General features: G+C 71.7%; 22 protein-coding genes (1 of these 22 running past the window's edge). 10 read left to right on the top strand and 12 right to left on the bottom strand.

Annotated features, from left to right (window positions below; translation table 11 throughout):
• From ABZ896_RS22275 to ABZ896_RS22265, 3 genes are all read right to left on the bottom strand, one after another.
• Positions 1 to 6,491: part of a neuraminidase-like domain-containing protein coding region (locus ABZ896_RS22275; protein WP_360931655.1), annotated on the bottom strand (this coding region is incomplete at its 3' end). 1,294 nt of the annotated region lie to the left of the window's left edge; the window shows 6,491 of its 7,785 annotated nt.
• 73 nt (positions 6,492 to 6,564) lie between these two features.
• Positions 6,565 to 14,124 (bottom strand): SpvB/TcaC N-terminal domain-containing protein, encoded by a 7,560-nt coding sequence (locus ABZ896_RS22270; protein WP_360931652.1) that lies wholly within the window; start codon positions 14,122 to 14,124, stop codon positions 6,565 to 6,567.
• Positions 14,125 to 14,349: 225 nt separating this feature from the next.
• Complete coding sequence (locus tag ABZ896_RS22265) at positions 14,350 to 15,684, bottom strand: lysine N(6)-hydroxylase/L-ornithine N(5)-oxygenase family protein (RefSeq protein ID WP_360931649.1); 1,335 nt, start codon at positions 15,682 to 15,684, stop codon at positions 14,350 to 14,352.
• Positions 15,685 to 15,809: 125 nt separating this feature from the next.
• On the opposite strand from ABZ896_RS22265, the gene ABZ896_RS22260 reads away from it, so the two are divergent.
• On the top strand, positions 15,810 to 16,757 hold the full coding sequence (locus tag ABZ896_RS22260) for a methionyl-tRNA formyltransferase (protein ID WP_360931646.1): 948 nt from the start codon (positions 15,810 to 15,812) through the stop codon (positions 16,755 to 16,757).
• A gap of 148 nt (positions 16,758 to 16,905) precedes the next feature.
• Here the strand turns inward: ABZ896_RS22260 and ABZ896_RS22255 are convergent, their stop codons facing one another.
• The 3 genes from ABZ896_RS22255 to ABZ896_RS22245 are packed head-to-tail and all read right to left on the bottom strand — an operon-like array spanning position 16,906 to position 19,902.
• Positions 16,906 to 17,775 (bottom strand): ABC transporter ATP-binding protein, encoded by an 870-nt coding sequence (locus tag ABZ896_RS22255; RefSeq protein ID WP_360931658.1) that lies wholly within the window; start codon positions 17,773 to 17,775, stop codon positions 16,906 to 16,908.
• A gap of 23 nt (positions 17,776 to 17,798) precedes the next feature.
• Entirely contained in the window at positions 17,799 to 18,857 is a 1,059-nt protein-coding gene (locus ABZ896_RS22250; RefSeq protein WP_360931643.1) for an iron ABC transporter permease, read from the bottom strand.
• A 4-nt stretch (positions 18,858 to 18,861) separates the two neighbouring features.
• Positions 18,862 to 19,902: an iron chelate uptake ABC transporter family permease subunit gene (locus tag ABZ896_RS22245; protein WP_360931640.1), complete on the bottom strand. Its 1,041-nt coding sequence runs from the start codon at positions 19,900 to 19,902 to the stop codon at positions 18,862 to 18,864.
• A gap of 166 nt (positions 19,903 to 20,068) precedes the next feature.
• Between ABZ896_RS22245 and ABZ896_RS22240 the strand changes: the two genes are divergently transcribed.
• Both ABZ896_RS22240 and ABZ896_RS22235 read left to right on the top strand, forming a co-directional pair.
• A complete protein-coding gene (locus ABZ896_RS22240; protein WP_360931637.1) occupies positions 20,069 to 38,839 on the top strand; it encodes an amino acid adenylation domain-containing protein in 18,771 nt (6,256 codons plus the stop codon).
• Positions 38,836 to 39,045 carry an MbtH family protein gene (locus ABZ896_RS22235; protein ID WP_360931634.1) on the top strand — a complete coding sequence of 70 codons (210 nt, stop codon included), beginning with the start codon at positions 38,836 to 38,838 and terminating at the stop codon, positions 39,043 to 39,045. The genes ABZ896_RS22240 and ABZ896_RS22235 overlap by 4 nt, the downstream gene beginning before the upstream one ends.
• A gap of 55 nt (positions 39,046 to 39,100) precedes the next feature.
• On the opposite strand, the gene ABZ896_RS22230 is transcribed toward ABZ896_RS22235, so the two are convergent.
• The 4 genes from ABZ896_RS22230 to ABZ896_RS22215 form a co-directional block, all read right to left on the bottom strand.
• Positions 39,101 to 40,171 (bottom strand): iron-siderophore ABC transporter substrate-binding protein, encoded by a 1,071-nt coding sequence (locus ABZ896_RS22230; protein ID WP_360931631.1) that lies wholly within the window; start codon positions 40,169 to 40,171, stop codon positions 39,101 to 39,103.
• A 65-nt stretch (positions 40,172 to 40,236) separates the two neighbouring features.
• Positions 40,237 to 42,006: an ABC transporter ATP-binding protein gene (locus tag ABZ896_RS22225; RefSeq protein ID WP_360931628.1), complete on the bottom strand. Its 1,770-nt coding sequence runs from the start codon at positions 42,004 to 42,006 to the stop codon at positions 40,237 to 40,239.
• Entirely contained in the window at positions 42,003 to 43,697 is a 1,695-nt protein-coding gene (locus tag ABZ896_RS22220) for an ABC transporter ATP-binding protein (RefSeq protein ID WP_360931625.1), read from the bottom strand. The genes ABZ896_RS22225 and ABZ896_RS22220 overlap by 4 nt, the downstream gene beginning before the upstream one ends.
• Positions 43,698 to 43,805: 108 nt before the next feature.
• Complete coding sequence (locus ABZ896_RS22215) at positions 43,806 to 45,290, bottom strand: cellulose-binding domain-containing protein (RefSeq protein WP_360931622.1); 1,485 nt, start codon at positions 45,288 to 45,290, stop codon at positions 43,806 to 43,808.
• A 287-nt stretch (positions 45,291 to 45,577) separates the two neighbouring features.
• Between ABZ896_RS22215 and ABZ896_RS22210 the strand changes: the two genes are divergently transcribed.
• Positions 45,578 to 46,105, top strand: a complete 528-nt coding sequence (locus tag ABZ896_RS22210; RefSeq protein WP_360931619.1) for a hypothetical protein — start codon at positions 45,578 to 45,580, stop codon at positions 46,103 to 46,105.
• 10 nt (positions 46,106 to 46,115) lie between these two features.
• On the opposite strand, the gene ABZ896_RS22205 is transcribed toward ABZ896_RS22210, so the two are convergent.
• Positions 46,116 to 47,435 carry a radical SAM protein gene (locus ABZ896_RS22205; protein ID WP_360931616.1) on the bottom strand — a complete coding sequence of 440 codons (1,320 nt, stop codon included), beginning with the start codon at positions 47,433 to 47,435 and terminating at the stop codon, positions 46,116 to 46,118.
• A 134-nt stretch (positions 47,436 to 47,569) separates the two neighbouring features.
• Positions 47,570 to 48,577: a hydroxyacid dehydrogenase gene (locus tag ABZ896_RS22200; protein ID WP_360931613.1), complete on the bottom strand. Its 1,008-nt coding sequence runs from the start codon at positions 48,575 to 48,577 to the stop codon at positions 47,570 to 47,572.
• 121 nt (positions 48,578 to 48,698) lie between these two features.
• On the opposite strand from ABZ896_RS22200, the gene ABZ896_RS22195 reads away from it, so the two are divergent.
• From ABZ896_RS22195 to ABZ896_RS22170, 6 genes are all read left to right on the top strand, one after another.
• A complete protein-coding gene (locus tag ABZ896_RS22195) occupies positions 48,699 to 49,952 on the top strand; it encodes an FAD-binding protein (RefSeq protein ID WP_360931610.1) in 1,254 nt (417 codons plus the stop codon).
• 111 nt (positions 49,953 to 50,063) lie between these two features.
• Positions 50,064 to 51,308 (top strand): ROK family transcriptional regulator, encoded by a 1,245-nt coding sequence (locus ABZ896_RS22190; RefSeq protein WP_360931607.1) that lies wholly within the window; start codon positions 50,064 to 50,066, stop codon positions 51,306 to 51,308.
• Between the two features lie 203 nt (positions 51,309 to 51,511).
• Positions 51,512 to 52,777: a sugar ABC transporter substrate-binding protein gene (locus tag ABZ896_RS22185; protein WP_360931604.1), complete on the top strand. Its 1,266-nt coding sequence runs from the start codon at positions 51,512 to 51,514 to the stop codon at positions 52,775 to 52,777.
• A 20-nt stretch (positions 52,778 to 52,797) separates the two neighbouring features.
• Complete coding sequence (locus ABZ896_RS22180; RefSeq protein WP_360931601.1) at positions 52,798 to 53,763, top strand: sugar ABC transporter permease; 966 nt, start codon at positions 52,798 to 52,800, stop codon at positions 53,761 to 53,763.
• The gene (locus tag ABZ896_RS22175; RefSeq protein ID WP_360931598.1) at positions 53,760 to 54,632 is read left to right on the top strand and encodes a carbohydrate ABC transporter permease; all 873 of its coding nucleotides are present in this window, start codon (positions 53,760 to 53,762) and stop codon (positions 54,630 to 54,632) included. The genes ABZ896_RS22180 and ABZ896_RS22175 overlap by 4 nt, the downstream gene beginning before the upstream one ends.
• A 27-nt stretch (positions 54,633 to 54,659) precedes the next feature.
• Entirely contained in the window at positions 54,660 to 57,536 is a 2,877-nt protein-coding gene (locus ABZ896_RS22170; protein WP_360931595.1) for a glycoside hydrolase family 2 TIM barrel-domain containing protein, read from the top strand.
• Positions 57,537 to 57,671 lie beyond the last annotated feature (135 nt).

The raw sequence follows: 57,671 nt of genomic DNA, 5'->3' as shown, positions 1-57,671 counted from the left end.
GCCCAGGTCCAGCCGTTCCAGCTGAAGAAGAACCAGAACCACCAGGTCCAGGTGGAGTACGACATCAGGTAGGTGTGCCGCGAGTCCCACAGGAAGGAGGTCCCGTAGTCCCCGCGGGGCAGGTCCTGGGCCGTGGAGTCGATGACCGAGTACGTCGCCCCGGCCTCGACGTTGTTCGCCAGCCACAGGGATGCGGCCTGGGAGTGCGCGGGGAAGAAGTGCGGCTTGCCGGTGGTCTCGAACAACGAGTTGTACGAGAAGTACAGCGCCCGCGAGTCGTGTTGGATCAGTCCGTCGCGCAGCCGGCTCAGGGCGGGCGAGACGAGGTGCTCGTAACTCGGGGCGGGGCTGACGAGGTTGATCTGGCGGCCGGTCTTGTCGAAGGCGAAGAAGCTGCGCGGGGCGGTCTGGCTCGCGTCCCGGCTGACATGCAGCTGGGTGCGCAGCCCGTCGGGCAGCGGCCGGACCCGCAGGGCCACGTTCTCCGGAGTGGTCGAGCCGGCGAGGGACTGGAAGAGGGTGCCGGCCCGGTCGGAGAGCACCTTGGGGCTCCAGCGGCCGTTCTTCGACTCGCTCCAGAACATGCGCACTTCCCAGTACCGGTCGGGCTGTGGCAGGGCGGCGAAGGAGTTGGCGGACGGGGTGGCGACCGAGCTCTGCGCGACGGCCCGTTCCAGGAACTGCGGCCACAGCAGATGGAGTCGGCGCTGGTGCACGGCGGTCACCAGGTGCGAGGAGTTGATCTCCAGCTCGATCCGCTCCCACGGGGTCCAGCGGGCGCCGTTGATCCGCCGCCGGTAGTAGTACTCGGCGCCGTGGCTGGAACGGGTGCGGCCGATGACGTGCAGATAGCTCTCGTCGGCGCTGACCACCTCGGTGTGCTGGGCCCTGATCTCCAGGTTGGCGACCTTGTCGACGCCCTCGACGTAGCCGCGGAAGGCGTCCTCGGCGGTCTCGGCCGTGACCTCGTTCTGCATCAGCTCCTGTTCGAGGTCCCGGAAGAACGGGGACTTCTCGTTGCGCAGTTCGGGCTCCAGCCAGTTCTCCGGGTAGAGGAAGACCTTCCGGTTGGCCTCCCAGACCCGGTAGCGCTTCATCCAGGACCACTGCTTCCAGCGGGGGTCGAGATCGGCGGAGGCCAGGATGTCGGTCTCCAGGTTCAGTTGGACGCGCTGGACGAACAACTGGGCTGAGGCCGCGGCCTGTTTGAGGCGGGAGGTGAGCATGCAGGGGCTCATCTCGACGTCGATGAGGAAGTGGGCGTACAGCCCGGTGCTGTCGCTCCAGTTCCAGCCGAGTGCCGCTACGGGACGGGCCACGAGCCAGTCGACGAGTGCCTTGCGCCTGCGTTCGCGGAAGACGTCCTGGAGCGGGCGGATGACGTCCTGCCACTGGCCGAGGTCGTACTTCGCCTTCACGGTCTGCTTGAGGCTCTCCGCGGTCCGCTCGTCCGGTTCGGCGACCGCCCAGGACAGCGCGCGTACGGCGCTCACGCCGACGCGGGCGAGGACGGCCATCGCGTCCGACAGACGCAGCAGCTGGGCCGGCTCGGCGAGGCGCTCCTTGACGGTGTCGAGTCCGGTGTCCGGGTCGAGCCGGCCGAAGGCGGTGACCAGGGCGTCGAGGTCGGCGGGGAGCCAGCCGGTGAGGGCGGCCAGGTCGGCGAGACAGGCCGCGGACGGCACGGCGGGGTCGAGGACCCGGGCGGCGAACTCCAGTGCGGTCAGCGGGGCCGGCGGCAGCGCGGCCCGCCAGGTGAAGAACCGCACCAGGGAGATCCACTGCCCCAGGGGTACGGCCGTCCCGGCCTCGTCGACCGGGAAGTCCCCGGGGTGCATCCAGCCCAGGCCGCTCGCCCGGTCGCCGGTCAGCCACCACTCGACGTCGGCCGCGGTCAGCCTGAGCGCGGTGACGACGAGCGCGTCCTTGTGCAGCAGCCGCAGCGCGCGGAAGGCGGCCGGGAACTCCGGTTCGGTCGGCGGGTGTTGGTAGCCGCCGTCGGGCAGCCGGGCCAGGAGCCGGGGGTCGTCCAGGTCCTGGAGGAGGGTGCCGGTGGCGCCGGGCAGGTGCAGGGCGGCGAGCAGGGCGGTGGCGGTGGGCACGTCCAGGCGCAGCAGGTCGGCGCTCTGCTGAGCGATGTAGGAGGCCTGCTGGGTGGTCAGCAGGAAGGTCTCCAGGGCGGGCTGGAGGTAGCCGAAGCGGGCGTCCACGGCCTGCTGCCGCTCGGTCGGGGTGAGCCCCGACGGCAACGCGGCGAGCCGGGTGCGGGCCTCGGCGAGGTCCAGGACCCCGGTGAAGTACCGGCCGATCAGGACGTCCCGTTCGGCCTGGGTGCCCTGCCAGGTGCCGTCGGCGAGGGCGAGGGCCGCGACCTGGTCGGCGTCGGCGACGAGGGCGGGCAGCAGTCCGAGCCGGGCCCGGACGTAGGCCTCCGGGCTCTCCTCGGGCTTGCTACGCAGCTCGGTGGTGATCTTCTCCAGGCCGGTGCGCAGTTCGGTGAGGAAGGCGGTGACGGTCTTGTTCTCCAGCGCGGTCGCGGTACCGGGGGTGAGCCGGTGGGCGAGCAGGTGGTCCAGCTGGGCCACCGTGAAGGAGGACGCGGAGACCAGGTCGGTGAGATCGGCGAGGTCGAGGAAGGCGTCGGGGCCGGTGAAGGGGTCGCGGTCCCACAGGCGGACGAGCCGCAGGAACTGGTCCACGCTCAGCCGCAGCGCCTTGGCCGCTACGGCGACGCGGTGGACGGCACTGAGAAGGCCGAGGTCGAGCGGGGTGGCGGGGGTGACCTCCAGGTCGTCGAGGATCAGCTGGAGGTCGGCCTCACGGATGCGGAAGGCGGCCAGGATGCCGGGGACATGGTCGCCGACGGTGCCGGTGATGTCGGCCGGGTCGGCGGGGAAGGGGGCGACGGCACCGACGAGCCGGTTGCGGAACAGCAGTTGGTACTGGGTCTGGGCCGGTGTCGAGCCCTCGTCGTTCCAGTCCCGGTGCGGGCTGTGGTCGATGCCCCGGAAGAGGCTGCGGGCCTCGGCCCAGCCGAGGGCGAGGCGGGCGCGCAGCCGGGACAGGCCCGCCAGTTCGCGCAGCGCCCCGCTGTTCAGGACCTTCGGGGCCGCGGTGAGCGTGCTCTCGTTCGGTGGGATCAGCAGGTCGAGTTCGGCCATCGTCCACTCCCCCGCCCGCCACAGCCGGAGGAACCGGTGGAGGCGGTCGAGGTGGTCGGCGTCCAGTCCGGCGACGGTGAAGGTGGAGACGTCGCACTCGGGGCCGCCGCCCTCACCGGCCCGCGCGATCCGCAGGGTCCCCTCCGGGTTGACGTAGGCGCTCTCCAGGAGTTGCAGGAGGCCGGTGTAGGCGAGTCCGGTGCGGTGCAGCAGGACGGGGACGTGGCTGAGGACCTGGATCCAGGTGCCGGTGACGCGGCGGGTGGGGTCGTCGGGGTCGGGGATGTCGTTGCCGGTCTCGGCGAGGCCGTAGAACTCCCAGGGTCCGCGCCCGGGCAGGTTGCCGGTGACGACGAGACGGGTGGTCTCGGTCAGGCCGAGCCGGGCGGCGGCGAGCTGGGTCTCGGTGAGCGCGCCGGGGCCGCCGCGGCGCAGCAGGTCGAGGAGGTCGGCGCGGGGGACGCCGAGGTGGTCGAGGTAGGTGCGGGTCTGGAGGTGGGCCAGGTCGAAGGGGAGGTGGAGCGGGAAGACCTCCTGGCGCAGCCGCCGGTAGGCCTCCTGGTTGGTGTACTCGGGGTTGGCGCGCAGTTCGGCGGCGTCGGCGAAGGTCTGGCGGGAGACGAGGACGCGCAGTTCGGTGCCGCCCTCGACGGGGGCCGGGGAGATCGTCCAGGCGTGGGCGCTGTCGCGGACGGTCCACAGGCCGCGACTGTCGGGGGCCTGTACGCGTGCGTCGGCCTCGACGGTGATGCCCTGGGCGGCCAGGCCGTCGCGCAGGGCGGCGGAGATCTGTCCGGCGGTCAGCTCGGTCGCGAGCGCGGGGTCGAGCAGGACGGGCACCGGGGGTGCGACGACATCCTCCAGGATCTCGTTGACCAGGTCGACATAGGGCAGCGGGGTCTCGGTGTTCTCGCAGCTGAGTTCCAGGGCGCCGAGGTCGGGACGGCGCTCCAGGAGCACGTCCCGCACGCTCTTGCCGGCGTGCGGCCCGGTGCCCTGGGTGCCGCGCTGGCCGAGGAAGCGCAGGACGTCGACGAAGTAGGCGGCGGGGCTGTGCACCGAGCGGCAGCCCGCGCAGGCGCAGTAGTCGGCGGAGCCGAACAGGGTGCGCAGGTTGGGCAGGGTCCTGATCTGTGCCTCGGCGGCGGCGTCGGGGCTCAGGTCGGGCAGGGCGAAGGGGGTGGCCCCGGCGACGGCCAGGTTGTAGTCGCCGTAGAGGGCGAGGGCCTGGGCGTAGGTGTTCTCGGCCTTGCGGTAGAGCCGTTCGGCGGCCGTGTCGGTGAGCGGGGCGGCGTCCTCGGCGGCGGCGATCCGGTCGGCGAGAAGGCCGCCGCGGGCGGCGGGGGCGCCGGTGACGGCGGCGGTGAACTGGCCGCGGCCGAGGAAGTAGACGGCCTGCGCGGAGTCCAGGCCGCGGTCGCGCAGGGCCTTGACGGAGGCGTACGTGGGGTCGAGCTTGAAGGCCCGCTGGACCGACTTCAGGTCGGTGACCAGCGCGTCGGGGTCCGCGATCCCGTCGAGGGCGCCGGGGGTCTCGTCGAGGTAGTGGTCGACGCGGATGCGGTCGAGTTCGAAGCCGGGGTTGTGGTCGAGGAAGTGGACGAGCTGCTGGTCACGGCCGACGGCCGAGGTGTCTGCGGTGACCGAAGAGCCGGCCGCGGCCGAGGGGCGGTCGCCCGCCGAAGCGCCGCCGTCGATCAGGGGTCTGCCCGCGTTCTGTGCGCGGTCGAGTTTGCCGGTGAACGACGTGGTGGGGAACGCCCGTTCGAACTGTCGGTCGAGGCTGGCGGCGTAGTTGCGGCGCTTCTCCTCGGGGGTGTCGCCCTCGATGTCGTCGGGGGTGCCGATGGGGGCGCCGCCGGGCGCGGGCTGCTGGAGCCGGCGTTCCCAGTCGTCCTGCGAGAGCCGCGCCAGGGAGCGTTCGAAGGCTCCGCGTTCCTCGGCGACCTGCGCGGCGTCGGTGAAGCCCGCGGTCCGGCCGCTGAACTGTGCGGCGAGTGCGCCCACCAGGGGGACGTGGTTGCGGGTGAGGCCGCCGAGTTCCAGGGAGAGCCGGACGCGGGGCACGGTCGCCGGCGGGATCACCGCGTCGCGGGTCACCTGGCCCCAGAAGTCGTCGGCGGAGCCGGAGAACGACGAGAAGGCCTCCAGGAAGGCGGTCTTGTGCTCCGCCGCGTCGGGGGTGAGGTCGACCAGGTCGCCGACGGTGCCCTGGCCCTCGCCGAGGACGGTGTCACCGGTGTAGCGCGGCCTGATCTTGGCGAGGGTGTCCAGGACGGCCTGGACCCGGTCCTGGACGGCGAGCGGGACGAGGTTCTCGGCGAGCGCCTTGTCCAGCAGGGCCTTCTGGGTCTCGACGGCGAGTTCCGACAGGGCCCGCAGGGTGCGGTCCTCCAACTGGGCCATCTTCTGGGGGTCCTTGATGTCGTCCAGGAGGGACTCGCTGAAGATGGAGGGCTGGCCCTGGCCCAGGAAGGCGTACAACTCCTCGGGGGCGAGGGGGAGTTTCTCCCGGGCGGTCTTGGCGGCGAGCCGGTGGCAGCCGACCCACACGCCGACCGCGAGCGGGGTGCGGCCGGTTTCGCCCGCCAGGAAGGTGATGTCCTGGAAGCGGTCGTCCTCGCGGAGTTCGACGGGGGGCACGGAGTCCAGCAGCGGGGTCAGTTCGGCGGTGAGGATCTCCCACGCGGAGGCGCCGGGGTACTCGCGGGCGCCGAGGGTGAGGTTCCACTCCAGGTCGTCGGGGGCGTTGAAGTGCACGTCGGTGCGCAGGAGTTGGCCGCCGTCGGTGCCGAGGACCCGGAGCACGAGGTCGGCGGTGTCCTTCTCGGAGCGGCGGAACTGGTCGGGGCCGTAGCGGATCTCGTAGGTCCCGTCGCGCAGTTGCGCGGCGCCGAGCCGCTCCTCGCTGCGCAGGTCGCGGTCGAGCGCCTCGATCTTGCCCTGCTTGAGCAGCCGCCCCGAGCGGTCGCGCACCTCGCCGTGCACCCGCAGGGGCTTCTGCGGGGGCTCCCGGTCGACGGTCACGTCGATGACGGTGTCCTCGTCCAGCCGTACGAAGGGGCTCTCGCCGATCTTTTCCGCGTCGCTGAACACCTTGACCCGGCACTGGAACTGAGTGGTCGTCACCCCGGTGACGCCGAGCCCCTGGAAGGAGACGGAGTAACGCCCGTCCTCATCGGTGGTCGCCGCCTGCCCGACCTCCCGTTCCTGGGCGGAGCTCCCGCTCTTGACGAAGACCCGGACGGTCAGCTCGGGAAAGGGCGCTCCGGAGACGCTGACGACGCGTCCGTGGACGGTGAATCTGGGGTTGGTGCCAGTGGCCTGCATGGGTGGATGCCCCCGTTTGCTGGGTTCTCGGTCCGTGTCCGTGCTGTTCGGTCTGTGCGTGTGTCAGGTCGGGTCAGAACCATCGGCTCAGCGCGAAGCCGATGAGGCCGACCACCGCGCCCGCCGCCGCTCCCACCGCCGTGCTCACACCGGGGATGGGCACGAGCGTGCCGATGGCCGCGCCCGTGAGGGCGGCACCGGCCACGGCCCCGCCCAGCGAGAGGTTCTCTCCCACCCCGGCGTCGCGCAGTCCCGACTCGATGACGTTGCCGACCACCGCGCCGCCGATCGCCGGCAGGGTGACCGACCAGGCGAACGTCGTCGGTGCCGCGGAGATCGCCGACGCCACGCCGGGCAGCGAGCCTGAAGTGACGCCGAGGGTGCCGACCACGAAGGACTCCGCGAAGGTGCCGGCGACCGTCGCCTCGGCGAACCCGGGGATCACGGCGGTCGCCAGGGCGTTGCCGGTGCCCCGCGCGCCGGCCGCGAAGTTCTGCCAGCGGGTGGGAGCCACACCGGACGGCGTGGCGCCGCCGGGCGGCGAGGTGTGCGCCGCGATCTTGTCCTCGACCTCGCCGAGCCGTTCCTCCTCGAACTTGTAGCCCAGTTGGGAGAGGGTCGCGCGCTCGGGTGAACCCTGCGGGACGGGCGAGCCGTGGGCCTGGTTGGCGGCCTTGGTCCGCTCCAGACTCGGCAGGGCGACGTCCTCGACGTAGTCGACGGGCTTCCCCGCGGCGATCTGCTGCTTGAGCTGCCTGGTCGTCGCGTTGTCGCCGAGTGTCTTGGTGTCCGACACCGCCTTCGGCGACACCATGGTGGGCGTGGACCCCGACTCCGCGCGGGCCGCGTCGCCGACGAGTTTGTCCTGGGCCCGCGGCAGGACATGTTCCTTGATCGTCTTGATGGTGGCGGGATCGCCCGGAGTGCCGTACTGGGGATCGGGCTGGCTCGACCAGCTGCTGACGTACCCCGGCTCGCCCACTCTCGGCAGCAGCGGCTTGCCCGTCTTCGGATCGAGCCACTCGGCGTTGAACACCGGGAAGCGCGCGCCCTTCGCCGTCCGCTCCCAGCGGACGAAGACCGCGGTGCCGGGGGTGTAGGGATGCTCCGGGTTGTTGGGCGGAATGGCCCTCTCGAAGTCGGCTCCGGTCGGAGTCCCCTTCGGCGCGCGGGTCCCCTTGGGCACCTTCATCGTGAAGACGCCCTTGCGGCCGGCGGGGTTGAGGGCGCCCAGCTGCGGCTTGCGTTTCTCCCGCCCGTCCGGGTCGGTGTACATCACCGGATTGTTGCCGCAGTACCGGAACAGGTTCGGCCCGTCGACGAACCCCGCGGGATCCGCACTCGTCCAACGGCCCAGCCACGGCGCGTAGTACCGCGACCCCACGTAATACAACCCCGTCTCCGCGTCCCGTTCCTTCCCCGCGAAGCGGTAGCGCTTGAGGCTGAGGTCGATGTCGGGGCGGCCGCTGCGGTAGGAGGTGGTGCCGTAGGGGTGGTACTCCTCGTAGGAGACGGGTCGGCCCTCGGAGTCGGTCTCCAGGGTGGCGGAGCCCAGGTGGTTGCCGTACTGGTAGCGGATCAGGGGGACGTCGAGGGGGTTGGCCGGGTCGAGTCCGCGGTCGTCGCGGGTCTTGACGTCGACCTGCGCCACCCGGCCGGCGTTGTCCGACAGGTGCAGGGTGCGGCGCTCATAGAAGGGGGTCGCGGTGCCCTGGCGGCGGCGGTGGATCTCCAGTGGGCCCAGATAGAGGTGTTCGACGACCTCCCCGCCGAGGCGTTCGATCACTTTGCGGGTGCGGTGTCCGTCGGCGCCGTAGCGGTAGTACGCCGTTCCGCCGCCGCCCAGGTCCGCCCGGCGCAGCCGGTCGAAGGCGTCCCAGACCAGTTCGTCGGGGGTCGCCGTGCGCAGCCGGGTGATGTTGCCGTGGGCGTCGTGGTCGACGGTCGCGGTGTAGGGGCCGTTCTCCGGGTCGCCGGGGCGGCTGGTGGCCAGCAGTCGGTTGGTGCGGTCGGCCGGGTCGGTCTCGTGGGCGTAGCGGTAGTGGCGGGTCCACAGGTCCTGGGCGGCGCGGTGGCGTACGGCGGTGAGGTTGCCGAGCGGGTCGTACGTGTAGCTCTCGCTGTAGGTGCGCACCGCCGACGCGTCGTTGACGTGCGGCAGCCCGGAGACCGCCTCGACGTCGGCGTCGGCGCGGACGGTGTCGTTGGCGCCGCCCGCGTGCTCGCGGCCGAAGGCCTTCACCAACTGGTAGAGGGCGTCGTACTCGTAGCGGGTGGCGGGGGTCACGACCTGGTTGGCGAAGAAGTGGGTCTGCTGGGCGTCGTCGCGTACCTGGGTGACATTGCCGACCGGGTCGTAGGTGTAGTGCAGGTCCTGCAGCGGGGCGGTGGGCGAGCCGGTGAGCAGGCCGGTCAGGCGGAAGGTCGCCGGGTCGTAGGCGTAGTCGGTGCGTACGTCGTTGCCGAAGCGGACCGAGCGGCGGCGGCCGAGCGCGTCGTAGTCCTGATCCTTGAGGAAGGTCAACGGGGCTTCCCCGCCCGGGAGTTGGGCGGTGATCGAGGCGGGGAGCCCGGACTCGTCGTAGCGCGGGACGATCGCGGTGCCGTCGGGGAGGGTGAGGCGTACCGGGCGGCCGAGGGCGTCGTGGGCGGAGGTCGCGGTGAAGGGTTGGGAGGTCAGCAGCAACGGGGCCGCCGCCGTCTGTACGGCCGGGTAGTCGGCGGCGGTCGTCAGCGGGCGCCAGTCCGGGTCGGCGGTGTGGTCGCGGGTGAAGAGGCGTTCCACCTCGACGGGGATGCCGTGCAGGTCGACGCGTTGGATCCGGCTGCCGCCGTCGGCGTCGAAGACCTGGTGGACGGTGCCGAGGAGGTTGCGGGCGGCGGCCTCGGGGTGCCGGTCGCCGTAGACCGTGTACTGGAAGACGCGCTCCGGGCCGCCGTCCGTGGAGATCAGGCCGGCCACCGGGCGGCGCAGCGCGTCGTACTCGGCGCGCAGCACCCGGCCGTGCTCGTCCCAGTCTCGTACCAGGGAGCCGGTGATGTCGGTGAAGGTGAAGCGGGTGCCCCGCTCGGCGCTGTCGGAGCGGACGGGGGTGCCCGTCATTCCCGTGAAGGCGACCGCGACCTCGCGCCCCAGCTGGTCGAAGGCCCTCGTGTGACGGCCCGTCAGGTCGCTCTCCGAGCGGAGCGTGAACCGCTCGCCGTTCTCGTCGCGGGCGACGGTGGACACCGGGCGGCCGAGACTGTCGAGGTGGGTCTCGGTGGGGGTGTCGGCGTGCCGGGCGGCGAGCCAGGCGGCCCGGCGTTCGGGGTCGGCATGGGGTTCGGGCTCGGTGGCCGGGTCGGGGCGGCCCCGCTGCGCGTACCAACGGCTGTCCCTGACCGTGTCGTTGGCGTCGTGGAAGACGCTCGTCCACTGGCCGAAGTCGGTCCGGGTGAAGGTGCCGTCGGGCAGGTCGGTGCGGACCGCGCGGCCCACCGGGTCGTAGGAGACGATCGCCGTGGAGCCGATGGTGCGCATCGCCTCCTCGGGGTCGTAGGTGTGGGTGGGGCTGAAGTAGGGCTCGTAACTCTTGACCGGCAGGCCCTTGTTGTTGACGACCGTGCGTCCGCTGCCGATCCAGCGAGGGTCGGCGTGGACGGTCGCCGGGGTGCCGTCGGGGCCGACGGCGAGGGCTTCGCCCGGGGCGGTACGGGACTTGGTGAGGGCGGGTGCGCCGGCGCCGTCGAGGTGGGTGTACGACTCCCGCAGCGGGGAGTCGGGAGCGCCGTGCCGTTCCCTGGCGAGGACGCGGCTGAAGTTCGGGGTGCCGTGCCGCGCCCACTGGAACAGGTCGTACTCCAGACGGGTGGTGGGATCGGCCAGGGTGTCCCCCTCGCCGTCCTTCCCGATCAGCGCGGTCCGCACGACCAGGCCCAGGATGTCGTACGCGACGGCCGAGCGGTTGCCGTTGGGATCGGTCAGCCCGACCGGGGCCAACACCCGGTAGTCGTTGGCGAGTTCGACGGTGTTCCAGGGGGCCTGCACGACCCGGTGGCGCACCGGCAGCAGGTCGTGGGCGTCGAAGTCGGTGACCGTCTCCACGCCGAAGGGGCTTCTGGTGCCGACGGCCCGGAAGAAGCGGGCGGCGGGGTCGCCGGGCGGGTGGACGGCGGTGCCGGACGGGATCCACCAGCCGGTGTCGCCCGCGAGGCGCACATAGCCCGCGCCGGTCAGGTCGGCCTCGGTGACCCGACCGCCGTACTGCTCGGCGACGAACCGTTCGGTGAAGGCGAGCCGGTAGCTCTCGTAGGGCAGGGCGCGGGTGTCCCACCGGCCGAGCGGCAGCGGGGCGAGGGTGTCGGAACGGAACAGGGTGCGGCTCACGGCCAGTTGGCGCCGCTGGACGCGCACCCCGTCGGCCTCGTCCTCGTAGGCCAGGGGGGTGGCCCGGCCGAGGCCCTCGCGCAGTTCCCGGAGGGTGAAGGCGGTCCCGGCCGGCGCGAGGCCGGTGATCTCGAAGTCGCGGCTCTCACAGGGCACTCCGAGCCGGTGCACCGGTACCGGCGTCGAGGAGTCGAGGTCGGGGGTGCGGTCGGTCTCGGTGCAGGTGAGGTGGGTGCGCAGCTGGTCGCGGGTGACCTCGGCGGGCAGTGCGGGGTCGGCGATCCGCCGGCCGTGGACGATGGAGGCGGACCTCAACACCTCGCCGTGCGGCCCGTGTTCGAGGACGACGGTGTGCGTGACGCGCGGGTCGGACGGGTCGCGGTCGTAGGTACGGGTCATCGTGGCGCGGCCGTTGACGAGGAAGACCGGGTGCGCGGCGCCGCGTCGGGGCTGGAGTCGCTCGATGGCGTAGGCGGCCTCGGTGACCGTGTAGGGATGGTCCTGGTCCGGGGAGCCGTCGAAGCTGTAGACCTCGGTACGCAGCGGATGGCCGCGCAACGCCCTTGTGCACTCTCGCAGTTCGGCGGGGTCGAGGCCGTCCGGGAGCTCCGGGGCGGGCAGGTGCCGCTCCCCGAGGTAGAACTCGGCGGTCAAGCGATCCAGGAGGTCGGGGCCGTCCAGGTGGGCACCGGTGTGGAACCAGCTGCGGGTGGTGACGGGCGGCTGGAAGAGGGCGGGGTCGGTCTCCTGGGCGCCGTCCATGCCGGCCACGGCGGCGGCGTACCCCTCATAGGCCTCGGTGTCGTGCCGCTCGACCAGGCCGAAGCCGCGGAACTCCCGTTCCACGCCGTCGAAATAGCCGTGGTGGTACGAGTAGCGGGTGGTGAAGCGGGTACGCCGGACGTGGTCGACGTGCTCGCTGAACTCGACGACGTGCACGGGGAAGGGCAGCCGGGTGTGCCAGGGCCGGCCGGCCCGCCGGTCGGCGAGGTAGAAGGCGGTGGAGGGGGCGTAGCGGACGCGGGTCTCGGCTCCCATGTGGTTGTCTGCGGCGACGAGCAGATGCGGTTTGGTGCCGCCCATGAGGTCGATGTAGCGCAGCGGGTCGCCGGCGTCGGCGGGCAGCGGGGAGGACCACACCAGACAGGCGGTGCCGTTGCCGAGGAGGTCGGCGACCCGGACCGAGGTGGGCGGTCCGAGGTGCGGCAGGGCGGGCAGTTCGTGCGCGGGACCCCAGCCGTTGCCGGAGCGGTTGTACCAGAGGCGTACGTCGCCTCGGCCCATGTACAGCAGGTCGGTGGTGCCGGAGCCGTCGACGTCGGCGAGCCGGATCCGGCGCGGATCGAAGCCGTCGGGGGTGTCGAGCGGCGGGGCGTCGCTCATGACGACGGGGGCGCCGAAGCGTCCGTGGCCGAGGTTGGGCCAGTAGCGGATCTCGCCGTTGCGGATCCGGACCAGGTCGGTGAGGCCGTCGCCGGACATGTCGGCGAGGAAGACGGTCTGGGTGCTGTCGCCGAGCAGCGGGCGGGGACCGGCCCCCTCCTCGTCGGGGTGCGGGGCGTACCGCGGTCCGCCGAAGCCCCGCGCGCCGAGCGAGGGATACCAGACGACAGCGTTGTCGTCACAGGTGAGCAGGTCGGCGAGGCCGTCCCCGGTGAGGTCGACGAAGCGAATGGACAGGGCGTCCGGAGCGACGCGGGAGACGTCCGTGAACGGGGTGAAGGGCTCCCAGCCGGTGCCGTCGGCGGTGCGGGAGTGGTAGCCGCGCGGCTCGCCGTCCAGCCGTACGAGATCGAGCCGTCCGTCGCCGTCCAGGTCGGTCAGCTCGTGGCGCGAGCCGGCGAGGCCGGGGGACGGCCGGGTGGTGAGGCGGTGCAGCGGACCGAGCCTGCCCTCACCGAGGCTCGGCTTGTAGTACCAGGCGCCGCCCTGCTCGGTGAGCACGCCGGGCAGTCCTTCGCCGTCGAGGTCCACCCATGTGTACGACGTCTCGTCCAGGCCCGTGGGGAGGTTCTCCGCGCTGTCCGCGTCCAGTCGGCGCACCTCGGCGCTGATCTCGGCGCGGGTGTAGGTGAGGGTGAGGGGCGGCAGTGCCCGCTCGTCGTATCCCGTGCCGTCCGCGGTCCGTTGGAAGCGGCTGACGGTGACCGCGTCGAGGAAGGACCCGTCCGGGTGGCCGCGCCGGGAGTCGCCGGGCACGCCCTGGGGGCCGGGGTCGGTCCGGTAGGCGAGGGAGGTGGCGGCGACCAGACAGTCCGCGCCCACTCCGGGCTCCCCGGGGAAGTGGTGGAACATCAGGACGCGTTGGCACAGGCGGTGGGTGCGCACCTCGAAGGCGGGTCGGTAGGTCGAGAACGGGTCGGCGCGGCACGGCCAGGGCGCGGTGGGGGTCGGGGTGGGGGCGCCGCCCGGGTGGTCGCCGTAGTCCAGGACGAGCTCGAACATCCAGTCCGCGGACCGGAGTTGCTCCGCCGGCACGTCCACCGGGCGCCGGCCGGCGCCGTCCAGGAGCGGGACGCGGTTGCCGTAGCGCACTGCGCGCAGGTAGCGGCCCGCCTCGCGTGACGCGTCGTCGCGGCCCCGCTCGTGCGGCGCCGTGGTGTCGACCCCTTCGGCGTCCTCGGGCGAGTAGCGGTAGTGGACGGCGTTGCCGCGGTCGTCGCGGGTCTCGCACAGCAGCCAGCTGAACACCCGGCGCGGGTCGGCGGGATCGGCGACCCGGGAGCCGGTGTCGCGGCCGTAGACGTTCAGGACGTTGTCCGCCGACAGGGTCCGCCAGTGCGTGTCGCCGTCGGCCGTGCGGGTCCAGCGCTCCACCCGGGTGAAGTCGCCCTCGACGCGCGGGCGGTAGCGGCGCACGCGGTAGCCGGGACGGGCGCCGTCCGGGCCGTCCCCCTCCGGCGGCATCGGCACCAGGTCGTCGGCGCCGGTGAGGACGAAGACATCGGCGTCCGCGGTGTCGACGTCCGTGTCGGCGTCCTGGTAGCGGGGCAGCCCGAGGTCGGTACGCCGGGTGACGGCCGGCAGGGACAGCTGCCAGCCGATCCCGAACGGGCCGTTGCCCGCCCCGGAGTCGTAGCTCAGCGCGAGCGCGGGTGTCAGTTCGCGGGCGGCGCTGGTGACGATCGGCACGGTCAGGTGGCCGGTGCCGCGCACCGGGTCGGCGGCGAACTTCTCACCGATCGGCCGGATCGCTCCCCCGCCCTTCGGAAGCGATCCACCGAGCACCGAGGCACGCGTGTCCGCGGCTCTGTTGGACTCGTCCACGAGACCCCCCGTTCACTTGGACCGCAAGGGTCCCGATCACGGGGGCTTGACGTACAGGGAAAAACAGGGCAACGGACCCGGGAGAGCGCTTCGATCAATATCTGTCACGGAACGAGCAGGATTTACACAGGAGGCGACAAGGTAGGCCGAAACTCGATCACCCTTTGAACGCATTTTCTGTGCAGGTCTACTCAGCGCCACTCTCCTCGACCCGGGAAACGTGCATCAGCGGTTTCGCGCCCTGTCCGGTTCCCCACTACGGGCCAGCAGGGACGTCAGGATCTCTCCCGCGCGGACCGCCGTGGTGGACAGGAGGGTGGAGGTGAGGCCGTGGGTGTGTTCGGTGGCGCCCTGGAGGTAGACGTCGGCGGTGACGTGGGGAGCCGTGGCCACGCGGTGGTCGCGGTCGACCAACAGGGCGTCCTCGTCGTCGCGTTGGCAGAGTTTGGCGAGTTCGACGAGGTGGTCGCCGATGCCCCGGGGCTGGTAACCCGTGGCGTAGACGAGGACGTCGGCGGCGAGGACCTCGCGTTCGCCGGTGGGCAGGAACTCCACCGTCGCCTTGACCTCGTCCACGTCGGACTCGACCTCGCGGATGCGGGAGACGTTCATCATGCGCAGCCGCTGCCGGCCCTGGACCCGCTCCTGGTACATCGTGCGGGACATCGCCTCGATCAAGTCCATGTCCACGACTGAGTAGTTGGTGGTGCGGTGGTAGTCGACGAGGGACTGCTTCACCTCGCGGGGCGCGCCGTAGTACAGGTCGACGGCCTCGGGGTCGAAGATGCGGTTGGCGAACGGGCTGTCGTCGGCGGGCGTGTAGCCGTACTTGGCGAACACCGAGCAGATCTCGGCGTCGGGGAAGCTGCGGTGCAGGTAGTCGACGGCCTCGGCGGCGCTCTGTCCGGCGCCGAGGACGACCGCGCGGCGCACCGGGCCGCCGGAGCGGCGCAGTTCGTCGACGCGGGGCAGCAACTCGCTGTTGTGCCAGACGCGTTCGGAACGTTCGGCGCCCGGCGGGAGGTGCGGTTCCAGTCCTGTGGCCACGCAGAGGCTGCGGGCGCGGCGGACGGTGAGCCGGCCGGAGGCGCCCGGCTCACGGCTGACGACGTCGAAGAAGCGGACCTCGCCGTCCTCGGTGACGGGCCGTACGGCAACCACCTCGGCGGAGTACTGCACCAGGTGGGAGACCCGGGCGGCGGCCCACTCGAAGTAGTCGTGGAACTCGATGCGCAGCGGGAAGAGGGTCTTCAGGTTGAGGAAGTCGACTAGTCTGTCCTGGTCGCGCAGATAGCACAGGAAGCTGAAGTCGCTGGTGGGGTCGCGCATCGTCACCAGGTCCTTCAGGAAGGACACCTGCATGGTGGCGTCGTCGATGAGCATGCCCCGGTGCCAGCCGAACCGCGGTTGTTTCTCGAGGAATCCGACGTGGAGCGCTGGCCCGTCCGGGGACTTCACGGCGTGCTCGTGAAGGGCGATCGCGAGGGCGAGATTCGATGGGCCGAACCCGATGCCGAGAACGTCGTAGATGGAGTCCGGACCACTCTGCAGTGTCGTCACCGCGTCATCGCCTCCCATGAGGCGGGAGTGCACCGAGTCCTCAAAGCGAGAACACAGCCTCCCGCAAACGGGGACATGTTAGATAAGGTTAGCCTTACCTAGCAATGGCTGAGGAGGGCTCATACATGCGAATCGTCATGTTCGGTTACCAGACCTGGGGACACCGGACGTTGAGAGCTCTGCTGGACTCCGGACACGAGGTGGTCCTGGCCGTCACCCATCCCAAGAGCGAGCACGCCTACGAGAAGATCTGGAGCGACTCGGTCGCGGACCTCGCCGAGGAGAACGGCGTCCCGGTGCTGTTGCGCAACCGGCCGGACGACGACGAACTCCTCCAGCGCCTCAAGGAAGTTGAGCCCGACCTCATCGTCGCCAACAACTGGCGGACCTGGCTGCCGCCGGAGATCTTCGACCTGCCCCCGCACGGCACGCTCAACATCCACGACTCGCTGCTGCCGACCTACGCCGGTTTCTCCCCGCTGATCTGGGCGCTGATCAACGGCGAGAAGGAGGTCGGCGTCACGGCCCACCGCATGGACGCCGAGCTGGACATGGGCGACGTGCTGCTCCAACGGGCCGTCCCCGTAGGGCCGTCGGACACTGCGACCGACCTGTTCCACCGCACGGTCGACCTGATCGGCCCGCTCGTCACCGACTCCCTCGACCTGATCGCCTCCGGCAGGGCGGTGTGGACACCGCAGGACCGCTCCAAGTCCAGCTTCTTCCACAAGCGTTCACTCGTGGACAGCCGGATCGACTGGACCTGGACCGCGGAGGAGCTGGAGCGGTTCGTGCGGGCCCAGTCGGACCCGTACCCGAACGCGTTCACGTATCACCGCGGTGAGCGGCTCCGGATCGTGTCCGCTGCGGTCTCCGAGGGGCGTTACGGCGGCACCCCGGGCCGCATCTTCATCCGCGAGGGCGACGGGGTCGTGATCGTCGCGGGCCGGGACGCGCGTTCGGGGAAGCTGCCCGGGCTGGTGGTGCGGCGGGTGCGGACGGAGAACGGCACCGAGCTCGCGGCGACGGACTACTTCCGCACGATGGGCGGGTATCTGACGGACCGTCCGTAACCGGCGTCACGCGAGGGGGCGGTCGGCGGGTCGGCCGACGGGGCGGCCCGGGACGGTAGACCGGGGCGCTCCGGGTTCACCGAAGGGGACCGCGCGGGTCGGCCGACGGGGGCGGTCGCCGGGTCACCCCACGGGGGCCGTCGCCGGATCACCCCACGGGGACGGACGCCGGGTCGTCCGTCCCCTCGTGGTGGCGGCCCATCGGCACGATCAACGGCGTTCCGCTGACGGGGTCTTCGCCGACCACGCAGCGAAGACCGAAGACGTCCTCGACCATCTCCGCGGTGATCACCTCGGCCGGGGCGCCCTCGCCGGCGACCCGGCCGGCCTTCATGGCGACGACGTGATCGGCGTACCGGCAGGCCTGGTTGAGGTCGTGGAGCACCATCACGACCGTGCGGCCCTGGTGCCGATTGAGGTCGGTGATCAGGTCCAGGACGTCGATCTGGTGGGCGAGGTCCAGATACGTCGTCGGCTCGTCCAACAACATCACGGGCGTGTCCTGCGCAACGGCCATGGCGATCCAAGCACGTTGACGCTGGCCGCCGGAGAGTTCATCGACCGCGCGGTGCGCGAGGTCGGTCATGTCCGTCGCCCGGAGCGCCTCGTTCACCGCCTCCTCGTCACCGCTCGACCACTGGCGCCACCAGGTCTGGTGCGGTGAACGGCCGCGCCCCACCAGGTCGATGACCGTCAGCCCCTCCGGCGCGACCGGCGACTGCGGGAGGATGCCGAGCTGTTGGGCGAGCGCGCGGGTCGGGATCTGGTGGACGGAGCGGCCGTCGAGCAGGACGCTGCCCGCCTTGGGGGCCAGCAGCCGGGCGAGCGCACGCAGCAGCGTGGACTTGCCGCAGGCGTTGGCGCCGACCACCGCCGTGATACGGCCGGGCGGGATCACCAGGTCGAGGTCCTCCACGACGACGCGGTCGTCGTAGGCGAGGCGCAGGCCCTCTGCGCGGAGGTCGGGGCGCCCCCCACCGGGGCGTTCGCCGTTCGCGTGGGCGCCGTTCGCGTGCACGCCGTTCTCCTTCGACACGTCTTTCAGCCTCCTGAACCGGCGCGGTTGGCGCGGACGAGCAGCCACAGCAGGACGGGTGCGCCGAGCACACCGGTGACGATCCCGACGGGAAGCTCGGTGCCGGGGACGATCTCGCGGGCGACGAGGTCGGAGCCGAGGACCATGACGGCTCCGGTCAGGCCCGAGGCGACGGGCGGCGGGAAGGCCGTACCGCACAGGCGTTGGGCGACCTGGGGCGCGGCCAGCGCCACGAAGGCGACCGGGCCCGCGGTGGCCGTACCGAAGGCCACGAGGCCGACGGAGACCAACAGGACGGCCACGCGCACGAGTTGGACGCGGGTGCCGAGGCCGCGGGCCACGTCGTCGCCGAGTTGCAGGACCCGCATCTGGCGGCCGAGCAGCAGGGCGACCGGGATGAGGACGGCCGTCGTCAGGGCGAGGGGGCCGATCTGGTCCCAGGTACGGCCGTTGAGGTTGCCCACGAGCCAGCCGAGGGCGGCCTGCGCCTGGAAGCGCTGGCCGCGTGCCATGAGGTAGTCGGTGGCGCTCGTGCAGATCCAGGCGACGCCGACACCGACGAGGACGATGCGGTAGCCGGTGGTGCCGCGTCTCCACGCGAGGGCGTACACCAGGAGCCCTGTCGTCAACGCGCCCAGCAGGCCCAGGGATTGGGTGCCGAGTCCGCCGTCCCAGCCGAGGACGATGCCGGCGACGACGGCTGTTCCGGCGCCCTGGGTGATGCCGATCATGTCGGGGCTGGCGAGCGGATTGAGGGTCACCGTCTGGAGCAGAGCACCCGAGACGCCGAACGCGATGCCGACGAGGAGCCCGGCGAGGGCTCTCGGCAGGCGGAGTTCGTGGACGATCAGCTTCGTGCCGGGGTCTCCGACGCCGAACAGGGCCTTCATCACGTCGACAAGGGGGATGGAGATGTCACCGATGGACGTCTCCACGCAGAAGAGCAGGAACGCGGCCAGGGCCAGGCCGAGGGTGACGGCCAGGAGCCGGGGCCGCAGCACGCCGGAGACCGGAGGAGCGGCCAGTCTGAAGGGGACGCGGTTCGGGGCGAGCTGAGTGGTCATTCGGTCACAGCTCCGCGAGTCGTCGACGGCGTACCAACGCGATGAAGAACGGACCCCCGACGAACGCGACCAGCACGCCCGCCTGGATCTCCACCGGGCGGGCCAGCAGGCGGCCCGCGATGTCCGCCGCCAGGAGCAGACAGGGCGCGAGAATCGCCGAAAGCGGCAGCAGCCAGCGGTAGTCGGGACCGATTCCCGCCGCCTGCGTGAGGACGCGGGCTATGTGCGGGACCACCAGGCCCACGAAGACCACCGGGCCGATCACCGCAACCGCGCCTCCGGTAAGGAGAGTTACCGCGATCACGCCCTGGAAGCGGACCCAACCGATGCGCAGGCCCAGGGACTTGGCCACGTCGTCACCGAGGGCCAGCCGGTTCAGCGCGGGTGCGCAGGCCAGGGCCAGCACGGCGCCCACACCCAGGAAGGGCAGGATCCTCAGCAGCACCCCCTCGTCCTGGGCGGCCAGCGACCCCGCCGACCAGAACCGGTAGCGATTGAGCGCGTCCGGGTCGGTCAGGGCGACCGCGCTGGTCAGGGAGAACAGCACGGAGGTCACCGCGACTCCGGCGAGAGCCAGCTTCACGGGAGTCGAGCCCGCGCGGCCGAGGCCCCCGAGCAGGTACACCAGCACGCTCGCGGCGAACGCCCCCGCGAAGGCGAACCAGATGTAGCCGTACACGGATCCGATCCCGGCGACCCCCACCGAGAGCACCACGGCAAAGGCCGCGCCCGCGCTCACCCCGAGGATCCCGGGGTCGGCCAGCGGGTTGCGGGTGAGGGCCTGCATCAGCGCGCCCGAGAGGCCGAGCGCGGCACCGGTGGCGAGGCCCAGGGCGGTGCGGGGCAGTCGTACGGACCAGATGACCGTGTCCACCCGCTGGTTGGGCGGTTCGCCCAGCAGCGTGTGCCAGACCTGGCCGAGCGGGACGCCGAGCGCGCCGTACGCCATGGACAGGGCGCACAGCGCGAGCAGGGCGGCACCGCTGAGCGCGAGCAGCAGTACTGCGCGGGGGCGCTTCGCCGCCCGGACCGCCGAAGTCCCCACGACAACTTCCTTAGCTGAGGCTGGCCTTAACTGTAGGACTTCCCCGATTGACGTCGCACCCCTTTGGGCACGCTCTGTGCGCACCCTGTGAATTAGGTAACCCTTACCTTAGTATGACGCCGACCCCGGCTCAGCGCCGGGCCACGAGCTGGGGAGGCACGCTGTCGTGTGCGGTTCCGAGGAAGTCCTGGCGTACTGGCGGCGGTTGCTCACGCCTCCGCCGCTGGAGATCGCGCTCCCCGCCGACCGGCCGTACCCGCCGGAGCCGGTCCAGGAGCGCGGGACGCGGACCGTCCAGGACGTCCCGGCCGCCCCGGCTCCCGTCCTCCTCGCCGCCTTCGTCGCCCTGCTCCACCGCTACGGCGGGGCGGTCGACATCACCGTCGGCCACGACGGGCTCCCCTTGCGCGTCTCCGTCGACCACGAGCCGACCTTCGCCGGACTCCTCGGACGCGTGACGCAGGCGTGGGAGGAGGCCGTGACCAACAGGGCACCCCTGGACCTGCTGTTGGGGGAACTGAACCCGCGCCCGACCCGCGGCGGCGGCCTGTTCTTCAACACCGCCTTCGGCACGACCGACCGGCCCGCCGGTGAACTCCCGGGCCCCGTCGACCTGTTGCTTGAGGTCGGCGACGGATCGGCCCAGGTGTCGTACGACTCGAGGCTCTTCGACGTTACGACGGTCAGCCGCATCCTCGTCCACTACCGCACCCTGCTCACCGACGCGTTGGCCCGTCCGCAGACGCCGGTCGCCCGGCTCGCCCTGATGGGGCCGCAGGAGTACGAGCAGGTCGTCGTCGGCTGGAACGACACCGCGCACGCGGTCCCGGCCGCCACCTGGCCCGCGATGTTCGCCGAGCAGGTGCGGCGGCGGCCCGACGAGGTCGCCCTCGTGCTGGAGGACGAGCGGCTCACGTACGCCGAGTTGGACGCGCGTGCCAACCGGCTCGCGCACGCGCTCATCGCGCGCGGTGCCGGTCCTGAGCGGATCGTGGCGCTGGCCCTGCCCCGCTCGGTCGACCTGTTCGTCGCCGAGGTGGCCGTCCTCAAGTCCGGTGCCGCGTATCTGCCGATTGACCACGACTATCCGCCGGACCGAATCGCCTACATGCTCGGCGACGCGGCCCCGGTGTGTCTGGTGACCACGGCGGAGACCGCCCGGGACCTCTCCGGGCCACCGGTCCTCGCCCTCGACTCCCCTGCCGTCGCAGCCGAGTTGGCGGGCCGTCCGGAGCACGACCCCACCGACGCCGACCGCGGCGCCCCGCTGACGGTCCTGAACGCCGCGTATGTGATCTACACCTCGGGGTCCACCGGCCGCCCCAAGGGTGTCGTCCTCTCGCACGGCGGGGTGGCGAAGCTGGTCGCCACGCAGAGCGAGCGGTTCGGGATCGGGCCGCACAGCCGGGTGCTCCAGTTCGCCTCGCCCAGCTTCGACGTGGCCTTCTGGGATCTGTGCCTGGGCCTGCTCTCGGGCGGCCGACTGGTCGTCGTACCGGCGGAGTTGCGGGTGCCCGGGGCGGCGCTCGCGGACTACGCGAACGCGCACGGCATCACGTTCATGATCCTGCCGCCGGCGCTGCTCGCCGCGCTTCCGGAGGACGTCGAACTGCCGCCGACGGCCACACTGTTGGCGGGTACCGAGCGGGTCTCGCCCGAGCTGGTGGGGCGGTACGCGCGCGGGCGGATGATGTTCAACGCGTACGGGCCGACCGAGGCGACCACCAACTCCACGCTGGGGCTGTGCGATCCGGACATCCCGGCCGGGTCGATCGTGCCGATCGGGGTGCCCGACCCGGGGACCCGGGCGTATGTGCTGGACGGGTTCCTGCGGCCCGTACCGGCCGGTGTCACGGGCGAGTTGTATCTCGGGGGCGCGGGGCTGGCGCGCGGGTATCTCGGGCGGCCGGACCTGACGGCCGAGCGGTTCGTCGCCGATCCGTTCGGGGCGCCGGGCGAACGGCTGTACCGCACCGGCGACCTGGTGCGGTGGCGGGCCGACGGGCGCCTGGAGTTCCTCGGCCGGGCCGACGCCCAGATCAAGATCCGCGGCTTCCGGATCGAGCCGGGCGAGATCGAGTCCGTGCTGCGCGGCCACCCGGCCGTCGACCAGGTCACTGTCGTCGCCCGCGAGGACCGCCCCGGCGACCGCCGCCTCGCCGCCTACGTCGTCCCCGCCCTCGACGGACCCGACGTGCGGGTGGAGGAGTGGAAGCAGGTCCACGAACTCCTCTACAGCGCGGCCGGTTCGGAGAGCTTTCGGGAGAACTTCGCCGGCTGGAACAGCATGTACGACGGCCGCCCGATCCCCGTCGAGGAGATGCGGGAGTGGCGGGAGGCGACGGTCGCGCGGATCCGCGAACTCCGGCCGAGCCGCAGGGTGTTGGAGATCGGTGTCGGCAGCGGGCTGATCCTGTCCCGGATCGCGCCGGACTGCGAGGCCTACTGGGGCACGGATCTGTCGGAGGAGGCGATCCGGGCGCTGCGTGGGCAGTTGGGCGACGACCTGGCCGCCAAGGTGGAGTTGCGGGCCCAGCCCGCGCACGACCTGGACGGGCTGCCCACCGGGTACTTCGACACCGTCGTCCTCAACTCCGTGGCGCAGTACTTCCCGAGCGCCGGGTACCTCACCGGCGTCCTGCGCGGAGCGGCCGAACTCCTCGCTCCGGGCGGGCGGATCCTCGTGGGCGACGTCCGCAATCTGCGGCTGCTGCGCACCCTGCGCGCGGCCGTCGAGACCCGGCGGGCCACCACCGAGGACAAGAGCGCGCTGCGGGCGGCCGTGGAGCAGTCGGTGCGCTGGGAGGGTGAACTCCTCCTGGACCCGGACTACTTCGCGGCGCTCGACGGCTTCGACGCCGAGATCCGGCTCAAGCGGGCCGCGCGTCACAACGAGCTGAGCCGGTACCGGTACGACGTCGTGCTGCGGCCCGGACCGCGCGCGGTCGTGCCCGAGGAGCGGGAGATCAGCTGGGCTGAGGCGGACGACCTCGCCGAGCTGCTCACCGGGGACGAGCGGCCGTGCCGGCTACGGATCACCGGCATCCCCAACGCCCGCCTCGCCGACGACCTGGCGGACCTGTGGCGCCTGGAGGGCAGCAGCGGCGAGACGGCGGCGGGGGCGGATCCGGAGGACGTCCGTGAGGTGGCCGAGCGGCACGGCTACCGGGCGGCCCTGACGTGGAACGGCAGCGCGGACGACGGGGCGTTCGACGCCGTACTGACCCTCGACGGCGTTGACGGCTCTGGCGGCGTGGACGACCCTGGCGGCCTTACCGGCCCGCTCCCCGGCCTGTACCGGCCCGCCAACCGCACCACCGGCGGCTACCCGCACGCCAACCGCCCCGCCCCCTTCCGCGATGTCACCGCCCTCATGCGGACCCTGCGCGCGCACGCGGCCGAGTGGCTGCCCGACTACATGGTCCCGTCGGCGTTCGTCCCCCTGCACGCCCTGCCCGTCACCCCGAGCGGCAAGATCGACGCACGGGCCCTGCCCGCCCCCGACTACGCGGCGATGAGCTCCGGACGCCCGCCCCGCACCGCCCGTGAACGGCTCCTGTGCGCCCTGTACGCCGAAGTGCTGGGCCTGGACTCGGTGACGGCCGAGGACGACTTCCTCGCCCTCGGCGGCGACAGCATCACCGCGATCCAGCTGCTGATCGGCGCCCGCCGGGCGGGACTTCGCCTCACCGCCCGGGACGTCTTCCGCCACCGTACGGCCGAGGCGCTCGCGAAGGCGGCCGTGGACCGGACGAGCGACACCCGCGCCGAAAGCAGCCCCTTGGTGGCGGCCGACGCCTCCGAAGTCGCCGAGATCCAAGGTCTACGGCCGCTGGAGATCGCGGAGTTGCTACCGCTGACTCCGCTCCAGCAGGGCTTCTACTTCCACGCCCTGTCCACAGAAGCCGACCTCTACGTCGTCCAACAGATCCTCGACCTCGCCGGCCCCGTCGACGGCCCGACCCTGCGCAAGGCCGCCCAGCACCTCCTCGACCGGCACGCCCCACTTCGGGCCGCGTTCCGCCGGCGCCCGGACGGCACACCGGTGCAGATCATCACCGCACAGGGCGTCGAACTCCCTTGGCGCGAGCTGGAATCGCAGGACCCCGACGCGGTCGCGGCAGAGGAACGCGCCGCGGGCTTCGACCTCGCGGAACCTCCGCTACTGCGCTGCGCTCTCGTACGACAAGACGAGCACCGCTCCCGCCTCATTCTGACGTTCCATCACATCATCGCGGACGGCTGGTCCTTGCCCGTCCTGCACCGCGAACTGCTGGCGTTCTACGGCACCGACACTCCCCCACTGGACGAGGTCACCCCCTACCGAAAACACCTTCGCGCGCTCGCCGAGCGGGACCACGAGGCGTCCCGGGAGGTCTGGCGCTCGGCGCTGGCCGGACTCGACGAGCCCACGCGACTGGTCGAGGCGCCCGCCGGGCGGGCCCCCGTTCGGCCCGCGCACGTCCGGGTCGAGCTGTCCGAGCTGACGACCGCACGGCTCACCGAGCGGGCCAGGGAGCACGGGGTCACACTCGGCACGGTCGTGCAGACGGCCTGGGGACTGCTGCTGGGACGGCTCACCGGCCGCCATGACGTGGTGTTCGGCACCACGGTCTCGGGACGGGACACCGAGGTCGACGGCATCACGAACATGGTGGGCCTCTTCATCAACACCCTGCCCACCCGCTTCCGTTGGGCTCCGGGCGAGCCGCTCGGGCGGCTGCTGCGGCGGCTCCAGGACGAGCAGGCCCGTCTGCTGGACCACCAGCACCTGGGGCTCGCGGAGATCCAGCGGCTGGCCGGGCACGCGGGCGCGGGTGAACTCTTCGACACCCTCGTCGTGTTCGAGAACTACCCCGCCGAGAGCGACCTGCGGGACGCCTCGGGTCGGGTGCGGATCACCGGGGACGCCTTCCACGACACCGTGCACTATCCGCTGGCCCTGATCGTCAAGCCGGGCGCCCGTCTCGACCTGCGGCTCAAGCACCACGCGGAACGCCTCGACGCCGACTTCGTGCGGACGCTCGGTGAGCGGCTCGTCCGGGTGCTGGAGGCGCTCGCCGAGAACCCGGACCAGGCGGCCGCCCGGATCGAGCTGCTCTCGGCCGACGAGGCGCTGCGGGCCCACCCGGCGGGCGAGGAACACCCCGTGCCCACCGGCACCTTGGCCGAGGCGTTCTCCGCACAGGTGGACCGGACGCCGGAGGCGACGGCCGTCGTCTTCGAGGGCGAGACCCTCACGTACGGCGAACTCGACGCCCGCGCCGAGGCGTTGGCCGCCCGGCTGCGGAGCCGCGGTGCCCGTCCGGGGACGTTCGTCGCGGTCGCCGTCCCGCGCTCGGCGGAGCTGATGGTCGCGCTGCTCGGCGTGCTGAAGTCGGGGGCCGCCTATCTGCCGGTGGACCTGGACTATCCGGCGGACCGGGTGGCGCACATGCTGGCCGACTCCGGGGCGGCCGCGGTGGTCACCGTGTCCGGGAGCGCGGACCGGCTGCCGGGGCGGAACCCTTCGGCCAGGCGAAACCCTGCTGCCACGCCGCCGGGGCGGAACGTTCCTCCCGTAGTCGTGCTCGACGCTCTCGACGAGGTCTCCCCCGCCCCCGCGATCCCCACCCGCCCCGACGACCCCGCCTACCTCATCTACACCTCCGGTTCCACGGGCCGCCCCAAGGGCGTGGTCGTCACCCACCGGGCGATCCTCAACCGGCTCGCCTGGATGCAGGGCGCCTACGGGCTGCGGGCCGACGACCGGGTGCTCCAGAAGACGCCGTCCAGCTTCGACGTGTCGGTGTGGGAGTTCTTCTGGCCGCTCCTGGAGGGCGCGGCCGTGGTGCTGGCCCGGCCGGACGGCCACCGCGACCCCGTCTACCTGGCCGGGCTGGTGCGTGAGCAGCGCATCACCACGATGCACTTCGTGCCGTCGATGCTGGAGGCCTTCCTGGGCTCGGCGCAGGTGACGGACGACCCGGGCTGGGCGGCCTCCCTGCGCCGGGTGCTGAGCAGCGGCGAGGCGCTCCCGGCCGCCGCCGCGAGCCGCTGGCACGCGCTGACCGGGGTGCCGCTGCACAACCTGTACGGCCCGACGGAGGCCGCGGTCGACGTCACACACCACCTCTACGACGGCACGTCCGACCGAGTCTCCGTGCCGATCGGCCGCCCGGTCTGGAACACCGGTCTGCGGGTCCTGGACTCCTGCCTGCGCCCGGTCCCCGACGACGTCCCCGGCGAGCTGTATCTCACCGGCGTCCAGCTGGCCCGCGGCTACCACGCGCGCCCCGCGCTGACCGCCGAGCGCTTCACGGCCGACCCGTACGGCCCGCCCGGCAGCCGCATGTACCGCACCGGTGACCTGGTCCGCCGCCGCGCGGACGGCGTGATCGAGTACCTGGGCCGCACCGACCGCCAGGTCAAGCTGCGCGGCAACCGGGTCGAACTCGGCGAGGTCGAGGACGCGTTGGGCCGCCTGGACGGCGTGACGCAGGCCGCGGTGACGGTACAGGACGACATGCTCGTCGCCTACGTCGTCGGCCGGGATCTCCAAGTCGACGCCCTCCGCGAGGCGTTGGCCCGGGACCTGCCCTCCCCCATGCTCCCCGGCGCCTGGGTCGTCCTGGACGAGCTGCCGCTCACCCCGAGCGGCAAGCTGGACCGGGCCGCGCTGCCCGCCCCGCGAGCCGTACGGGCGACCGTGCACCGCGCACCGGCTGGCCCGCGCGAGGAGCTGCTCACCGAGATCTTCGCCGCCGTACTGAAGGTCGCGGACGTAGGTGTCGACGACGACTTCTTCCTGTTGGGCGGCGACAGCATCAGCTCGATCGCGGTGTCCAGCCGGGCTCATCGGGCGGGCCTGGTGCTGGGTCCCCGGGACGTCTTCGAGCACCGCACCCCGGCCGCGCTGGCTGGGGCGGCCGGGGTCGTCGAGGGCACCGAAACTCCCTCGCAGGCACCCGAGTTCAGGCTCACCGAGGAGGAGCGGGAGCGCGTCGAGCGGCTCGCCCCGGGCCGGATCGAGGACGTGTGGCCGCTGGCCCCGCTCCAGGAAGGGCTGTTCTTCCACTCGACCTACGACGACAGCGCCCTGGACGTCTACACGGTCCACGAGTCCTTCGACTTCGCCGAACGCGTGGACGCCGAGCGGCTGTTGGCGGCGACCCGGACGCTGCTGGACCGCAACCCGAGCCTGCGCGCCGGGTTCACCAGCGAGGGACAGCGGCAGCCGGTCCAGTTCATCGTGCGGGACGCCGGTGTGCCGTTGCGGGAGGTCGACCTGTCGGGGCTGTCCCAGGCCGAACAGGACAACCGCATGGGCGAGTTGCTCGACGAGGAGCGCGCCCGCCGCTTCGACCTGTCCCGCCCGCTGCTGTTCCGGATGGTGCTGGTGCGGCTCGGCGAGGAGCGCGGCGACCGGCTGATCGTGGGCCGGCATCTGATCCTGTGGGACGGCTGGTCGGCCTGGGTCTTCCTGGACCAGCTGTTCGCGCTGTACGAGAGCGGCGGCGCCCCGGCGGGGCTGGCCCGGCCGGGCTCGTACCGCGACTATCTGACCTGGCTGGAGCGGCAGGACGACGGCGCGGCGACGGCCGCCTGGCGGTCCGCCCTCGCCGGTTTCGAGGAGCCGACGCTCCTGGTGCCCACGGTCTCGGACCGGGGTCTGGAGCCGGTGATCCCGGAGCAGTTGGACGCCGTCCTCGCCCCGGACGCGACCGCGCGGCTGCGGGAGACCGCGCGCGGCCACGGCCTGACCCTCAACACCGTGCTCAACGCGGCCTGGGGGCTGGTCCTGGCCACCGCCACGGGCCGCACCGACGTGGCCTTCGGTACGACGGTCGCCGGGCGGCCGACCGAGGTGCCGGACGTCGAGAACGTCATCGGGATGTTCCTCAACACGGTCCCCGCGCGTATCGCCTTCGACCCGCGCGAGCCCGTCCTCGATCTGCTGCGCCGGATCCAGGGCGAGCGCCTCGCCGTGATGCCGTACGAGTATCTGGGCCTCGGCGTCCTCCAGGCCGAGTCGGGCCACCGCCGGCTCTTCGACACGCTGTTCGTGCTGCGCAACGCCGACACCGACGAGCGGCTCGCCGAACTGCGGGAGCGGCACGGCGCGACCGCCGTGGCCAACGTGGACGCCACGCACTATCCGGCGAACCTGGTGGTCACGCCCGGCGAGCAGGTCAGGGTCACCCTCACCTACCGCCCGGACCTCCTCGACGCCCCTTACGCGCACAGCCTGTTGGACCGCTTCACCCTCCTGCTGGACCGGTTGGTCACCGATCCGTCCGCACCCGTCGGCTCGCTCGACCCGCAACTCCCGGCCGAGACGGTCGTGTTGGCGCGCGAGGAAGAGGCCCAGCGCCAGCATGTCCCGCACGAGACGGTCGCCGACATGCTCACCGCGCAGGCCGCCCGCACCCCCGACGCGACGGCCCTCGTCTTCGGCGAGCAGCCGGTGACGTACGCCGAACTCGACGCCCGCTGCAACCGGATGGCCCGGCTGCTCATCGCGCGCGGGGCCGGTCCGGAGCAAGTGGTCGCGCTCGGGCTGCCGCGCTCGATCGACACCGTGGTGGCGCTGTTCGCCGTCCTGCGGACGGGCGCCGCGTATCTGCCGCTGGAGCTGGACCACCCGGCGGAGCGGCTCTCGCTGATGCTGGCCGACGCCCGGCCGCTGCTCCTGCTGTCCACGGAGGCGGTGTCCCGGACGCTGACCGGAGAGGTCCCGCGCGTCCTGCTCGACTCGGCGGAGACGCGCGCCGAACTCGACGGCCTCTCCGACGAGCCCGTCTCCCGGACCTTCAGCCTCGACCACCCGGCCTACGTCATCTACACCTCCGGCTCCACCGGCCGCCCCAAGGGTGTCGTCACGCCGTACATCGGCCTGACGAACATGCAGCTCAACCACCAGAAGGAGATCTTCGCCCCGGCGATCGCCTCGGCCGGCGGACGGCGGCTGCGGATCGCGCACACCGTGTCGTTCGCGTTCGACATGTCCTGGGAGGAGCTGCTGTGGCTCGTCGAGGGACATGAAGTGCACGTCTGCGACGAGGAGTTGCGCCGGGACGCGACCGCGCTGGTGGCGTACTGCGAGGAGCACCGGGTCGACGTGGTGAACGTGACCCCGACCTACGCCCATCTCCTCATCGAGGAGGGCCTGTTGGAGGGGCACCGGCCGCCGCTGGTGCTGCTGGGCGGCGAGGCGGTCACGGAGACGGTGTGGAACACGCTGCGGGACACGGAGGGGACGTACGGCTACAACCTGTACGGGCCCACCGAGTACACGATCAACACCCTCGGTGGCGGCACCCTCGACAGCGCCACCCCGACGGTGGGCCGCCCGATCCGGGCCACCCGCGCCCGCGTCCTCGACACCTGGCTGCGACCGGTGCCGGACGGGGTGGCCGGTGAGCTGTACATCGCCGGAGTGGGCCTGGCCCGCGGCTACTTGGACCGGCCGGGGCTGACCGCCGAGCGGTTCGTCGCCGACCCGTACGGGCGGCCCGGCGAGCGCATGTACCGCACGGGAGACCTCGTACGGCGGGGCCCGGACGGCAACCTGGACTTCCTGGGGCGCACCGACGACCAGGTCAAGATCCGTGGCTACCGGGTGGAGTTGGGCGAGATCGAGACCGCGCTCGCCCAGCACCCCGAGGTATCCCGGGCCGCCGTGATCGCCCGTGACGACACCTCCGCACCCGGCACCAAGCGGCTGGTGGGCTATGTCGTCCCGGCCGAACCCGACGAAGAGGCCCTGCGCAAGGCCGAGTCGGAGCAGATCGGCGAGTGGCGGGAGATCTACTCCGCCGAGTACACCGAGATCGACACGGCCGTCTTCGCCGAGGACTTCGCGGGCTGGGACAGCTCCTACGACGGCACGCCGATCCCGCTGGAGCACATGCGGGAGTGGCGCGAGGCGACCGTCCGGCGCATCAAGTCCCTGCGGCCGAAGCACGTGTTGGAGATCGGCGTCGGCTCCGGCCTGCTGCTGTCCCGGCTCGCCCGGGACGTCGAGGCGTACTGGGCGACCGACTTCGCCGCACCCGTCATCCGCAAGCTGGGCGAGGACCTGAAGGCCGATCCGGAGCTGGCCCGCAAGGTCGAACTCCGGTGCCAGGCGGCCGAGGTGACCGACGGACTGCCCGACGGATTCTTCGACACGATCGTCATCAACTCCGTCGTGCAGTACTTCCCGAGCCTGGACCATCTGCGCAAGGTGATCCGCGGGGCGATGGAGCTCCTCGCCCCCGGCGGCGCGCTGTTCCTCGGCGACGTACGGGACCTGCGGCAGGCCCGGATCTTCCAGACCGGCATCCAACTCGCCCGCACGGAACCCCAGGACCTGCGCAGGGCCGTCGACCGCGGCCTCGCCCTGGAGAAGGAACTCCTCGTCGACCCCGACTGGTTCAGCACCCTCGGGGTGGGCGTCGACCTGCGCACCAAGGAGGGCCGCCACCAGAACGAACTGACCCGCTACCGCTACGACGTCGTCCTGTACGACGGTCCCGGCGCCCTCGATCTGCGGGACGCCCCGGTGTCGGAGTGGGCCGGGCGGAGTGCGCTCCAGGCCCGCCTGGAGGGGGCCGAGATGCTGCGGGTGCGCCGGATTCCGGACGCCCGTACGGCGGAGGATCTCGCGGCGACGCGGGCGATGGACGCGGGGCGCGCTGTCGGGTCGGTCCGGGAGGGCGTGGAGCCGAAGGGCGTGGAGCCGGAGGAGCTACGCGAACTCCGCGCGGAACACCGCGTGTTGACGACCTGGTCGGACGAACCGGGTTACTTCGACGCCGTGTTCGTCCGCACCCGCAAGCAGCCGGCGCGCACCTCCGGCCTGTACCTCCCCCGAGCCGACCGGGGCACCGCCCCCTACGCCAACACGCCCACCGCGACCCGCGGCAACGGGGCTCTCGTACGGCGGCTTCGGGACGACCTGGCCCAACGGCTCCCCGCCTACATGGTCCCGGCCGCCTTCGTGGTCCTGCCGGGCCTGCCGATGAACGACAACGGCAAGCTGGATGTACGTGCCCTGCCGGACGCGGAGCCCGCGGTGGCCCTGTCCGAGGGACGCGGGCCGAGCACCCCCGTCGAGGAGGTGCTGTGCCGGCTCTTCGCCGAGGTGCTGGGGCTGCCGCGCACCGGGGCAGAGGACAACTTCTTCGACCTGGGCGGCCATTCACTGCTGGCCACCCGGCTGATCAGCCGGGCCCGCACCGAGCTGGGCGCGGAGTTGGCCATCCGGGACCTGTTCGAGGCACCGACTCCGGAGACGCTGGCGCTGCGCGCGGACACGGGGCTGCGGCCCGCCCGTCCGGTGCCCGTGCCGGTCGCCGAACGACCCTCTCGTATCCCGCTGTCGGCGGCCCAGCGGCGGCTGTGGCTGGTGGAGCGGATCACGGGCGGCGGGGTGGCGTACAACTTCCCGCTGGTCGTGAGGCTTCGGGGACGGCTCGACCTGGATGCGTTGAGGGTGGCGCTGCTAGATGTGACGGATCGTCATGAGGCGCTGCGGACACGGTTCCTGGAGGAGGACGGCGAGCCCTACCAGGTGATCGGCGGGGCCGAGCCGGAGTTCCGGGTGGTCGACTGCTCCGAGGAGGAGCTGCCCGCGCTGATCTCCGAGGCTCAGCGGCGGCCGTTCGACCTGAGCACCGAACCGCCGCTCCGGGCCGCGGTGTTCCGACGAGGCGCGGAGGACCAGGTAGTCGCGCTCGTCCTGCATCACATCGCCACCGACGAGTGGTCGGACCGGCCGTTCCTCACCGACCTGGGCCGGGCGTACGAGGCCCGTATCGCGGGCCGGGTGCCCGAGTGGACGCCGTTGCCGGTGCAGTACGCCGACTACACGCTCTGGCAGGACGAGCTGCTCGGCCTGGTCGGCGCGGAGCAGACCGCGTACTGGAGCGAGGCGCTGCGCGATCTCCCCGAGGAGATCGCCCTCCCCGCCGACCGCCCGCGCCCGGAAGTACCCACCGGGCGCGGCGGCAAGGTCCGCGTCGAGCTGTCCGCCGACACCGGGCGGGCCCTGCGGGAGCTGTCCGGGGCCACCGGCACCAGCATGTTCATGCTGTTCCAGGCGGCGACCGCGGCCCTGCTGCACCGACTCGGCGCCGGGGACGACATCCCGCTGGGCTCCCCCATCGCGGGCCGGACCGACGACGCACTGGACGACCTGGTCGGGTTCTTCGTCAACACGCTCGTCCTGCGGACCGACCTGTCCGACGACTCCGTCTCCTTCCGTGAACTCCTCGGCCGCGTCCGGGAGTCGGCGCTGGCCGCCTTCGAGCACCAGGACCTGCCCTTCGACCGGGTCGTCGAGGCGGTCAACCCGCCCCGGGCGGCGGGCCGCAACCCGCTCTTCCAGGTGATGCTCGGCTACCACTACCGGCCCGACGGCGACCCGGACGTGCTCGGCCTGCCGACCGAGTGGTTCGAGATGGACACCGGTGAGGCCAAGTTCGACCTCCACTTCACCTTCGTGGACGACTCGGACCGGCTCTCGCTGATCCTGGAGTACGCGCTCGACCTGTACGACGACACGACCGCCGAGCGGATGGCCGGGCGGCTGGTGCGCCTGCTGGAGCAGGTGGCCAGCGAACCTTCCAGCCCCGTACGGGATGTGGAGGTGCTGGAGGAGACCGAGCGGCAGGCTCTCGCCGGTTGGAACGACACCGCACACGAGGTTCCTGCGACCACTCTGCCGGAGCTGTTCCGCTCACAGGCCGCACGCACTCCGGACGCCCTCGCCCTGGTATTCGGCGAACAGCGGCTCACCTACGCCGAGTTGGACGAACGCGTCGAGCGGACGGCGAGGGTGCTGGCCGGGATGGGGGTGGGTCCGGAGCGCACGGTGGCCGTGGCGCTGCCTCGATCACTGGACCTCGTCGTCGCGCTGCTGGCCGTACACCGGGCCGGTGGCGCCTATCTGCCGGTGGACGCCGACCAGCCGCCGGAGCGGCGGGCACTCATGCTGGCGGAGGCCCGGCCGGTGTGCGTGATCGAGGAGGGCCTGCCGGAGGGGCCGGAGGGCGAACTGCCGTCGTCCTACGACCCGTTGAGCCCGGCCTATGTCATCTACACCTCGGGGTCGACAGGCCGCCCCAAGGGCGTGGTCGTGCCGCACGAGGGCATCGCCAACCGGCTGCTGTGGATGCAGCACGCCTACGGGCTGACAGCCGAGGACCGGGTGGTGCAGAAGACGCCGTCCGGGTTCGACGTCTCCGTGTGGGAGTTCTTCTGGCCCCTGATCACCGGGGCCGCCCTGGTGGTCGCCCGGCCGGACGGGCATCGCGACCCGGCCTATCTCGCCGACCTGATCCGCGAACAGGGCGTCACCACCGCGCACTTCGTGCCATCCATGCTCCAGGTGTTCCTCGCGGAACCGGCTGCCACGCGGTGCACCGGGCTGCGGCGGGTGATGTGCAGCGGCGAGGCGCTGCCGGTCGCGGTGGCGGAGCGGTTCCGCCGGGTGCTGCCCGGCGTCGAGTTGCACAACCTGTACGGGCCGACCGAGGCGGCGGTCGATGTCACGGCCGGTGAAGTGGTGCCGGGTGCCGGGGAGGTGACGATCGGGCGTCCCGTCTGGAACACCCGCACGTACGTGTTGGACTCTGCGCTCCGGCCCGTCCCGCCCGGTGTGCCGGGCGAACTGTACCTGTCAGGCGTGCAGTTGGCGCGCGGCTACCTCGACCGCCCCGGCCTGAGCGCCGAGCGGTTCGTCGCGGACCCGTACGGCGGACCCGGCGCCCGGATGTACCGTACGGGCGACCTGGCCCGGTGGCGGGCCGACGGCACGCTGGACTACCTCGGCCGGACCGATCACCAGGTCAAGATCCGCGGGGTGCGGGTCGAGCCCGGCGAGATCGAGGCCGTACTCGCCCGGCACGGCTCGGTCGGCCAGGCCGTCGTGGTGCCACACGGGCAGGTGCTCGTGGCGTACGTCGTCCCGGCCAAGGGAGCGGCTTGCGCCCCGGAGACACTGCGCCGGTACACGGCCGACGCGCTGCCCGCAGCCATGGTCCCTGCCGCCTTCGTCCCGCTGGACGCCCTGCCCCTCACCGCCAACGGCAAGCTCGACCGCCGTGCCCTGCCCGCCGTCTACCTCACGGCAGGTGGCGGCGCGGGCGGGCGGGGGCGCGATCCGCGGGAGGAGATCCTGCGCGGGCTGTTCGCGGAGGTGCTGGGCGCGGACCGGATCGGCGTCGACGACGACTTCTTCGCCCTCGGCGGTCACTCGCTGGCCGCGATGCGGCTGGTGTCCGCCGTAAGGGCGGCCTTCGGGGCGGAGGTCTCGCTGCGCACGGTGTTCGACGCGCCGACGGTGTCTCTGCTCGGCCAGCGTCTGACCGCGAGCGCCACCGGCGGCGCCCGTCCCGCGCTCACCCCGGCCGCCCGCCCCGAGCGGCTCCCGCTCTCCTCCGCCCAGCGGCGGCTGTGGGTGCTGTACCGGGTGGAGGGCCCGAACCCGACGTACAACATCCCCTCCGCCTGGCGGCTCACCGGGGACCTGGACATCGAGGCGCTCCGGGCGGCCGTGCGGGATCTGGCCGGCCGGCACGAGACGCTCAGGACGGTCTTCCCCGACGAGGAGGGACGGCCCTACCAGCTCGTCCTCCCGGCCGAGGTGCCCTTCCTGGTGGAGGACGTCGATCCGGCCGGCCTCCCCGAGTGGCTCGCCCGGGCCGGGGCGTACGGCTTCGAGCTGGACCGCGAACCTCCGTTGCGCGTCCACGTGTTCCGCACCGGCGAGCGGGACTGGACGCTGCTCCTGCTCCTGCACCACATCGCCGGGGACGAGTGGTCGGAGGCCCCGCTGCACCGGGATCTGGCGCTCGCCTACGCGGCCCGGAGGGCGGGCGAGGCGCCCGAGTGGGAGCCGCTGCCGGTGCAGTACGCCGACTACACGCTCTGGCAGGAGCGGCTGCTGTCGGAGGTCGGCGCGGAGCAACTCGCCTACTGGAAGCAGGCGTTGGCCGGGCTGCCCGAGGAGCTGGCACTGCCCGTCGACCGGCCGCGGCCGCTGGAGTCGACCTATCGGGGCGGCTCCGCCGACCTGGCGCTCGACACCGAACTCAGCGCACAGGTCCACCGGTTGGCCCGGGAGCACGGAGTCAGTGTCTTCATGGTGCTCCAGGCCGCCGTGGCGAGTCTGCTGAGCAGGCTGGGCGCGGGGCACGACATTCCGATCGGCAGCCCGATCTCCGGACGCACCGACGCGGCGCTGGAGGATCTGGTCGGGTTCTTCCTCAACACCCTGGTGCTGCGCACCGACACCTCCGGCGATCCGACCTTCGCCCAGCTGCTGGCCCGGGTGCGGGAGACCGACCTCGCGGCCTTCGACCATCAGGACGTGCCGTTCGAGCGGCTCGTGGAGGCGGTGAACCCTGCCCGCTCGCTCGCCCGGCATCCGCTGTTCCAGGTGATGGTGGTGTACCTGGCGGCCGGTGGAGAGCAGGGCGAACTGCTGCCCGGCTTGCGGGCCGAGCGGGACGAAGTGGCCGGTACGACGGCCAAGTTCGACCTCTCCTTCGACTTCGCGGAGCGGGCGGACGGAAGCGGGATCGACGGGGCGCTGGAGTACAGTGCCGACCTCTTCGACCACGCGACCGCGCAGTCCTTCGCGGACCGGCTGCGGCGGGTGCTCCGCGCCGTCGTCGCCGACCCCGGGCTGTCCATCGGGCGGGTCGACATCCTCGACGAGGACGAACGGCGGATGCTGACCGACGGCTGGCAGAGCCGTCCGGTCCTCGGCGCGCCGACCACCGTGCCCGCGCTCTTCGCGGAACAGGTGCGCAGGCACCCGGAGTTGCCCGCCGTGGCCTCTGAGGGCGTCGAGCTGACCTTCGCGGAACTGGACGCGGAGACCAACCGGCTGGCCCGTCTCCTGGTCGAACTCGGCGCCGGGCCTGAGCGGTTCGTCGCGCTGGCGCTGCCGCGGACCGCGCAGTTCCTCGTGGCCGTGCTCGCGGTGCACAAGGCGGGGGCCGCTTATCTGCCGCTCGACCCCGACACTCCCGTGGAGCGCACGGCGGACGTCCTCTCCGACGCCCGCCCGGTGTTGACGCTCACGACAGGAGCGCTCAAAGCGGCCCTGCCCCCGGACGCCGAGACGCTCGTCCTGGACGATCCGGATGTCGTCGAGCGGCTCGTGGACATGGACGCGTCCGAGGTCACGGCCGATCTCAGCCCCCGCCACCCCGCCTACGTCATCTACACCTCCGGCTCCACCGGCCGCCCCAAGGGCGTGGTCATCACCCACGAGACCCTGGGCAACCTCTTCCACAGCCACCGCGAGACGCTCTACCGGCCGGCGATCGAGGCGGCCGGACGGCGGCATCTGCGGGCGGGGCACGCCTGGTCGTTCTTCTTCGACGCCTCCTGGCAGCCGCAGTTGTGGCTGCTCGACGGGCACTGCGTGCACATCGTGTCCGAAGAGGTGCGCAGGGACCCGGAGTTGCTCGCGGCGGCCGTGGTCCGGCACGGCTTCGACTTCCTGGAGGTCACGCCGTCGTTCTTCGCGCAGATGGCCGATCTGTTCGGCGACGGCTGCCCGCTGGCGGTCGTCGGCGTGGGTGGCGAGGCGGTGCCGGTGGCCCTGTGGCAGCGGCTGGCCGGGCTCGACGGCACCGAGGCGTTCAACCTGTACGGGCCGACCGAGTCGACCGTCGACGCCCTGGTGGGCCGGGTCCGCGACAGCGAACGCCCGCTCGTGGGACGGCCGGTGGCCGGGACGCGGGCGTACGTCCTGGACGCGGGGCTCCAGCCGGTGCCCCCGGGCGTGACGGGTGAGTTGTATCTGGCGGGCGGCGGGCTCGCCCGGGGCTACCTGGGCGCTCCCGGGCTGACGGCCGAGCGGTTCGTCGCCGATCCGTTCGGCGGACCCGGCGAACGGCTGTACCGCACCGGCGACTTGGCCCGCTGGACGGCCGACGGGCGCGTCGACTACCTGGGCCGGGCCGACGACCAGGTGAAGATCCGTGGCTTCCGTATCGAGCCGGCCGAGATCGAGTCCGTGCTCGCCGGTCACCCGGCGGTCGGACAGGCACTGGTGACGGTGCGTCAGGACGGGCCGCGCAAGCTGCTCGTGGCCTACGTGGTCCCCGCGCCGGGTGCCGTGCCGGACCCGGGCGAGCTGCGGGCGCACGTCGGGGCGCGGCTGCCGGAGCACATGGTCCCGGCGACCGTGGTCGCCCTGGACCGCTTCCCGGAGCTGGCCAACGGCAAGCTGGACCGGGCCGCGCTGCCCGCGCCCGACTTCTCGGCCCTGTCCTCCGGCCGGGCGCCCTCGGGCGCGCTGGAGGAGCTGCTCTGCACGGTCTTCGCCGAGGTGCTGAACCTCGAACAGGTCGGTGTGGACGACGACTTCTTCGTCCTCGGCGGGGACAGCATCGTCGCGATGCAGCTCGTCGGCCGGGCCCGGGCGGCCGGGATCCGGATCAGCCCCCGGCTGGTGTTCCGGCACCGCACGGTCGCCGCGCTGGCCGCGGTCGCCGAGTCCGCACCCGCGCAGGCCCCGCGCCCCGAGGACGACGGCACCGGCACGATCCCGCTCACGCCGGTGATGCACTGGCTGCGCGAACTGGGCGGCCCCTTCTCCACCTACCACCAGTCGGCGCTCGTCCGCACGCCCGCCGCCCTGGACCTGCCGGGCCTGACCGCCGTCCTCCAGGCGCTCGCGGACCGGCACGACCTGCTGCGGGCGACCCTCGTACGGCCGTCCCTCGATGCCGTCGAGGACTGGTCGCTGCACGTTCCGGCGGCCGGGACCGTGGACGCGGCCGGGTGGATCCAGCGCGTGGACGTGGCGGGGCTGGACGCCGAGGCGCTCAATGACGCCGTACGAGAACACGCGTATGCGGCACGGCAGTTGCTGGACCCTGACACCGGCGCCATGGTGCGGGCCGTGTGGTTCGACGCGGGCGCCGAGCCCGGGCGGCTGCTGCTGATGGCGCACCACCTGGTGGTGGACGGGGTGTCCTGGCGGGTGCTGCTGCCGGATCTGGCGGCGGCCTGGCAGCACGTCTCGGCCGGGCGACCGGCACAACTCGCGCCGGTGGAGACCTCGTTCGCCACCTGGTCGCGGCTGCTCGGCGAGTTGGCGCGGGATCCGGCACGTGAGGCCGAACTGCCCCTGTGGGACCACCAGGCCACCGAACCGCTGCCCCTGCTGCGGGAGCCGGACCCGGAGCGCGACACCACCGCCACCCGACGGGAAGTCGTGCTGCGGCTGCCCGCCGAGCAGACCGGGCCGCTGCTGTCGACCGTGCCGGCGGCCTTCGGGGCCGGGGTCGACGACGTGCTGCTCGCGGCCCTCGCCCTGGCATTCGCCGACTGGCGGCGACAGGCCGGGAGTTCGGGCGGCGCCGTGCTGGTCGATCTCGAAGGGCACGGCCGTGAGGAGGAGTTGGGCGGGGACGCGGTGGATCTGTCCCGCACGGTGGGCTGGTTCACCAGCATCTACCCGGTGCGGCTGGACACCGGGCCGGTCGACCCCGCCGAGGTCTTCGCCGGTGGTGCCGGGGCGGTCCGGAACGCCATACGGCGCGTTCGGGAGCATCTGTCCTCGCTGCCCGCGAACGGGGTCGGTCACGGCCTGCTGCGGTACCTCAACCCCCGTACCCGCGAGGTGCTGGCGGGCCGGGAACAGGCCCAGGTCGAGTTCAACTACCTGGGGCGGTTCGGGATTTCGGAGGACACCGACTGGTCGTACGCGCCCGAGGAGGACGTGGCCGACATCGGGCCCGCCGACGAGATGCGGCAGGGGCACGCGCTGGAGATCAACGTGGTGACCGAGGACCGGGTCGACGGACCCGTGCTCTGTGCCCACTGGGCTTATCTGGAAGGGCTGTTGTCGCGCGAGACGGTCCAGGGCCTGGCCGAGAGCTGGTTCAGGGCGCTGGAGGGAATCGTCGCGGCGGCCGGCGATCACACGGAGGAAGGAACCGCATGAGCAACCCGTTCGAGGACCCCGAGGGCGTCTACCTGGTGCTCGTCAACGACGAGAACCAGCACAGCCTGTGGCCGGACTTCGTGGACGTGCCGGCCGGCTGGCGGACGGTCCACGGGCCCGCCTCCCGGCAGTCCTGCCTGGAGCACGTCGAGGCCCACTGGACCGACATGCGGCCGCGCAGCCTCGCGGAGAGCATGGACGGCTGAACACATGGAAAGGGGGGCCGGTGTTGACACCGGCCCCCCTTTTTTCAGAAGCCGTTCAGGACGCCGGCTGCTCCACCTTCGTGTCGGTCTTGCCGTCGACGGCCGCCGCCAGCTGCGGCACCAGCCGTTCGATGACGTACCTGAGGCTCAGGACGTCGCTCATCGACAGGGCGTTGCCGTAGTCGCTGGACTCGGCGACGTAGACCTCGCGGCCCTGCTTGACGACGTTCAGGTCCTTGTAGGAAGCGTCCTTGTGCAGCTTGTCGGCATCCTTGGTGACATCCCCGACCTGCCAGACGAGGGCGTCCTGGTCGAGCAGGTCGGTGCGCTCCTTGCTGATGTTGGCGCCGAACTGGTCGCCGATGACCTTGTCGAGGTCCTTGGGCAGGCTGAAGCCGAGGTCGGTCAGCAGATGCGAGCGCGGGTCCTGGCTGCCGAAGACGAAGATGCCCTCGTACGGCGTCGCCATCACCGCCGACTTGCCCTTGAACTCGGGGTGTTGGGTGAGGGCCGCGTCGATCTGGTCCTCGGTCTCCTTGACCGCCTTCGTGGCCTCCGCGGGCTCGCCGAGGGCCTTGCCGATGATCTCGGTCTGCTGCTGCCACGGCACGCCGTAGTCGTTGTACTCCTTGGGCTGGGCGACCACGGGGGCGAACGCGGACAGCGAGGTGTACTGCTCCTTGGTGAGTCCGCCGTAGACCGCGAGGATCAGGTCGGGCTTGAGCGCGGCGATCTTCTCGATCTGCGGGCCGGTGCCGGTGTCCTTGAGGACGGTCGGGGCGGCGGCCGAGCCTAGCTTGTCCTGGGCCCACGGGCCGATGGCGCCCTTGTAGCCGCCGAGCCACTCCGTGGTGCCGACCGGCACCTTGCCGAGGGCGAGGACGGAGTCCTGGTCGGTGAGGCCGACGGTGACGATCCGCTTCGGCTCGGCCTTGATCGTCGTACTGCCGTACTTGTGGGCGATGGTGACCGGGAAGGCCGAGTCGGCGGACGTGCTCGCCTCGGCACCGGCGTTCGACGTGTCGTCGTCCGAGTCGCCGCCGCAGGCCGTGGCGGCGGCGAGAACCAGGAGGGTGGAGGCGAGCGCCGCGGTGGAGCGGGCGACGGCTCTGCGGGAGCGGAACATCGGCGGTCCTTCGGGGTTCAGGGGTACGGGAGTTGCATGAAAACCAGGGGGTCGGGGGGCATAGGTCACGGGCCGTCGCCGCGGGTGTCCGACCACGCCTCCCACAGGGCTGCGTAGGGGCCCTCGGCCGCCCGGAGTTCGTCGTGCGTGCCGCTCTCGACGATCCGGCCGCCGTCCATGACGACGATCCGGTCGGCGGCGGCCGCCTGGCTGAGCCGGTGGGCGACGATGAGTGCGGTACGGCCGTCCACGGCACGGGCGACCGCCTTCTCCAGCGAGCGCGCCCCGGCGCTGCCCGCCTCCGCCGTGGCCTCGTCGAGGACGACGAACGCCGGGTCGGCGAGGATCAGCCGGGCCAGCGCGAGGGCCTGGGTGCGGGCGCCGTCGAGCCGGTGGCCGCCGTCGCCGACGACGGTGTCGAGGCCCTCGGGCAGCGCCTCGGCCCAGGCGAGGGCCTCCACGGTGTCGAGCGCGGTGCGCAGGTCGTCGTCCGTGGCGTCCGGGCGGGCCAGGCGCAGGTCGTCGGCGAGGGGGCCCGCGAAGACGTGGGTCTCCTGGGTGATCAGGGCGAGGGAGCCGGAGATCTCCGTCGGGGGCAGCCCGCCGACCAGGACGCTGCCCGCGATGGGCTCCTGGATGCCGGCGATCAGGCGGGCCAGGGTCGTCTTCCCGGCCCCGCTCGCGCCCACGAGGGCCACGCGTTCGCCGTGCCGGACGGTCAGGTCGATGTCGTGCAGGACGGGGTGGCCCGGACGGTAGGCGTGGCTCAGACCCCGCACGGTGACCTCGACGGCGCCGGGTTCCAGCGCGCGGCCGGGCGGGGCGGGCGGTTCGTCGGTGACGCCGACCAGGCGGGCCAGGCTCGCGGTGGCGGACTGGGCGTCGTCGAGGAGGGCCAGGGCCGCGTTGATCGGGTTGAAGAGGCTGTGGAAGTACAGGGCGGCCGCGGTGGCCGTGCCGATGGACGCGGAGCCCTGGTGGACCAGCCAGTAGCCGGTGATCAGTACGGCGGCCAGGCCGATGTACTCGCCGATGTGCAGCCGGCTGTAGAAGCCGAGGACGAGCTTGAGGCCGCGCAGGGTCAACTCGACCACGGACCACGACCGTTGGGTGACCCGTTCGGTGTGCTCGCGCTCCAGTCGGAACGCGCGGACGGTGGGGGCGCCGCCGATGGTGTCGAGCAGTTGCTGCTGCTGGGCGCCGGCGGCCACCCGCTGGGCCGCGTAGAGGGGGACGGCCCGGGCCACGTACCAGCGGGCGGTGAGCACCTGGACGGGGACCGCGAGCAGGGCGGCCAGCAGGAACCGCCAGTCCAGCAGGGCGAGCGCGCCGAGGGTGAGGACGATCGTCAGGAGTGAACGGGCCAGCTCCGGCAGGGCACTTCGGACGGCCTCGGCGATCAGGGAGACGTCGGCGGTGACGCGTGCGGTCAGGTCTCCGGCGCCGGCCTTCTCCACGCGCTCCAGGGGGAGGCCGAGGGCGCGTTCCACGAAGCGTTCGCGCAGGCGGGCCAGGGTGGTCTCGCCGAGGCGGGAGATCAGGGAGAGGCCGAGTCCGGTGGTGAGGCCCTGGGCGACGGACACGGCGACGAGGAGGGCCGCGGTGGTGGTGATGGCGTCGGCGGAGCCGTGGTCGGCGGCCAGGTCGACGATGCGGCCCAGGAGGGGTTGCACGAGGAGGCCGATGGCGGTGGCGCCGACCATGACGGCGAAGGCGGTGAGCGCCAACGTGCGGTGCGGGCGCAGGAGTTCGGCCACGGCGGCGCGGGTGCGGGACGGGGTGGCGGTGGGGAGGAGGGTGGGGGCGAAGGTCGTGGTGCCCCTGGTCTCGGTCATGACGCCACCACCGTGCGGTACGTCGTGTGCTCGTGGATCAAACGGTCGTGTGCTCCTACGGCCGCGATCTGCCCCGCGTCCAGGAGGACGACCCGGTCCGTCACCGCGAGCAGCGCCGGGCTGTTGGTGACCAGGAGGGTGGTGCGGCCCTGTCTGAGCCGTCCGAGTCCGGCGGCGATCCGGACCTCCGTGACGCTGTCGACGGCGGTGGTCGGTTCGTGCAGGACGAGGACGGGTGCGTCGGCGGCCAACGCCCTTGCCAGCGCGACGCGTTGCCGCTGGCCGCCGGAGAGGGAGCGGCCGCGGGCGGTGACGGCGGTGTCCCCTCCGTCGGGGAGGGTGCGCAGCACTTCGTCGGTCCCGGAGGCGCGGATCGCGGTGCCGGGATCGCCCGTGGGCATCGCCGCCGAGACGTTCTCCAGCACGGTTCCCTCGAACAGGTCCGCGTCGTGGTCGGCCACGAGGATCGCGGCGCGGGCCTCGGCGAGGGTCAGCGCGGGCAGTGCGGTGCCGTCCAGCTCTACGGCGCCCTCGTCCGGGTCGGCCCGGCGCCCCAGCAGTTCCAGCAACGCGCTCGCGGCACCCGGCTCGGTGGCGACGACGCCGACCGTCTCGCCGGGCGCGATGTCGAGATCGAGATCGCGGAGAGGACCGTAGAAGAGACTCCGTAGCCGTACGCGGCCCTCGACGCGCCGTACGACCACCGGATCGCTCGCCGACGCCACCGCCCCCGGCGCCTCCAGAATCCCCTCGATGCGTGTCGCCGACGCCCTCCCCTGGGCCAACTCCGCGTTGACCCAGGAGAATTCGGAGAGCGGTCCGATGAGGAACAGCGCCAGGGCGACGGAGGAGACCAGTTGCCCCAGGCCGATGTCCCCGCCGGCGGCGAGGCGGCCGCCGACGAGGGCGACCACCGCGAGGAAGCTGCCGGTCAGGATGGTCAGCAGACCGTTCTGCCAGGCCTCGGCCCGAGCCGCGCGGAGCGTGGCGGTCAGGGACCGTCGGCTGGTGTGCCGGTAGCGCGCGGCGGCCGCCGGCTCGGCTCCGATGCCCTTGACGACCCGCAGCCCGGCGACGAGGTCGGCGGCCACGCCGGAGGCACGCGCGGCGCTCTCCTGCTCGGTGGCGCTGCGGTGTTCGAGGGGCTTGCTCAGCAGATGGCCGAGCCACAGCAGCAGCGGTGTGCCGAGCAGGACGAGCAGCCCCAGCGGCAGGGACATGCGCAGCAGGACGACCGCGGCGACGACGAGCCCCGCCGTGGAGGAGACGGCGACGACGACCGCCATGGTGACCGCGCCGACCCGACGGGCGTCCTCCGTCGCGGTGTTGGCGAGTTCGCCCTGCAACCTGCCCTCGTCGGCGCCGCCTTCGGGGGCGAGCAGCCGGGTGACGAGCCGGGCCCTGAGCCGGTGCGCGGCGACGACGGAGGCACGTTCGGCGGCCCGGGTGGCGGCGCGCCAGCTGAAGGAGAGGCAGAGGTAGACGACGGCGAGGACGCCGAGCCACAGCAGCAGCCCGCCGAAGTCGCCGTCCACCACGCCGCGTTCGACGGCGAGGCCGATGACCACCGGGATCAGCGCCTCGCCCGCCTGGTGCCCCATGCCGAGGAACGAGCCGAGCAGCACGTCACGGCGTTGCCCGGCGACGGCGTCCCACAGCACGCTCCGGCCGGGCAGGCCAGCTTCTGTCACCCCTACCCCCGGACCGGTTCCGCGGCGCTCAGACACCGCACAGTCAAACTTAGGTAAGGCTAACCAGACATACTCTGATCCGCCAGGGGGTTGCGCGGATTGCCGGCGTCAGGACTTGGCGCACTCCTGCCCGTTGAGGGTGAAGTCGTACGCCGGGGCGTTCTTGCTCTGCCAGGAGGCGAGGAAGCCGAAGGAGAGCGAACCGCCCGCGGAGACCGACTTGTTGTAGTCGGCGGCCTTCGCCGTGACGCGCCCGCCGCTCTGGGTGAAGCTCGCGTCCCACATCTGGGTCACCTTCTGCCCGTCCGGGAAGGACCAGACGACGCTCCAGTCGGTGAGCGCCTTGGCGCTGGTCACGGTGACGGCGGCCTGGAAGCCGTCGGGCCACTGGTTGACGAGCTCGTAGGCGACCTCGCAGACCGGCGGCCGCGCGCTCTCCACGGGGTCCGGGTTCTCCGCGCTCGCGGAGGAGGTGCCCTGGGGTTCCGGGTCGGAGTTCTTCGGTCCGGACGGCGACCCGGACGGGCTCGTGGCCGACGACTCGGAGGGGTCCGGGGAGACGGGCGTCCCCGAGCCGACCGGCGGCAGCGAGGTGGTGGGCGCGGCCACCACCGGCTGCCCGTCGGACGAACCGCCGTGCTTGGCCTCGCCGTTGTCCATGTCGTCGCCCGGCATCATCGAGACGGCGAGGGCCAGCAGCGAGACCAGGACGGCCGCGACGAGCAGCCCGTTGCGCACGACCTTCGCCTTGTGCGCGCCGGGGTTCGGCGGCCCGGCCTCCAGCGCGGCGATCGGGCGCCCGGCCCCCAGCCGCACCTCGGCGGCCCGGCGGCGGCGCTCCAGGTAGGCGAGCCCGCCCCAGCCGATCACCCCGCCGGCGAGGGCCGCCGGCAGTCCGCCGCCGTGCAGTCGCAGACAGGCGGCGGCCTCGGCGCACTCCACACAGCGCGCGAGGTGCCGGGAGAGGTCGTCCGGGGTGTCGGCGGCGGTGGAACGGGTGACCGCGTCCAGCAGCCGGGCATAGCTGCGGCACTGCGGTTCCATCGGGGTGTCGAGGTGGTTGCGGTGGCTGCGGTCCCGGAACAGGCCGCGCACCTGGGTGAGTTCGTCGGCGACGGTGGCCGGGTCGAGGCCGAGCCGGCGGGCCACCACCGGTAGCGGCAGCGCCTCCACCTCGGCCAGCCACAGCAGTTCGGCGTCGGCGGCCTGGAGATCGCGCAACCCGCGCAGGGCGAGGGGGCGTTGGAGCGGGGGGCCGCTGTAGCGGGCGGCCTTCTCGGAGTTGAGCCAGAGCCTCAGGTCGGGGTCGAGGCGGTGTCCGAGTCCCTGGGTCTCCCAGTCGGCCGCGGTGCCGCGAACGGCGGTCAGCAGCAGGGGTATGCGGGGCAGTCGGGCGGGGCGGCGGCCGGCGCGGGCGGCGATGGCCTCCGCGTCCCGGACCTCGCGCATACCCAGGGAGAACGCCTCTGTGGCCAGCTCGGTGGCGGCGGCCGAGCCGGCCGTGCACAGATCGGCGTACGAGAGCACGGCATCCCAGCACTCCGAGAACAGCGCGGCCTCGGCCGCGTTCTGGGGAGTCGGCAGGTCGGGCATGAGTCTCCTGCGTCGAAAGCGAGGTCAACTCGCCATATTGGCAAAGGAGTTGGGGGGAACCTCGCGGCAGGACAGGAGCCTTTCACGTCTCCCACACAACTGACAAGCAGGCTATTCAATTCTGGTTACCGGGAGTTCGGCCCCCCTCACCGAGGACACACCTCGGCGCAGGGTTCCGGCCAGGAGTACGGACGTGAGGCCGAAACGTATCAATCGCAGCCCCACGAGAAACAGCAGTCACGGAGAATAGGGCCCCGAGGCGGAGGAAACATCATCACGGGGGAAACATGGCGCAGCTTCTGGGGTCGCTGGAACTGGTCGGCGACCGCTGGATCATCGGGGATCCCAAGCGCGGCAAGGGCAGTTGTGTGGTGCTCACCCCCGACGGCATGGAGCACCACGAGCGCGGGACGACCGAGCCGCTCTCGGCGGTGCCGTGGTCGAGGGTCGTGCACACCAGGGTGAAGGGCTCCGCCAGCAGATGGCAGAACACCCGCACCGCGGCCTTCGCGAACGCGTTCGCGAGCGGACACGTCGAGTCGGGGCCCAAGGCGTGCCTCCTCGGCGCCTACCTCCGGTATCCGGCGGCGGGCTGGACAGTCCTCTACGACCGCCACGAGCGCTCCTACACCTATATGCACCTGTTTCTGCTGGACGACCTCTTCCGCAAGGTCTCCGACGCGAAGGCGGTGCACCTGCTCGGCGACCCGGACTGGCTGGCCGGGGTCGTCGCGAAACTGGCGCCGACCCCGACCTGGACACCACTACCGGGCCGCCATGTCACCGCGCTCCTGAAGGAACTGGGCGTCATGTGAGGCCCGCGCCTCAGACCTCCACCGGCTCCTGTGCCGGAAGGCTGTCCATGAAGGAGCTCACCGAGAAGACCGCGCGGCCGGGGCCGGGCGGGCCGTAGCCGGGGGGCGAGGAGAGGCCGTAGTCCTCCATGGTCTGGCGGTAGGCCTGGAGGAGCCGGATGTGGTACTCCAGCGGGGCGCCCGCCGGGTTGGCCTTGCCGAGCGGGGTCGTCGGCTCCGGGCACCAGGTGGTGAAGCGGGGCGTGATGCCGTTCGACATGAAGAAGCGCAGGCCCTCGGTGGTGGAGGCGATGGCCTCGTCGACCGTCTTGAAGCCGAAGGGCTCGGCCATCTCCACGCCCGCCACGAAGTTGGGGATCACATTGCGCGCCCCGAAGACGTCCGCCGAGTCCAGGATGCGCTTGTGCCACTCGTCCCGGCCGACGTACCGCTCCTTGCCCGGGCAGTACATCTTGAAGAGGTACTCGTCCCACACCTCGTAGTTGGGGTGGTAGATCTGCACGCCGTAGTCCTTGAACCGCTGCACGTCGTCCTTCGGCAGCGCCTGAGCGACGACCTTGCCGATCCAGCGGTTCGGGAAGTGCTCCTCGATGGCCTTGGCGTACATGCCGTAGAAGTCGGCCTCGTCACGGCCCTGGAGCTTGGAGGTGATCGCGCCGCCGGTGAGGGTGTAGGCGGTGGAAGCCTTGGCGGTGTCGTACCGGTTGATGATGTCGAGCGCCTCCAGGACCTCGTCCACGTCCTTGACGCCCGTGTACGGCCGCCCGGCCGCCTTGTGCTGGCGCCAGTTGTGGTTGATGTCGCAGTACTGGCACTCCTCCTTGGCCCCGAAGTACTGGCAGACCCGGAAGACGGTGAGGTAGATCAGGTAGCCCCACTGGATGGTCGGGGCCACCTCCATCACGGACTTCCCGTTGGAGAGCTTGTGCTTGTAGTACTCCGGCATCGGCGGCACGCCCACGTCGGCGATCCGCCTGCCGTCGAGGTAGAGCCCGAGCATGCCGGAGTCGTCGGCGGCGACGCGGTACGGCGAGGCCGGGTTCACCCGCACCGAGACGACGGTCCTGCGCAGGTCGTACGGCCCACCGGTGAGGATGATCTCCTCCGGCGGCCGGCGCAGCGCGGCCTCGCCCAGTTCCGGCAGTGTGCCGTGGTCGAAGGAGAAGATGAAGTACGACTTCGGCTTCACCTCGCCGGACTCGTTGTCGCTGAGGGCGGACGGGTCGAAGGCCACGCCACCCCGCAACAGGTCCTCTTTGAAGACGGCTTCCCGCGGAACCTGCGGGAACCGCTCCATCAGATCCTCGACCAGCGCGGTTCGGCTGCCCATCCCGTGTTCTCCTCCCGGATCGGACGTACGACTCCTCACGTTATGCCTTCGGCGAGGGAGCGACGGAACGGGGGGCCTACACGGCGTGCGATATATAGACGTATGGGCGGATTCGCGTGCCTGAACGTGTTCTGTCAGGCCGTCCGCCCCAGCTCCGCCTCCGTCACCGGATGCGCCACCGGCTCCCCCGCCGCCACCCGCCGCGCCTCTTCCACGACGGCCTCGCCCAGCCGGGCCAGCTCGTTGCCCTGGGAGCCCGCGAGGTGCGGGGTGATGAAAACGTTCGGGAGGCTGAGCAGCGGCGAGTCGACCGGAAGCGGCTCCGGATCGGTGACGTCGAGAATCGCGGAGATACGCCCGGTGCGCAGCTCCGCGAGAAGGGCGTCATGGTCCACCAAAGACCCCCGCGCGGTGTTCAGCAGCACAGCCCCGTCCGGCATCAGCGCCAGCTCCGGCGCGCCGAGCAGACGGCGCGTCTCCGGGGTCTCCGGCGCGTGCACGGTGACGATCTCGGAGGTCCGCAGCAGTTCGTCCAGCGGCAGCAGCGGCACGCCCAGAGCCGCCGCGCCCGCCTGATCGACGTAAGGATCACTGAGCACCGGCCGTAGATCGAACGGCCTCAGCAGCTCGACGACCCGGCGCCCGATCCGCGACGCGCCGATCACCCCGATCCGCCGTCCGTGGTTGCCGATCCCCTGCACGATCCCCCAGCCGGGGAAGGCCCGCCCCGCGCGCATCTGCTCGCGGCGCACGAAGACGTCCTTGCCGGCGAGCAGGATCATGGCGAGCGTGTACTCGGCGACGGGCAGCGCGTTGGCCTCGGCCGCCGAGGAGACGGCGATGCCGCGCCGCCAGACCGCGGGCGTGGCGAAGCCCTTGACGGAACCGGCCGAGTGCAGGACCGCCCGCAGCTTGGGGGCCGCGTCCAGGACCGCCGCGTCCAGGCGGGGGCAGCCCCAGCCGGTGACCAGGATCTCGGTGCGGGCCAGCACGTCCGCGAGCGCCGGATCGGTGAGGTCCTCGGCCACCAGCGCGGGGTCGATGTCCACGGCCTCCCGCAGCCGCGCCAGCACCTCCGGTGGGAAGACGAGCGGCACGTTCTCGGCGGTCATGGCGAACAATGCCAGGGGGCGCTCGGACAAGGCGGGGGTCCTCCAGAGCGTGCGGAAAAACTGCGGAAAGACTGTAGAAACCGCTCTCTACGGTAGGTGCCGGTCAATGAGAGGGTCAACGCACTGACACTCTCCGAGAGGGACGTGAGGCATGACGGAGACGATCACCAACTGGGCCGGCAACATCACCTACTCCGCCAAGGAGCTGCACCGGCCGTACTCGCTCGACGCGATCCGCGCGCTGGTCGCCGCGAGCGCCCGGGTCCGCGTACTGGGCAGCGGGCACTCCTTCAACGAGATCGCCGAGCCGGGACCGGAGGGCGTCCTGCTGTCCATCGCCGACCTGCCGCCGGTGATCGACGTGGACAGGACGGCCCGTACGGTACGAGTCTCCGGCGGCGTCCGCTACGCCGAACTCGCCCGCGCGGTGCACGCCCACGGCCTCGCGCTGCCCAACATGGCGTCCCTGCCGCACATCTCGGTGGCCGGTTCGGTGGCGACCGGCACCCACGGCTCGGGGGTCGGCAACGGTCCGCTGGCCGCGGCCGTGCGCGAGGTGGAGCTGATCACGGCGGACGGTTCCTCGGTCTCGATCGGCCGGGACGACCCCCGCTTCGGCGGCGCGGTCACCTCGCTGGGCGCCCTCGGCGTGGTCACCGCCCTCACCCTCGGCCTGGTCCCGTCCTTCGACGTCGAGCAGTACGTCTTCACCGAACTCCCGCTCGCCGCAATGGACTCGGAGACCTTCGGGGCGGTCATGGGAGCGGCGTACAGCGTGAGTCTGTTCACCGACTGGCGGGCGCCGGGCTTCCGCCAGGTGTGGGTCAAGCGGCGCACCGACCAGCCGCTCGCCGACTTCCCGTGGGCGGCGCCCGCGACCGAGAAGATGCACCCGGTGCCGGGGATGCCCGCGGTCAACTGCACCGAGCAGTTCGGGGTGCCGGGGCCCTGGCAGGAGCGACTGCCGCACTTCCGGGCGGAGTTCACGCCGAGCAGCGGGGCGGAGCTGCAGTCGGAGTACCTGCTGCCGCGCGAGCACGCCGTGGCGGCGCTGCACGCGGTCGACGGCGTCCGGGAGACGGTCGCCGGGGTGCTGCAGACCTGCGAGGTGCGGACCATGACCGCCGACGAGCAGTGGCTGAGCCCCGCGTACGGCCGGGACACCGTGGCCCTGCACTTCACGTGGATCGAGGACACGGCGGCCGTGCTGCCGGTGGTGCGGGTGCTGGAGGAGGCGCTGGACCCCTTCGACGCGCGGCCGCACTGGGGCAAGGTCTTCACGACGTCCGCCCCGGTGCTGCGCGCGCGGTACCCGCGGCTGGGCGACTTCCGCGAACTGGCGCGCGACCTGGACCCTGAGGCAAAATTCGCCAACGACTTCGTTCGGGCCGTGCTCGCCGACTGACTTTATAAAGCCCCTTTCCTAACCCCTTGTAGAAAGTCGTCGCAGCCCATAGCCTGACGCCGCCGGTGCCGCTGACGCCCCGGCCTGAGCTGAAAGGACGGGGCCGGCCCGGTGAAGCGCACATCCCGTGACATCCGCACCGCGAACCGCTACGAGGTGCTGCGGCAGATCATCGCCGAGTCGCCGACCTCGCGGCAGGAGCTGGCGGCGACCACCGGGCTGAGCCTGGCCACCGTCGCCACGCTCGTCGGCGAGCTGCTCGACCTCGACATGATCACCGAGGTCGGCTTCGAGGAGTCGGCCGGCGGCCGCCCCCGCGGGCTGGTCGCCGTCAACGCCTCGGGCGGCGCGCTGATCGGCGTCGACATCGCCGAGACGTACGTCCATGTCGAGCTGTTCGACCTCGGGCTGAACGTCCTGGCGCGCGCCGAGGAGACCATGCGCCCCGGCGAGAGCCGCCCCGACAAGGTGGTCGCCCATGTGGCCGCGGCCACCGGCTCGGTGGTCGCGCAGGCCGGTGTGGAGGCGGCCCGGGTGCTGGGCGTCGGGGTGAGCATGCCGGGGCAGGTGGACCGGGCCACCGGCATCTCGGAGTACGCGCCCAACTGGGACTGGCACGACGTGCCGCTGCTCGACCTGCTCTCCGAGCACATCGCCTACCCGCTGTACCTGGACAACCCGCTGCGCGCCTGCGCGGTCGCCGAGCTCTGGTTCGGGGCCGCGCGCGGACACGGCGACGCCGTCGTGGTGATCCTCGGCACCGGTGTCGGCGCCGGGCTGATCCTGGGCGGCGGGGTGCACCGGGGGGTGAGCAGCAGCGCCGGCGAGTGGGGCCACAGCACGCTGGTGCTGGACGGCCGGCTCTGCCACTGCGGCAACCACGGCTGCGTGGAGACGTATGTGGGCGCCCCGGGCATCATGCGGAACCTGCTCGAACTGAGCCCCGACAGCCCGCTGTTGCACCCCGGCGACCAGACCGCGACCATCGACGCGCTCGCGGCCGGGGTCGCCGCGCAGGATCCGGTGGCCGTCAAGGTCCTGAAGGACATGGCCCGTTACCTCGGCGCGGCCATCGCCGACCTGGTGAACGTCCTCAACCCCGAGGTGGTCGTGCTCGGCAGCTGGGTCGCGGCCCGGCTGGGCGAGCCGCTGCTGCGCGAGGTGCGCGAGGAGGTGGCCCGGCACGCGCTGAAGCGCCCGCTGGCGGCCACCTCGTTCGTCCTGTCCTCCATCCCCACGGACCCCGCCTGCCTGGGCGCGGCCACGCTGGCGCTCGAAGGGGCGCTGCAGTCGGTGGGGCAGCGGACGACCAAGCGCACGACCCTCGTGAGGAGCCGTACGGCACCGCCCTCCTGACGGCGCCGGGGAGACGCCCGCCTCCCTGACGTCCGATATCCCGAACGACGTACAACGCTTCATGCAGACTTCGTCCAACCCCTTGCCGAAGCCTTAGCCGAAGGTTAACGTCCCGCACCGCAGGTCCATTTGAGCCATCCGGCGCCATGGCGCCGAGCCAAGGGCACAGAGCCGCAAGCCGCACTCGAGACAAGGACGTCACCATGTCGGCATCGAGCAACACCAACTGGAACCGCCGAGCCGTTCTGCAGGCCGCGCTGGGTCTGGCCGCCGCCGGCGGTCTGGCAGCGTGCGGTGGCAACAACGGGCGCAGCGGCGGGTCGAGTTCGGGCCCGACCCTGAACCAGTACTTCCACGCCTACGGCGAGGCCGGGACCGAGCAGGCCATCAAGAAGTACGCGAAGGCCTACGACAAGGCCAACGTGACCACGCAGTGGATCACCAGCTCCGACTTCGAGAGCAAGCTGTTCGCGACGCTGCTCACCAAGAACGCGCCCGACCTCTTCGAGTTCCACCCGCAGATCCAGCTGGTCAGAAGCGGCCAGGTGGCGGACCTGACCGACATCATCGACCCGGTCAAGTCCGACTTCAACCCGGCCGACATCGCCTCGCACACGGTGGACGGGAAGATATACGGCGTCCGGATGATCGACGACCCGCAGTTCTTCTTCTACCGCAAGTCGATGCTGGAGAAGGCCAAGGTCGACGTGCCGACCACGCTGGACGAGCTGGCCGAGGCCGCCGCCAAGCTCACCACCGGCAAGGTCAAGGGCCTCTACATGGGCAACGACCTGCACAGCGTCATCTTCCCGATGATCTGGTCGGCCGGCGCCGACACCCTCACCGCGAAGAACGAGATCGCCTACCACACCCCGGGCGTCGTCGAGGGCATCAAGAAGATGCGCAAGCTGTTCACCAGCGGCAACCTCCTCCTCGGCGCGCCGACCGAGTCCTGGGACCCCTCCTCGTTCACCCAGGGCCTGTGCGCCATCCAGTTCTGCGGCATGTGGGCGATGCCGGCGATCCAGGAGGCGCTCGGCGACGACTGGGGCGTGTTCCCCTTCCCGAAGACCGTCGACTCCGGCAAGCAGTCGGTCTACAACGGCGGTTGGTCGATGTTCGTCAACGCCAAGGGCAAGAACGTCGACGCGGCCAAGGAATACGTCAAGTGGCTGTGGATCGACCAGAAGGAGTACCAGGAGGACTGGGCCACCTCCTACGGCTTCCACATCCCGCCGCGCATCTCCCTCGCGAAGTCCGCCACCAAGCTCAAGACGGGCAACGCCGCCGAGGGCGTCAGGCTCTTCAACGAGTTCGGCCACTTCGACAACATCGGCTGGACCCAGGCCATGATCACGGCGCTGGAGGACGTCTTCGCCAACTCCGTCCGCAAGGGCGGTGACCCCGAGGCGGCCCTCGACAAGGCGGACACGGCCGTCAACCGCGAGCTCAAGAAGCTCTTCGGATAGGCGTGCGGACGGAACACGACATGTCGACGACGACCGAGCTCGACCTCACGGGCCCCGCCCCGGCAACGGCCTCCCCGGCCAAGCCGCGGCGGGGGCTGCGGGGCAGCGCCACTTTCAACTTCTGGCTCTTCACCGGGCCGTTCCTCATCGGCCTGGCGATCTTCGTCTACGCGCCGATCCTCTGGAGCCTCTGGCTCAGCTTCTTCGACGCCCGCTTCACCGTCACGCCCGACAAGTTCATCGGCTTCGACAACTACAGGTACATGCTGACGAACGACGACTTCGTCGGCTCGCTCGGCACCTTCACCGTCTTCGCCGCGTTCATCGTGCCCACCACCTGGGCGCTCTCGCTGAGTCTGGCCCTGCTGGTGAACCGGCTGCGCTTCATGCGGGCGTTCTTCCGTTCGGTGTTCTTCCTGCCGACCGCGTGCAGTTACGTGGCCGCCTCGCTGATCTGGAAGATGTCCATCTTCAGCGGTGTCCGCTTCGGTCTGATGAACACGGTCCTCGGCTGGTTCGGGATCGAGAACATCGCGTGGCTGGCCGACCCCAGCCCGCCCTGGTACTGGTTCGTCATCGTCACCGCGCGGCTCTGGCTGCAGTCCGGCTTCTACATGATCCTGTTCATCGCCGCGCTCCAGAACATCCCGGCCGAGCTGTACGAGGCCGCCTCGATCGACGGAGCCAAGCCGGGCTGGCAGACCTTCCGCTACATCACCCTGCCCCAGCTGCGAGCCACCTCCACCGCGGTGGTCCTGCTCCTGCTGGTCGCCGCCTACCAGGCCTTCGACGAGTTCTTCAACCTCCTGTCGAAGACCACCTGGGGCCGTCCGCCGCTCGTCGAGCTGTACTACAAGGCCCTGGGCGAGAGCCAGGACTACGGCGCGGGCAGCGCCGGCGCGGTCATCCTGACCGTGCTGATCATCATCGTGACCCTGTTCCAGGGCAAGATCATGGGCTTCGGAAGGGGGGACGAGTCCAAGTGACGACGACCACACCCGAGATACGCAAGGTCAGGAAGAGCCGCGGCCGCGGCGTGATGGGCAACACCGGTCTCTACATCGCCACCGGTGTCGCCGCCTTCCTCTTCCTGGTCCCCTTCTACCTGATCGTCCGCAACGCGCTGTCCACGGACGCCGAGATCACCGGGGAGAACTGGAAGTTCTTCCCCACGCATCTCCAGTGGGGCAACATCGCCGACCTGTTCGACGACTCGTCGGTGCCCTTCGCCCAGTCGCTGTGGAACTCCACCGTCGTCGCCGTCCTGCACACCGCCGGCGTCCTGCTGGTCTGCTCCCTCGCGGGCTACGGGCTGGCCCGCATCCCGTACAAGCACGCCAACAAGATCTTCTACGTCGTCCTGGGCACCCTGATGGTCCCGACCGCCGTGACCTTCGTGCCCAGCTTCGTCCTGGTCTCGTCACTGGGCTGGGTCGACACGTATCGTGGTCTCATCATCCCGGGCCTGTTCAGCGGTTTCACCTGCTTCCTTTTCCGGCAGTACTTCCTGGGATTCCCGAAGGAACTGGAGGAGGCGGCACGGGTGGACGGACTGGGCTACTGGGGCGCCTACTGGCGTGTCGTGGTGCCCAACTCGCTGAACTTCTTCGCGGCGATCGCCACCATCACCTTCATCAACGGCTGGAACTCCTTCCTGTGGCCGCTGGTCATCGGCCAGGACCCGAGCTCGTGGACCGTCCAGGTAGCGCTCTCCTCGTACACCACGGGCCAGACCGTCGTCTTCCACCAGATCTTCATGGCGACCGCCATTTCCATCCTGCCCCTGGTGTTCGTGTTCCTCTTCCTCCAGCGCTGGCTGGTCCAGGGGATCGCGCAGACCGGCATCAAGGGCTGAGCCCCACGTAACGAGACCTGGAGACCCATGTCTTTCCGCACCACCAGCAGCGCCTTCGACTACGTCGAGGACGTGTCGCCGGGCAGCGGGGCCCTTGCGCCCCGCGCCTGGTACGCGTCCTCGGACGCGCAGGCCCTGTCCCTCAACGGCGCCTGGCGCTTCCGCCTCGCGGCCACCGCCGACGCCGAGGACGACTCCTTCGCCGAGGAGGGGTTCGACGCCGGTGACTGGGCCGAGGTCACGGTCCCCGGGCACTGGGTCCTCCAGGGCGACGGCGCCTTCGGGCTGCCGATCTACACCAACCACCTCTACCCGTTCCCGGTCGACCCGCCGTACGTGCCGACGGAGAACCCGACCGGCGACCACCTGCACGTCTTCGACCTCCCCGAGGACTGGCCCTCGGACGGCGGCGCGGTCATCCGCTTCGACGGCGTCGAGTCCTGCGCGCGGCTCTGGCTGAACGGCACCGACCTCGGCGAGTTCAAGGGCTCCCGGCTCGCGCACGAGTTCGCGGTCGGCCATCTGCTGAAGCCGAAGGGCAACGTCCTCGCGGTCCGTGTGCACCAGTGGTCCTCCGGCTCCTATCTGGAGGACCAGGACCAGTGGTGGCTGCCGGGCATCTTCCGTGACGTGACGCTGCTGCACCGCCCGGCGGGCAGCGCGCTCGACTTCTTCGTGCACGCCTCCTACGACCACGTCACGGGCGAGGGCACCCTGCGCGTCGACTCCGACGTCGACGGGCGGGTCCTCGTGCCCGCCCTGGACATCGATGTCGCGACCGGCGAGCCGGCGACGTCCCTGGTCGCGCCGTGGAGCGCCGAGAGCCCCCGGCTCTACGACGGCGAGCTGGTCACCGAGGGCGAGCGGATCCCGCTGCGCATCGGCTTCCGCACGATCGCCCTGGAAGACGGCCTGATCAAGGTCAACGGCAGGGCGATCCTGTTCAAGGGCGTCAACCGGCACGAGTGGCACCCCGAGAAGGGCCGCACGCTCGACCTCGCGACCATGCGCGAGGACGTGCTGCTGATGAAGCGGCACAACCTCAACGCGGTGCGCACCTCGCACTACCCGCCGCACCCCGCCTTCCTGGACCTGTGCGACGAGTACGGCCTGTGGGTCATCGACGAGTGCGACCTGGAGACCCACGGCTTCACCGAGCAGGAGTGGCGCGACAACCCCGTCGACGACGACCGCTGGACCCCGGCCCTCCTGGACCGCGCGGCCCGCATGGTCGAGCGGGACAAGAACCACCCGTCGATCGTCTTCTGGTCGCTGGGCAACGAGGCCGGCACCGGCCGCGGTCTGACCGCGATGGCCGAGTGGATCCACGGGCGCGACCCCGAGCGGCTCGTCCACTACGAGGGCGACTGGAACTGCCGGGACACCGACGTCTACTCCCGGATGTACGCCGACCACGCCGAGGTCGAGCAGATCGGCAAGGAGCTGGACGGCGGCACCCTGGGGCGCCGGAAGCTGCCGTTCATCCAGTGCGAGTACGGCCACGCCATGGGCAACGGCCCCGGCGGCATCGCCGACTACCAGGAGCTGTTCGAGAAGTACGAGCGGCTCCAGGGCGGCTTCATCTGGGAGTGGATCGACCACGGCGTCAAGCACCCGGAGCTGGGCTACGCCTACGGCGGCGACTTCGGCGAGGAGCTGCACGACGGCAACTTCGTCTGCGACGGCCTGATCTTCCCGGACCGCACGCCCTCCCCCGGCCTCCTGGAGTACAAGAAGGTCATCGAGCCGGTCTCCTTCGAGTGCGCCGACGGCACCGTCCGGGTGACCAACAAGTACGACTTCGCAGACCTGTCCGGCCTCGCGTTCGAGTGGTCGTACCAGGTGGAGGGCGAGACGGTCGAGGCGGGCACGCTGTCGGTGCCCGCGCTGGCACCCGGCGAGTCCGCGGACCTGAAGCTGCCCGAACCGCCCGCGCACGCCTCCGCGGAGGCGCAGTGGACCGTACGGGCGCTGCTGGCGGCCGACACCGCCTGGGCGCCGAAGGACCACGTGATCGCGTGGGGACAGTTCCCGGCCTCTTCGGCGGTACGGCCTTCCGTCGCGCCCTCCGCCCGGCCCGAGCGCGGCGCGGAGCTGATCACGCTCGGTCCGGGCTCGTTCGACGCCCGGACCGGCGCGCTGCGGACGGTCGGTGGGGTCGCCGTCGAGAACCCGCGCCTGGACGTGTGGCGGGCGACGACCGACAACGACGACGGCACCGAGTGGAAGTCCGGGCTGCGCTACAGCACGCTGTGGCGGACGCTCGGCCTGCACCGGATGCGGCACCGTCTGGTCGGGGTGGAGCTGGAGTCCGAGGCGCTGGTCGTGCGTACCCGGGTGGCGCCCGCCGCCCGTGAGGTGGGCCTGGCCGCCGAGTACCGCTGGACCTCGGACGGCTCGCGGCTGAAGCTGACCGTGTCCGTGACGCCCGAGGGGCAGTGGACGGTGCCGTTGCCGCGGCTCGGTGTGCGGCTCGGGCTGTCGGCGGTGGCCTCTGGTGCCGATGAGGTGCGCTGGTTCGGCGGCGGTCCCGGTGAGGCGTACCCCGACACCCGGGCGGCCTCCATGGTCGGCCGCTGGACCTCGACCGTCGACGGGCTCCAGACGCCGTACCTGCGCCCGCAGGAGAACGGCTCCCGGGCCGACGTGCGCTGGGTGGAGCTGGGCGGCCTCAGGATCGAGGGCGACCCGGAGTTCTCCTTCGCGGCCCGGCGCTGGACGAGCGAGCAGCTGGACGCGGCGACGCACCTCACGGACCTGGTCGCCGGCGAGACGGTGTGGGTCAACCTGGACCACCGTCACCACGGCATCGGTACGGCGTCCTGCGGGCCGGGTGTGCTGCCGCAGTACCACCTGATCGCCGAGCCGGCGGAGTTCTCGTTCGTGTTCTCGGTGATCGATTAGTCCAACCCCGGGGTCGGTTAATCCATTGCCCGATTGATCGACATTCTGGGACGGTCGTCGTGCACCCGCGGCCGGTCGGCCGACGAGCACCTGTCCGGCACCGCGACCCTCACCGCCCGCGCCCGCCAGGACCTG

It is taken from the genome of Streptomyces sp. NPDC047072 (assembly GCF_040643855.1).
In the GTDB taxonomy this organism is placed as follows: Bacteria; Actinomycetota; Actinomycetes; order Streptomycetales; family Streptomycetaceae; genus Streptomyces.
This window is presented reverse-complemented; position numbering and strand designations above follow the sequence as displayed.

What these genes read in the sequence shown, in the direction of transcription:
- ABZ896_RS22260 (WP_360931646.1), top strand. Translation starts at nt 15,810, where the DNA reads ATGCGAATCGTCATGTTCGGTTACCAGACCTGGGGACACCGGACGTTG.
- ABZ896_RS22250 (WP_360931643.1), bottom strand. Translation starts at nt 18,857, where the DNA reads ATGACCACTCAGCTCGCCCCGAACCGCGTCCCCTTCAGACTGGCCGCT.
- ABZ896_RS22235 (WP_360931634.1), top strand. Translation starts at nt 38,836, where the DNA reads ATGAGCAACCCGTTCGAGGACCCCGAGGGCGTCTACCTGGTGCTCGTC.
- ABZ896_RS22230 (WP_360931631.1), bottom strand. Translation starts at nt 40,171, where the DNA reads ATGTTCCGCTCCCGCAGAGCCGTCGCCCGCTCCACCGCGGCGCTCGCC.
- ABZ896_RS22225 (WP_360931628.1), bottom strand. Translation starts at nt 42,006, where the DNA reads ATGACCGAGACCAGGGGCACCACGACCTTCGCCCCCACCCTCCTCCCC.
- ABZ896_RS22215 (WP_360931622.1), bottom strand. Translation starts at nt 45,290, where the DNA reads ATGCCCGACCTGCCGACTCCCCAGAACGCGGCCGAGGCCGCGCTGTTC.
- ABZ896_RS22210 (WP_360931619.1), top strand. Translation starts at nt 45,578, where the DNA reads ATGGCGCAGCTTCTGGGGTCGCTGGAACTGGTCGGCGACCGCTGGATC.
- ABZ896_RS22205 (WP_360931616.1), bottom strand. Translation starts at nt 47,435, where the DNA reads ATGGGCAGCCGAACCGCGCTGGTCGAGGATCTGATGGAGCGGTTCCCG.
- ABZ896_RS22195 (WP_360931610.1), top strand. Translation starts at nt 48,699, where the DNA reads ATGACGGAGACGATCACCAACTGGGCCGGCAACATCACCTACTCCGCC.
- ABZ896_RS22185 (WP_360931604.1), top strand. Translation starts at nt 51,512, where the DNA reads ATGTCGGCATCGAGCAACACCAACTGGAACCGCCGAGCCGTTCTGCAG.
- ABZ896_RS22180 (WP_360931601.1), top strand. Translation starts at nt 52,798, where the DNA reads ATGTCGACGACGACCGAGCTCGACCTCACGGGCCCCGCCCCGGCAACG.
- ABZ896_RS22170 (WP_360931595.1), top strand. Translation starts at nt 54,660, where the DNA reads ATGTCTTTCCGCACCACCAGCAGCGCCTTCGACTACGTCGAGGACGTG.